Origin of the sequence: Fibrobacter sp. UWH4, from assembly GCF_900142475.1 — a bacterium.
GTDB lineage: Bacteria > Fibrobacterota > Fibrobacteria > Fibrobacterales > Fibrobacteraceae > Fibrobacter.
Map to the genome: position 1 here is coordinate 284,642 of NZ_FRAY01000004.1, position 57,671 is coordinate 342,312.

General features: G+C 51.4%; 50 protein-coding genes and 1 tRNA gene (2 of these 51 running past the window's edge). 17 read left to right on the top strand and 34 right to left on the bottom strand.

Annotated features, from left to right (window positions below):
- The 17 genes from BUA93_RS16765 to BUA93_RS09265 form a co-directional block, all read right to left on the bottom strand.
- Positions 1 to 8, bottom strand: the 5' portion of a protein-coding gene (locus BUA93_RS16765) for a fibro-slime domain-containing protein (protein ID WP_371359303.1). Its footprint begins 934 nt before the window's first position; only the first 8 of its 942 coding nucleotides appear in the window; its start codon is at positions 6 to 8; its stop codon lies beyond the left edge, outside the window.
- 735 nt (positions 9 to 743) lie between these two features.
- A tRNA-Asn gene (locus tag BUA93_RS09190) sits at positions 744 to 816 on the bottom strand.
- Positions 817 to 979: 163 nt separating this feature from the next.
- A complete protein-coding gene (locus BUA93_RS09195; RefSeq protein WP_254793922.1) occupies positions 980 to 2,032 on the bottom strand; it encodes an RluA family pseudouridine synthase in 1,053 nt (350 codons plus the stop codon).
- Between the two features lie 107 nt (positions 2,033 to 2,139).
- Positions 2,140 to 2,763: a nicotinate-nicotinamide nucleotide adenylyltransferase gene (locus BUA93_RS09200; RefSeq protein ID WP_072978857.1), complete on the bottom strand. Its 624-nt coding sequence runs from the start codon at positions 2,761 to 2,763 to the stop codon at positions 2,140 to 2,142.
- 12 nt (positions 2,764 to 2,775) lie between these two features.
- A complete protein-coding gene (locus BUA93_RS09205) occupies positions 2,776 to 3,336 on the bottom strand; it encodes a hypothetical protein (RefSeq protein WP_139257925.1) in 561 nt (186 codons plus the stop codon).
- A gap of 7 nt (positions 3,337 to 3,343) precedes the next feature.
- Positions 3,344 to 3,751, bottom strand: a complete 408-nt coding sequence (locus tag BUA93_RS09210; protein WP_072978859.1) for a hypothetical protein — start codon at positions 3,749 to 3,751, stop codon at positions 3,344 to 3,346.
- Positions 3,752 to 3,765: 14 nt separating this feature from the next.
- A complete protein-coding gene (rsgA, locus tag BUA93_RS09215; protein WP_072978860.1) occupies positions 3,766 to 5,001 on the bottom strand; it encodes a ribosome small subunit-dependent GTPase A in 1,236 nt (411 codons plus the stop codon).
- A complete protein-coding gene (locus BUA93_RS09220; protein ID WP_139257926.1) occupies positions 4,994 to 5,287 on the bottom strand; it encodes a hypothetical protein in 294 nt (97 codons plus the stop codon). Before BUA93_RS09220 ends, rsgA begins: the two co-directional genes overlap by 8 nt.
- Entirely contained in the window at positions 5,260 to 7,422 is a 2,163-nt protein-coding gene (locus tag BUA93_RS09225) for a cytochrome c biogenesis protein (RefSeq protein ID WP_139257927.1), read from the bottom strand. The genes BUA93_RS09220 and BUA93_RS09225 overlap by 28 nt, the downstream gene beginning before the upstream one ends.
- 9 nt (positions 7,423 to 7,431) lie before the next feature.
- Positions 7,432 to 8,427: a metallophosphoesterase gene (locus BUA93_RS09230; protein ID WP_072978863.1), complete on the bottom strand. Its 996-nt coding sequence runs from the start codon at positions 8,425 to 8,427 to the stop codon at positions 7,432 to 7,434.
- Positions 8,424 to 9,722 carry an MgtC/SapB family protein gene (locus BUA93_RS09235; protein WP_072978864.1) on the bottom strand — a complete coding sequence of 433 codons (1,299 nt, stop codon included), beginning with the start codon at positions 9,720 to 9,722 and terminating at the stop codon, positions 8,424 to 8,426. Before BUA93_RS09235 ends, BUA93_RS09230 begins: the two co-directional genes overlap by 4 nt.
- 3 nt (positions 9,723 to 9,725) lie before the next feature.
- Complete coding sequence (locus BUA93_RS09240) at positions 9,726 to 11,474, bottom strand: GGDEF domain-containing protein (protein WP_072978865.1); 1,749 nt, start codon at positions 11,472 to 11,474, stop codon at positions 9,726 to 9,728.
- Complete coding sequence (locus BUA93_RS09245; RefSeq protein ID WP_072978866.1) at positions 11,462 to 11,947, bottom strand: dihydrofolate reductase; 486 nt, start codon at positions 11,945 to 11,947, stop codon at positions 11,462 to 11,464. The genes BUA93_RS09240 and BUA93_RS09245 overlap by 13 nt, the downstream gene beginning before the upstream one ends.
- Positions 11,948 to 11,982: 35 nt before the next feature.
- A complete protein-coding gene (locus BUA93_RS09250; protein ID WP_072978867.1) occupies positions 11,983 to 12,795 on the bottom strand; it encodes a thymidylate synthase in 813 nt (270 codons plus the stop codon).
- 117 nt (positions 12,796 to 12,912) lie between these two features.
- Entirely contained in the window at positions 12,913 to 13,167 is a 255-nt protein-coding gene (locus tag BUA93_RS09255; RefSeq protein ID WP_072978868.1) for a hypothetical protein, read from the bottom strand.
- A 97-nt stretch (positions 13,168 to 13,264) separates the two neighbouring features.
- Positions 13,265 to 15,883: an OmpA family protein gene (locus BUA93_RS09260; protein WP_083597287.1), complete on the bottom strand. Its 2,619-nt coding sequence runs from the start codon at positions 15,881 to 15,883 to the stop codon at positions 13,265 to 13,267.
- A gap of 163 nt (positions 15,884 to 16,046) precedes the next feature.
- Positions 16,047 to 16,799 (bottom strand): JAB domain-containing protein, encoded by a 753-nt coding sequence (locus BUA93_RS09265; protein WP_254793923.1) that lies wholly within the window; start codon positions 16,797 to 16,799, stop codon positions 16,047 to 16,049.
- Between the two features lie 489 nt (positions 16,800 to 17,288).
- On the opposite strand from BUA93_RS09265, the gene ilvB reads away from it, so the two are divergent.
- The 6 genes from ilvB (at position 17,289) to BUA93_RS09295 (ending at position 25,104) form a co-directional block, all read left to right on the top strand.
- The gene (gene ilvB, locus BUA93_RS09270) at positions 17,289 to 19,007 is read left to right on the top strand and encodes a biosynthetic-type acetolactate synthase large subunit (protein WP_072978870.1); all 1,719 of its coding nucleotides are present in this window, start codon (positions 17,289 to 17,291) and stop codon (positions 19,005 to 19,007) included.
- Positions 19,008 to 19,018: 11 nt separating this feature from the next.
- On the top strand, positions 19,019 to 19,516 hold the full coding sequence (gene ilvN / locus BUA93_RS09275) for an acetolactate synthase small subunit (RefSeq protein ID WP_072799415.1): 498 nt from the start codon (positions 19,019 to 19,021) through the stop codon (positions 19,514 to 19,516).
- Between the two features lie 162 nt (positions 19,517 to 19,678).
- Positions 19,679 to 20,287, top strand: coding sequence for a hypothetical protein (locus tag BUA93_RS09280; protein ID WP_072978871.1), 609 nt, complete (start codon positions 19,679 to 19,681; stop codon positions 20,285 to 20,287).
- A gap of 33 nt (positions 20,288 to 20,320) precedes the next feature.
- A complete protein-coding gene (locus BUA93_RS09285; protein WP_254793924.1) occupies positions 20,321 to 21,379 on the top strand; it encodes a radical SAM protein in 1,059 nt (352 codons plus the stop codon).
- 246 nt (positions 21,380 to 21,625) lie between these two features.
- A complete protein-coding gene (gene ffh / locus BUA93_RS09290) occupies positions 21,626 to 22,990 on the top strand; it encodes a signal recognition particle protein (RefSeq protein WP_072978872.1) in 1,365 nt (454 codons plus the stop codon).
- A gap of 65 nt (positions 22,991 to 23,055) precedes the next feature.
- The gene (locus BUA93_RS09295; RefSeq protein ID WP_072978873.1) at positions 23,056 to 25,104 is read left to right on the top strand and encodes a M23 family metallopeptidase; all 2,049 of its coding nucleotides are present in this window, start codon (positions 23,056 to 23,058) and stop codon (positions 25,102 to 25,104) included.
- Between the two features lie 56 nt (positions 25,105 to 25,160).
- Here BUA93_RS09295 and BUA93_RS09300 read toward each other — a convergent pair whose 3' ends face one another.
- From BUA93_RS09300 to BUA93_RS09315, 4 genes are all read right to left on the bottom strand, one after another.
- Entirely contained in the window at positions 25,161 to 26,570 is a 1,410-nt protein-coding gene (locus BUA93_RS09300) for a pyridoxal phosphate-dependent aminotransferase (RefSeq protein ID WP_072978874.1), read from the bottom strand.
- Complete coding sequence (locus BUA93_RS09305; protein WP_072978875.1) at positions 26,570 to 26,908, bottom strand: hypothetical protein; 339 nt, start codon at positions 26,906 to 26,908, stop codon at positions 26,570 to 26,572. Before BUA93_RS09305 ends, BUA93_RS09300 begins: the two co-directional genes overlap by 1 nt.
- Positions 26,909 to 26,958: 50 nt before the next feature.
- Positions 26,959 to 28,530: a 2-isopropylmalate synthase LeuA2 gene (gene leuA2 / locus BUA93_RS09310; protein WP_072978876.1), complete on the bottom strand. Its 1,572-nt coding sequence runs from the start codon at positions 28,528 to 28,530 to the stop codon at positions 26,959 to 26,961.
- A gap of 375 nt (positions 28,531 to 28,905) precedes the next feature.
- Positions 28,906 to 31,377 (bottom strand): pectate lyase family protein, encoded by a 2,472-nt coding sequence (locus BUA93_RS09315; protein ID WP_072978998.1) that lies wholly within the window; start codon positions 31,375 to 31,377, stop codon positions 28,906 to 28,908.
- A gap of 359 nt (positions 31,378 to 31,736) precedes the next feature.
- Here BUA93_RS09315 and BUA93_RS09320 point away from each other — a divergent pair, with 359 nt between their 5' ends.
- The 3 genes from BUA93_RS09320 to BUA93_RS09330 are packed head-to-tail and all read left to right on the top strand — an operon-like array spanning position 31,737 to position 35,205.
- Positions 31,737 to 33,377: an NfeD family protein gene (locus tag BUA93_RS09320; RefSeq protein WP_254793925.1), complete on the top strand. Its 1,641-nt coding sequence runs from the start codon at positions 31,737 to 31,739 to the stop codon at positions 33,375 to 33,377.
- Between the two features lie 30 nt (positions 33,378 to 33,407).
- Positions 33,408 to 34,379: a flotillin-like protein FloA gene (gene floA / locus BUA93_RS09325; protein WP_072978877.1), complete on the top strand. Its 972-nt coding sequence runs from the start codon at positions 33,408 to 33,410 to the stop codon at positions 34,377 to 34,379.
- A 16-nt stretch (positions 34,380 to 34,395) separates the two neighbouring features.
- Entirely contained in the window at positions 34,396 to 35,205 is an 810-nt protein-coding gene (locus tag BUA93_RS09330; RefSeq protein ID WP_072978878.1) for a hypothetical protein, read from the top strand.
- Positions 35,206 to 35,377: 172 nt separating this feature from the next.
- Here BUA93_RS09330 and prfB read toward each other — a convergent pair.
- The 4 genes from prfB to BUA93_RS09355 all read right to left on the bottom strand — a co-directional run bounded on the left by prfB (position 35,378) and on the right by BUA93_RS09355 (position 39,372).
- Positions 35,378 to 36,482 (bottom strand): peptide chain release factor 2 gene (prfB, locus tag BUA93_RS09335; protein ID WP_139257929.1). Its coding sequence is split into 2 segments (ribosomal slippage): positions 35,378 to 36,412 and positions 36,414 to 36,482, totalling 1,104 coding nucleotides; the frame shifts between segments, so codons are not numbered across the junction.
- Positions 36,483 to 36,605: 123 nt separating this feature from the next.
- Positions 36,606 to 37,616 carry a peptidylprolyl isomerase gene (locus BUA93_RS09340; RefSeq protein ID WP_072978879.1) on the bottom strand — a complete coding sequence of 337 codons (1,011 nt, stop codon included), beginning with the start codon at positions 37,614 to 37,616 and terminating at the stop codon, positions 36,606 to 36,608.
- A gap of 590 nt (positions 37,617 to 38,206) precedes the next feature.
- Complete coding sequence (locus BUA93_RS09350) at positions 38,207 to 38,791, bottom strand: FISUMP domain-containing protein (RefSeq protein ID WP_072978881.1); 585 nt, start codon at positions 38,789 to 38,791, stop codon at positions 38,207 to 38,209.
- Positions 38,788 to 39,372, bottom strand: coding sequence for a hypothetical protein (locus BUA93_RS09355; RefSeq protein WP_072978882.1), 585 nt, complete (start codon positions 39,370 to 39,372; stop codon positions 38,788 to 38,790). Before BUA93_RS09355 ends, BUA93_RS09350 begins: the two co-directional genes overlap by 4 nt.
- A 311-nt stretch (positions 39,373 to 39,683) precedes the next feature.
- On the opposite strand from BUA93_RS09355, the gene BUA93_RS09360 reads away from it, so the two are divergent.
- The 6 genes from BUA93_RS09360 (at position 39,684) to BUA93_RS09385 (ending at position 41,799) form a co-directional block, all read left to right on the top strand.
- A complete protein-coding gene (locus BUA93_RS09360) occupies positions 39,684 to 39,977 on the top strand; it encodes a BrnT family toxin (RefSeq protein ID WP_072979000.1) in 294 nt (97 codons plus the stop codon).
- Positions 39,974 to 40,207 carry a CopG family antitoxin gene (locus BUA93_RS09365; protein WP_072978883.1) on the top strand — a complete coding sequence of 78 codons (234 nt, stop codon included), beginning with the start codon at positions 39,974 to 39,976 and terminating at the stop codon, positions 40,205 to 40,207. The genes BUA93_RS09360 and BUA93_RS09365 overlap by 4 nt, the downstream gene beginning before the upstream one ends.
- Before the next feature lie 268 nt (positions 40,208 to 40,475).
- A complete protein-coding gene (locus BUA93_RS09370; protein WP_072978884.1) occupies positions 40,476 to 40,790 on the top strand; it encodes a BrnT family toxin in 315 nt (104 codons plus the stop codon).
- Positions 40,787 to 41,002, top strand: coding sequence for a BrnA antitoxin family protein (locus BUA93_RS09375; protein ID WP_072978885.1), 216 nt, complete (start codon positions 40,787 to 40,789; stop codon positions 41,000 to 41,002). Before BUA93_RS09370 ends, BUA93_RS09375 begins: the two co-directional genes overlap by 4 nt.
- A gap of 235 nt (positions 41,003 to 41,237) precedes the next feature.
- Positions 41,238 to 41,540 carry a hypothetical protein gene (locus BUA93_RS09380; RefSeq protein ID WP_072979001.1) on the top strand — a complete coding sequence of 101 codons (303 nt, stop codon included), beginning with the start codon at positions 41,238 to 41,240 and terminating at the stop codon, positions 41,538 to 41,540.
- The gene (locus BUA93_RS09385) at positions 41,515 to 41,799 is read left to right on the top strand and encodes a hypothetical protein (RefSeq protein WP_139257931.1); all 285 of its coding nucleotides are present in this window, start codon (positions 41,515 to 41,517) and stop codon (positions 41,797 to 41,799) included. Before BUA93_RS09380 ends, BUA93_RS09385 begins: the two co-directional genes overlap by 26 nt.
- A gap of 37 nt (positions 41,800 to 41,836) precedes the next feature.
- On the opposite strand, the gene BUA93_RS09390 is transcribed toward BUA93_RS09385, so the two are convergent.
- The 4 genes from BUA93_RS09390 to BUA93_RS09405 all read right to left on the bottom strand — a co-directional run bounded on the left by BUA93_RS09390 (position 41,837) and on the right by BUA93_RS09405 (position 44,846).
- Positions 41,837 to 42,358 carry a nitroreductase family protein gene (locus BUA93_RS09390; RefSeq protein WP_072978887.1) on the bottom strand — a complete coding sequence of 174 codons (522 nt, stop codon included), beginning with the start codon at positions 42,356 to 42,358 and terminating at the stop codon, positions 41,837 to 41,839.
- Between the two features lie 211 nt (positions 42,359 to 42,569).
- On the bottom strand, positions 42,570 to 42,836 hold the full coding sequence (locus tag BUA93_RS09395; protein WP_139257932.1) for a hypothetical protein: 267 nt from the start codon (positions 42,834 to 42,836) through the stop codon (positions 42,570 to 42,572).
- 58 nt (positions 42,837 to 42,894) lie between these two features.
- Positions 42,895 to 43,938, bottom strand: coding sequence for a hypothetical protein (locus tag BUA93_RS09400; RefSeq protein WP_072978889.1), 1,044 nt, complete (start codon positions 43,936 to 43,938; stop codon positions 42,895 to 42,897).
- A 26-nt stretch (positions 43,939 to 43,964) separates the two neighbouring features.
- Positions 43,965 to 44,846, bottom strand: a complete 882-nt coding sequence (locus BUA93_RS09405; protein WP_072978890.1) for an EamA family transporter — start codon at positions 44,844 to 44,846, stop codon at positions 43,965 to 43,967.
- A 141-nt stretch (positions 44,847 to 44,987) separates the two neighbouring features.
- On the opposite strand from BUA93_RS09405, the gene BUA93_RS16285 reads away from it, so the two are divergent.
- Positions 44,988 to 48,749, top strand: a complete 3,762-nt coding sequence (locus BUA93_RS16285) for a hypothetical protein (protein WP_254793926.1) — start codon at positions 44,988 to 44,990, stop codon at positions 48,747 to 48,749.
- Positions 48,750 to 48,833: 84 nt separating this feature from the next.
- Here BUA93_RS16285 and smc read toward each other — a convergent pair whose 3' ends face one another.
- From smc to BUA93_RS09425, 3 genes are all read right to left on the bottom strand, one after another.
- On the bottom strand, positions 48,834 to 52,388 hold the full coding sequence (gene smc / locus BUA93_RS09415) for a chromosome segregation protein SMC (RefSeq protein ID WP_072978892.1): 3,555 nt from the start codon (positions 52,386 to 52,388) through the stop codon (positions 48,834 to 48,836).
- Positions 52,389 to 52,854: 466 nt separating this feature from the next.
- Positions 52,855 to 53,298, bottom strand: a complete 444-nt coding sequence (locus BUA93_RS09420) for a hypothetical protein (RefSeq protein WP_072978893.1) — start codon at positions 53,296 to 53,298, stop codon at positions 52,855 to 52,857.
- The gene (locus BUA93_RS09425; protein ID WP_072978894.1) at positions 53,298 to 54,539 is read right to left on the bottom strand and encodes a hypothetical protein; all 1,242 of its coding nucleotides are present in this window, start codon (positions 54,537 to 54,539) and stop codon (positions 53,298 to 53,300) included. The genes BUA93_RS09420 and BUA93_RS09425 overlap by 1 nt, the downstream gene beginning before the upstream one ends.
- Before the next feature lie 82 nt (positions 54,540 to 54,621).
- Here BUA93_RS09425 and BUA93_RS09430 point away from each other — a divergent pair, with 82 nt between their 5' ends.
- The gene (locus BUA93_RS09430) at positions 54,622 to 55,395 is read left to right on the top strand and encodes a hypothetical protein (RefSeq protein ID WP_072978895.1); all 774 of its coding nucleotides are present in this window, start codon (positions 54,622 to 54,624) and stop codon (positions 55,393 to 55,395) included.
- Here the strand turns inward: BUA93_RS09430 and BUA93_RS09435 are convergent.
- Together BUA93_RS09435 and BUA93_RS16295 are read right to left on the bottom strand one after the other, a co-directional pair.
- Positions 55,392 to 57,641, bottom strand: coding sequence for a LysM peptidoglycan-binding domain-containing protein (locus BUA93_RS09435; protein ID WP_072978896.1), 2,250 nt, complete (start codon positions 57,639 to 57,641; stop codon positions 55,392 to 55,394). The genes BUA93_RS09430 and BUA93_RS09435 overlap by 4 nt on opposite strands.
- A 6-nt stretch (positions 57,642 to 57,647) precedes the next feature.
- On the bottom strand, positions 57,648 to 57,671 hold the 3' end of the coding sequence (locus BUA93_RS16295) for a hypothetical protein (RefSeq protein WP_175547413.1). 135 nt of this gene lie beyond the right edge of the window; 24 of the gene's 159 nt are visible here — the last part of the coding sequence; its start codon lies beyond the right edge, outside the window; the stop codon is at positions 57,648 to 57,650.

Here is a 57,671-nt window from a genome sequence, read left to right on the forward strand (position 1 = left end):
CCTCGCATGGAGCTTCGCTGCTGACCATTGCACAAGCCAAATTCACCATACCAGACATAAGAAGACTGGTCCAGAACTTCGCTTATGTAATCGGGAGTCGAAAGCTTTGCGCCCGCCGCACTTGCAAGATCATGAGGATGCGCATTTGCCCCGACAGGAATGCCATATTGGGGCGTCGTGGAATTTCCGCAACCATAGGTGTCATAACCGGACGGAATCGCACGGCGTTCCAACCAGTCCGCATTATCCGCATAGCCAGGATAAATCCAGCTGTCAAGGCTATCATCCTCCATCTGGCTTTCATAGGCATACGACTGGAAATTTTCAAAGTCCGGGAATCCGGCTTCAAAATCGCGGATGACAACTTCCAGGGCCTTGATATCTTCACTCTGGGTTGAATCAGGATCGATCGATTCAATCTTGGACGAACTAGGTTCCGTCTCTACCGCCGAACTATCTTTAGATTCAGTCTCCGGATTATCCTTCGGTTCAGACTGATCATCAATTTGTGCTTTTTCTTCTTCGGGAGCAACCGGTTTCGAAGAATCCGAGGTATCGCAACCATAAAAAGCCACAGCCAGCATACCGGCTGCACAGAAACGGAAAATCTTGTTCATATATAACCCCATATCTCTTTTAAAAATAGCAACAATCAAACATGATGATGGAGTTGCGCAAGTGAAATTGCACTTATATGTTCAGGTATACGAAAAAGGTCCCGACTTTCATCGGAACCTTTTTCACTGCTTCACTTGGACTCGAACCAAGGACAACGCGATTAACAGTCGCGGGCTCTACCAACTGAGCTATGAAGCAATTTGCCTCTAACTTTCGTCAGATTTTTCGTCTTTGGGATTGCTCTCATCGACGGCACCAAATATAGATAATCAGGAAATTTCGTCAAGGGGTAAAGGCGAATTTTTTGCGTTTTTTTTGAAAAAAAACATTTTCGAAACGCTTTTTCGAAAAATCAGCCTTTTCATTTCGCCTTTTTGACAAGTTCCGCCATTTCTTCGGGGTAATCAAAACACTCAAAGGTGCGAGCATCCTTCCAATAAGGCAGCTGGATTTTTACCTTATAGGCATAGAGCATCTGCGAACGGCCGCCGAGGGCCGAAAGGTCTTCGGCGGAAAGGCCTTCTTCGGAATTGTCGACAGAGGGATCGCGGGACCAGGAGCGCGACATTTTCTCATAATAAATGCCGTCGAAACTGTAAAGGCGGTCGCCCAGAATCGGGAACCCGAGTTCCGCGAGATGAGCCCGAATCTGGTGTTTGCGGCCCGTCAAGAGTTCCGCTTCGACCACTGAATATTTAGACTCGCCAGCGACAGGTTGCGAAAGCTCCCCCACGCCCATTTTGCGGAACCGCGTATGGCAAGGCTTTCCGTCAGCAAAATGATGCATCCGGAGCCGCAAACGGTCTGCGGGGTCTTCGCGCAAAGGCATTGTACAGTCAACGACGCCAGAGCTGCGGTCATACGCAACTACGCCAGAACTGGCTTCAGGCAAGACGCCGGTGGAGTCAACACCGAAGTCCCCGCGGACAACCGCCATGTAGAATTTCTGCAGCAAGATACGATCCAGATTCTTCTGGAACCTGGCCGCCGATTCCGCGTACTTCGCAAACAACATCAGCCCACCCGTATCGCGGTCCAGGCGATGCATCGGAGTCGCTGTCTCGTAATCGGTTCCCCTACGCACGATTGCCGTAAACGTATTGTAGAAGATATGCCCCGTATGGTGTACCGGCACGCCCGCAGGCTTTGCCACCAGCATAAACTCATCGTCTTCGAAAACGACCTTAAAGTCCGTCGGCACTTCGGGCTCGGTGTAATTCGTTACGTGGTAAAGCACCTTGTCGCCACGGTGTATAACCGTCTCAAGGTTTGCCTCCGAACCGTTCACCGTCAAAAATCCGCCCGATATTTTTTCGCCCCACAATTCTCGACTATGGTAGGTAAAACGTTTGCAAAGAGAATCGAGCAACAGCCAGCCCTCATGCTCAGGCTGAACAACGCTCTCAAAAAACATATCAGAAGGAACCATAGGCAATTCAGATTTCAAAATTCGGAGCTTATTTTCTGTTTTCAAAATTCGAATTTCAGTATTGAAAATCATTCATAATTCCGAAATCCGAATCAATCTCTATACAGTCCTCGCTGCTTGATATACTCGTACACTTTCGGGTGGAGTCCCTTAGGTTCTTCGCCGCACAAGAGCGCCTTACGAATAGCCGTACTCGAATAGACGCCCTCGAAGCCCTGTTCCGGCCCAAGCCAAAACAAATTTGCATAGCCCTTCGCCTTGTGCGCCTCCATATCCGGCTTCGGATAACCGTTACGAGCAAAAACAATCAGTTCAATGTCGCGCAACAGCAAATGTCCATTATAATTGGTACCGAAAAAATGCATCGGGTCACGCCAATGCGGAATGCCTTCGTAGGTATCGGCACCCGTCAGCAGGCGAAAGTTGATGTCCGGGAATTTTTCCTTGAGTCCGCACAAGAATACGTACGATCCCCTGAAATCGCCCTGCTGAATTTCCAAGTCCGACAGAATCAGCCGCGGATCACCTTCCATGGCAAGTTCCAGCATGGCGAAACGATCTTCGGGGCTTGCGTTCAGTTTCTTGTCCCAGCGGTCGGGACTCGGCATAAACCAAACTTCGTCACAAAAGCCCTTTTCAAGACAGGTCTTCGCAACCCGAATATGATCCAAGTGAACAGGATCGAAAGCACCCCCTAAAACAGCAACATTCTTCATAACCATTTAATTTTAGAACACGTATGCGGCAAAGCCAATATTCATCTGCAATCGCCCGCCATGCACCTTCTTTTCCAGGAACGGATCATAGTGCGAAAGCACCCAACGGTAACCGACTTCGGCAAAGAGAAGCGTCTTCGAAAAAATATAGAGGAGTGAACCGAAACTGGCTCCCCATTCATTCCAGGCGACATCACCCAAGTCACTCAATTCCTTGACTCGCGAATAGGATCCCATCACATAGGCATTACCGAATATATGGGCGCCCAGTTCAAAATCCAATTCAGAATGGTCGATATCGTAATCCTTCTCGTCGTCGGATTCTTCACGGTAGCTGAATAAACCATACCCAACACGGAATACGCCAAGTCCAGGATACCAGACACCTACCATCGGTTCTATCTGACGAAGCCCTACGCCACGCTCGGAACCAACACCCGTTCCGGAACCAAAGCCAAGCGCGCCACCCACAATCAAGGGCGTACGGATTCCACCTAGCATCGAGCCTCCGCCTGCATCTTGAGCAAAAGCGAACGCACAGCACAAAAACAATAGCGCAAAGATTCTTTTCATATTATCCTCACGACACCGCAATCACGGCAACACCCAGTCCGACCAGGACATTCACCGCGGCATCCACCTTGGTCAACTTGAAAAATTTCGGACGAATGGCGTCTTCCCTGAAAATCTGCGAAATTTCAAAATGCGAAAGCAACATGGACACCGCCATTTTCGCAAGGACACCCGCAACAATCCAATAGGCAAAATCCGAAAGGTAAACTAGCGTCACAAATAAAAGCGACAACACGCCCGTCAGCAAGAAATTGGAACGGCGCACGGCCCCTTCATCGGATTCGTTCTGCAAGGCAAGCATCTTGAACACCTTTACTTTCTCGCAAATGGCTTCATAAGAGGTCAAAAGCTGGTGCAAGTTATACCCCACCATCACAATCGATGCGACCAAGGTAATCTTTACCGCAATATCCATCTATCCCCATTCCCCTAGTTTCTCGAATTCAAAATGCGCAGGTAACTTGCGTAACGAGCGCGGGAAAGTTTTCCCGATTCCACAGCAGCACGCACGGTGCAACCCGGTTCTTTCAGGTGTTTACAGTTGCTGTACTTGCAAGTAAACAGGTCACCCTCGAAAAAGCCCGGGAAAATCTTGGCGAGCGTTTCGCCATCCATATCGTCTTCACCATTCGACAGTCCGATGCTACGAATGCCCGGTGTATCAATGACGTAACCACCACCGGGAAAATCAAATAGGCTCGAAGAAGTCGTCGTATGCCGGCCCTTGCCGTCGCGTTCTCGCACTTCACCGGTTTCGAGTTCCGCTCCAGGCACAAGTGCATTCACCAGAGTTGACTTACCGACACCGCTCTGTCCACTGAATACCGAGGACTTTCCGATCAGTTCTTCGCGAAGCGTATCAAGCCCAACGCCGTTTTTTACACTCACGGGAATCACCTTGTCCACGATGCTCATGAAGTCGCGGATATCTTCGCTCAGGTCAGCCTCGCCGTTCGGCAACAAATCCATCTTGGTGAGCACCAGCACGAACGGCAAATTATTCAGATTTGCCGCGAGCAAAAAACGATCCATGAACCCGTAATTGAATTCGGGTTGCGTCACGCTCGCCACAATCACCACCTGATCGATATTGGCGGCCAAGGTCAACTTGCGCCTAAAACTGTCGCGGGGGCCGGGGCGCTTGAGTTCACTCTTTCGCGGAAGCACGCGCACCACGCAATACTTCTGCGAGCCAACGCCTTCGCCGCTATCTTCATCCTCGTTCACCTGTCCCAAAAGTACACGGTCGCCCACCGCAGGGAATTCCCCCAACGCCTTCGATGTCGTCGCACGGTACATGGCAGTAACAGTAGACGAAAGACAGTCGGAAGTAGGAAGTGAGGCCGCTTCGCTTTGAGGTCGGGCTTCGCCCTTTGGGGTTTGAGAATCAGGAAGGTTATCAAGTCGAACTTCGCAGGTGCGGCGGTGCACTTCGACCACCAGGCCCTCGACGCAGTCCTCTTCGCGAATTTTTTCAAGCGGGTCCTTGATTTTCTTGAGTCGGGGATTCTTGAATTCGCGGCTGAAACGTTCCTTGATGGGGCGTTCATCGACAACGCCTGATTCCATTTCACGCATCACGTCAATACGCCTGCTGCGGTGATCGCGGCGGGTCGGCCTTACGCGTCTAGGTTCGCGTTCGTCTTCGAATTCGCTATCAAGCATTGCGCTTTTTTTCTTTATCGTTTTTCTTGCAATTTAGAAAATCCGGCAAAGTTTCTTCGAGTTCTTCTTCCGAAACGGGCCTATCCTGACGAATGGATTCCATCAGGAAATGGATTGCCTTTAGGCGACCATTGCATTTTTCGATACAGTTATCGTAAAAACCCTTCGTCTTGTAGTCTCCTTCGACCACACGCTCGGACGCATACAGAAAATGTTCCACGCAAATCGAAAGTTGCTCGGCTTCCGCCCGCAAATCCACTAAGTTGCTCTTGGTAAAAAACGGCATAGAATAAAAATAGTAAATAAATCTACGCCCACAAAAACAGCGAGCCACATCACGGAGCCACTCTGGAAACCGTAACTATGAAGCCCTACTCCAAGCAGGTTGATTCCGAACCAGCAAAGGAAAGTGACGATGACATTGAAACAGTTCAACAACACAAAAACGCGCGCAGACACGATGCGGCCAGCACGCAAGTGAAGCGAAAGCATTGCCCACAGAATCACGAACAGGGCGCCACATTCCTTCGGATCAAAGCCCCAAAAACGACCCCATGCAAAATCGGCCCACACCCCGCCCAGAAGCGTACCGACAATAGTAAACACTGCCCCGAAAACGAGTGTTCCGTAAAGCAATGAATACAGCGGCGAACCTTTGGGCTGTTCCGCAGAGGGTAACGCCGCTGTGCCACGAGCAAGCACCAAGTGCGCCACCACACCCGACAAAATCATCCCCGCAAATCCAAGTGCAATCGTAAAAACATGAACCGTCAAAAAAACGGAGGAATTGAGTACCGCGGGAATCGGCTGAAAGGTATCGCCCGGTTCCAATACGAACTTCGCAAAAAACAGGAGCACCGACGCCATCAGAGTTACAGGCACCATCAGTGTATACGTGCGATTCTTGCAGAACAAAAACGCTCCCGTTTCAAACGCCATCAGAATTAACGACACCATCAGCACGATTTCGTACAAACTAGACATCGGAGGACGTGCGGCTACATAAGCGCGCATGGCAAACAGGGCTAGCAAGACAGCGGATGTCATCATACAAGTCATATTAGCAGCCACATCTAATTTTCGAGACTTGTAAAGCGTATTGACCGACGCCAAAATGCACGCAAGCAAGGCAAATACAAAGCTCCACAGAGTCAGTTTTAGCCAATGATACGCCACTTCGGCTTTCAGACGGTGCGGATTCACCGACAAAGCGGCGGGCGTATTCCTGGTCACAATCGAAAACGCGGAACGGTCCGACACCGACTCATACAAGCGCACATTAGAATACAGCCGTTTCATTTCAAGTGTCGCCGGATGTTCGTCGTTACGGCTCGCATAAAGTTGCAACATATCTCGCACCGCATTCAATTCGGCATAACTCACGTAGCGTTTTTCTAAAGGCAATTGCAGCGCCTCGGACACATCGCCGCGAAGCACCTTGAACAGCGCCAGATGTTTGGCTTTTTCCGGAGCATTTACAAGCAACAGCGCCACTTCCCTCGCCGAAAGTTTCCCTTCGCACGCATCCGCCTCGCGACACTTATAAGTCGTCTTTCCACTTAAATCATCCAGAAATCCGCGTGCAAAGGAATCAAAGGGCCGTACCGCGGAATCCACCAGGACCGGCGCCGTCGCCGAAAGCCCCTCCCCCACCGGAATCGGACGCACCGATGCCTGCGCTTTCATCGGAAGCGTTGCCACCAGTACGGCAAAGAACGGCAAAAGTTTCAGCACCCGTGCAGAAGCCTTTCCGCCTCGCACCTTAACGGTATAATGAAAAACAGCCCCAAGCAAAAATAGAGCCATAAATGCATACGGTACAAAATGCAACGGGTCGTAATAAACCTTGTACATCGAGATGACCTTATCCTCCGACATTCGGAAGTCCCCCCGGAAATGCACATAGTAGGGCCACCCTTCTAGCAGAACGGATTCATCCAGATTTACGGGCTCTGCGCCCAAGCTGTCGTTCGCCGCATAGAACAGGACTTTCGCCCCGGACGCCCCCCAATTGGCGCGTTCAACCGATTCCAACGAAAAAGTTTCAAACCCATTATATTCCCGCTTGATTTCACTACCGACAACACCGCCGACTAGCAATACCAACAAAGCGAGATGCATCATCCAAAGTCCCGCATTTTTGAATCCGCGGGGCATGCGACACATAAGCGAAGCAACCAGATTCACAGCCGCCAACAAGGCAAGTCCCTTGAAGGCAGGCAGCGGAATCACTCCCAACATCCAGATGAAATAGCTATCGAAAAAGCGATCTATCGCTACCGACGCCGAAAGCCCAGACGCCTCCGCATTCGCCTGCGCCAGCACCCCCCAGAACGTGAGTACCAGAAACGCCACAAGGACCGCGGCCGTTACCCTCAGCGACGCAATCTTTCTTAAAGATTCACTCGTCTTTCGTCTCACGTTCCTCGTCTAAATAGCCTCCACCCATACAAACTTACTTTCGTCCAGTCGCTGCTCCCCGTCAAAGCGGTAAGCCGCCAACCGGCCATCGCCACGGTAACCCGCCACGCTGAAATCAAGGCAGCAAACGTTGTCCCGAATCAGCTTCGGGATTCCAGTCAACCAATAATGTCCAAAAAAGACCGGGCGCTCCCCTTCTCCGTAAAAATTCCGAGCCTGCACCTCTGACGGAACCTCTTCCTTCACGTCCATCGATACACCCGGCTGGAAACTAAGTTCGCGGAAGCTCGCCTTTTTAGGATCTAGCCACCAGGCAATTCGCGTCTTGACTCGTCTTACGCCTTCGGCATCGGTAAAGTATTCACCTTTGGGCAAATACATCTCGGGACCTTTCAAAACGGTACTCATCGGATTGAACAGACTATCTTCGAATTCATAATCCTCGTCGTTTGCCCGGGCAATCAGTTCGTCAAAATTTCCATCGGCAAAGCTGCCTATACCTTCGCGACGCAACATCGCGATTGCATCAGCATCGAAACAGGCATGTTGCGCCCTGAACGATTCCGTTTCAAGATACAACGGCAGAGTCTTTATGAAATCCATCGCGTCCAGAAATTCCTGCTTTCGCCCGACAAAATCCGCAACAGTCCGCGAATGAATTGCGACCTTGTTGAAGCTGTGTTCACGCAAGAAGCCGTCCTTAAATCGGCTTAGAAAATGGCCGCCGCCCGCTCCGTTCCTTTGCCAGAACGAGAGCATATTGAACTCGTGGTTTCCCATCAGGGCCACTGCCGCACCCGCATCGCGCATTGCACGCACCAGGTTCAGTGTTTCACGCACCTTGGGGCCACGGTCCACATAGTCGCCCAGGAACACCACCGAACGCGCGCCGCCCGGATAACGAAAGGCTCCAGCCGATTCAACGTAACCGAGCTTTTTTAGCAGGACACGAAGTTCATCGCAATGTCCGTGAATATCTCCAATAAAATCAAGTGACTTCGTCATACGCAAGTCATATAATATGCAATCAAGCCGCCCGTTACCGCACAAATCAGCACCACTGCCGGAATAATCGGCCGACGCATCGACTTAGCTCCTAGCACGCAAACCAGGACGCCCTTGGTAATCGTATTGGCAAGGCTAGCAAACAACAGGGCAAGCACAAGTTCACGCACGGCAAGCCCCGACTTTAAATTCATATCGATTACGGAGAACGCCACCGCGTCCATCTCGGCGGCACCGCCCAGAAAGCTACATGCCAGCAAGGCACCCGAGCCCAGGTAAACGCGGGCCGCATTCGCAACAAACATGACGCAGGTAAAAATCACGCCGAACTTGATGGCAGGCAACAGCTTGAAAGGATTCGTAAAGTCCGCCGACTTTTGCCGATGGTCGCGAAATTCCCTCGCCTTAAGGTAGAGTGCATATCCCAGCGCCGGTACCACCGGAAGCAACAGGGGCAACAGCAGGGGTTTGGCAAGAGCGCTACTCAAGAAGATACATATCAGATAAAGACGCGCATACATTACCGCCCAACTCAAGACAATTCCGAGCGTAAAGTCCGAAGCGTAATCCTCGTTTTCGCGGCTGCGTCCTGCCAGATTGAGTGTAAGCGCCGTACTGCTCGCAAGCCCGCCCAGCAAACCCGTGAGCCAGATTCCCTTGCCCGGCCCCACAAGTTTAATCAGGCCATACCCCACAAAGCCGATTCCCGAAATGAACACCACGAACAACCATATGGAGCGCGGGTTCAGGACTTCAAGACCGGGAGGGCCATAGGACTGGTTCGGCAGGAAAGGCAAAACGAGAGCCGTTATCACAGCAAACTTTACAATCGCAATGATATCTTCTTTCGAAAGCTTTTGAGCGAAGGCATGCAGCTGTTCCTTCGCCGAAAGCACCCAGAGCATCACGACGACAATCACGCAAGATTCAAGCAAGCGGCCATACCAGCAAATTCCGCCCAACAGATACACGATAATAACGGCAACGCTTGTCGTAATACCATTTTTCCCTGTAGGAAGTCCGTCAGCGGTGCGCCTGCCAAGGGCAAACGAAATGTGCGAAGCGAACAACAATAGCGCCATCACTACTAATCCAGCCACAAAGGGAGCGACACCACCCATCTGGTCCGAAAGTAGCGCCGCCATGGCCCCTGCGAGTCCGACCAAGGTAAACGTGCGAACCCCGGCCGGATGCCTATCCGACTGGTCAAAATAAGTATGTTCGCGCTGCAAGCCTATAATCAGGCCAATGCCTATGGCTGCCGCCAAACGATAAAAAACATTAAAATCAAGCATACCCTATTTTCTCACCAGGTTCGACTTCATCTCCGATTTCATGGCGTACATACGTTCGTCCGCCAGATCATACACATACTCAGACTCAAACCGTCCGTTCCGCTTTTCCGCAGAATGCTTATCCGCCAGTTCATGTCTGAAAGCAATTCCGTAGGCCACTTCTAGGGGAACAGGCAACTCGGACCCGCGCTTTTTCTGGAGTTTCGCCATCTTGGCCAAGGCCTGGTCCATTTCGGCATGGTGTTCGCTACGGACAACCGTTATAAATTCGTCACCGCCCAGTCGAATGGCGGTCCCGATTCCCTCAAAGGCTTCCTTGAGCGCCTGCGCAAAGGCCTTGATTAGGGCATCTCCCATACCGTGCCCGTAATTGTCGTTCACATATTTCAAACCGTTCAAGTCAATGCTCATGATAGCATAGTCACTGTTTCCCCTGTCGAGCACCTCGAAAATCTGCTTACACTTGGCCCGATTGAAAAGTCCTGTCAGGGAATCCAGATACGCGATGTTCGCCAACAAATCGCGTTCAGCCTTGTGAGACTGCAGGCGAGACAAATGAACAATGAAACTGACCATCAGCAACAATACGAAGAAGAACGTTCCCATCGGTAAAAGCGAATTATCACTGAGAATATGTCCAAACATTTCCGTTTGATTAATCTTGTACCGTACAAGTTCCAGCATGGCAAAACCGACAAAGACAAAACACCCCACAGCGAAAATTTTCCCGGACATATCCATGCGCCTATTGTAAATCGCTCCGCACGCAATAAGCGCGATAACGGCCAAGCCTACATAAACATGGAAAATCCAAAGAGTTCTTGAAAAATGGACAATATCCATAAAGTGAAGGGTTGACAAAGCAACGAAAACAAGAATGCCAATCGCATTGATTTCTATCAGTACATACCACTTCCAGCGCAGGATTTTTCCTTTACGCATCCGAACAAGCAAAAAGCTGAAGGGAATCGCGGAAAACAGGAGCGAGACATATTCAAGCGACGTGTTGAACGCCAGGTTCATCGAAAAAATCTGCACCAGTTTCGTATAACACAAGGTCCACAGGCCGAGCGAAAAAGAAAGCAGGCCTATCATCAGCAACCTGAAATAAGACGCCCCGTAAATAGAGGCGCACGCCCCGATAGTGGCCGACAAGGCCCCGAATACAACAAGAAACAAGCCGAATACTAGCGAAGAAAAACGGGTCGCGTTAAAGTCGCTGTTCGCCTCCCAGGGAGTAAGGAGTTCAAATTTCGGCGCATAAAGAGGCATGTCGTTTTCACTTTCTACAAAAACAAAGCGAACGGCACAGTTGGTATCGCAAACCATCGGATAAAAATAATGGTATCCGCTTCCGACCAGCGTCCCTTTTTCAAAGTCGCTTTTCCCGTACGAATACAGCATTATATCGTCTTGGTAAATTTCAATCAGCTTATGATAAGTAAGAAAGCGAACCACAAGAGGATGACCGGGCGGCAATTCGTTCTGAACAAAAATACTATCACCGCGTTGCAAAACAACATTGTTTTTCTGCACGGCGGACGAACCGTTATAGGTAAAGCCCCCGCTTTTATAAGAAACAACCCAGTCGTGTTGCGGAGAATATGTTTCGCTGGCGGCCCCCTGTTTGACAACGATCTCAAAAAAAATCTGGAACAGCGCCACGACAAAAATCGCCACGGCACCTGCTATAAACAGCTTTTTCGTATTGATGGTCATCGGCATAAGAGTCACCTCTCTTAGCGCTCCCATACCTCGAAAATCGTCGGGTAGTCGTTCTTTTCGTCGGCGTCAAATTTTTCTTCGCTCACCTTATGCCAGCCGTCGCCCCATTCGGGGAACAGCACGTCACCTTCGACATCGGCGAGGACTCGCGTCACATAAAGTTTCTGCACCAGGGGCATCGCCTCGCGGTAGACCGCCGCGCCACCAATGATAAAGCATTCTGTTTCGTGGGCGGCGCGAGCCGATTCAATCGCCTGCGAAAGATTGCTGCAAACGATGCAGCCCGGAGCCTCGAACGCCGCATTGCGCGTCAGCACGTAATTGGTGCGGTTCGGAAGCGGGCGTCCGATATCATCGTAATTCTTACGGCCAAGCACAATCGAATGCCCCGTCGTAATCGCCTTGAACCGCTTGAGATCGGCGGACAGGTGCCACGGCAAGTGTCCGTCGCGTCCAATGACGTTATTCTGAGAAATTGCGACTATTGCAGAAATCAACATAAGACACTCCGAATTCTGAATTTCGAAATCCGAACTTAAACCGCAATGGGAGCCTTGATGGTCGGCCACGGGTCGTAATCCACGAGCTCAAAGTCCTCGAACTTGAACTCGAAGAGATCCTTGATTTCGGGATTCAACTTCATGGTCGGCAACTTGCGCGGCGTACGAGAAAGCTGTTCCTTCACCTGGTCAAAATGGTTAGAATAAATATGCGTATCACCTAACGTATGGATGAACTCACCCGGTTCGTAGTCACAAACCTGGCAAAGCATCAAAGTCAAAAGGGCGTAAGAAGCGATATTGAAAGGAACACCGAGGAAAGTATCGGCGCTGCGCTGGTACAGCTGGCAGCTGAGCTTGCGCTTGCCCGAAGCCCCTACACCGCCCACGTAGAATTGGAACAGGCAATGGCAAGGCGGCAACGCCATCTTGTCGACTTCGGCAACGTTCCAGGCACATACCAAGTGACGACGCGAATCGGGATTGTTCTTGAGGCTATTCACCAGATTCTTGATCTGGTCGATATGTCCACCGTCGGGAGTCGGCCAGCTACGCCACTGATGTCCATAAACAGGTCCCAGATCGCCGTTTTCGTCAGCCCATTCGTCCCAAATAGTCACCTTGTTGTCGTGCAGGTACTTGATGTTCGTATCACCCTTCAAAAACCACAGCAGTTCATGGATAATCGAGCGAAGGTGAAGCTTTTTCGTCGTCAGGCAAGGGAAACCCTTGGAAAGGTCGTAGCGGCACTGGCGTCCAAACACGGAGCGCGTTCCCGTACCGGTACGGTCGGAGCGATCCACCCCGTTTTCCATAATATCTTTGAGCAGGTCTAGGTATTGTTGCATGTTTCTAATTTAATAAAAAAAGTAGGAAGTAGGAAGTTGGAAGTAGGAAGTTTACAGTGACTAGTCGTTGAAGGGTCTTAATTGCGGCAAAGTCGCCTAACCATCCCTGTCTACTGCCTACTGTTTACTGTCTACTTCTCCAAATATCTCCACGCGCTTGTACTGTTTCACCTTTTTGTCTTCGGTAACGGCATTCTGCAACAGATACTTGTTCAGCGCCTGCAGAATCAGGTCCTGAGTATGTTTCGGAACAGGCTTCTTGCCGAGGCGCGCCTTCTGCACCATCTTGTGGTTCAAATTGGCCGGGAACATTTCCACGAGGTCATGGTTCGATGCATTGAGAGACTGGAGAATTTCGTCGAGTTTGGTCATAGAGGAGTAGGAAGTAGACAGTGGTTAGTTGTTCGTATCTAAAATAGAAAAAGTCCCCGGCGGTATGCCAGGGACTTTATTCAAAGGTTAACGAAGATTACTGAACCAAGTTGCTTTCGCACTGGGTACCGTCGTTATCCGGCGTTACGAAGTGCATTTCGATACGGCGGTTCATTTCGCGGCCTTCGGCGGTGCTGTTGTCTTCCACCGGGCAGCTGGAACCCATACCGATAGCCTTGATGCGATCCTTCTTGACGCCCGCCTTGGTGAGCACCTTCATCACTTCCTTAGCGCGGTTTTCGGAAAGTTTCTGGTTGGTCTTTTCCTTACCCACGTTGTCGGTGTGACCCTGGATCACGATCTTCAAGTCCTTATAGCTATCGTCTTCGACAAGCTTCTTGGCCACATTCTTGAGGATCTTCTTGGCGTTAGATTCCAAGGTAGCCTTGCCGCTCTTGAAGGTCACGCCATCAAGCTTTTCAGCAGCCTTCTTCGGGCAGCCGTGACCATCGTCACCCGCTTCATCCGGGCAGCGGTCGATACCGGTACAGACGCTTTCGAATTCCTTCTGGAGCTTCTTGGTTGCAACCCATTCAGAGCAGACGCCGTCCTTATCCGGGTCCGGATCGTCTTCAATCGGGCAACCCTTGTTCCATTCAGGACCGGCTTCAAGTTCGCAACGGTCGTAGCCGTGGCACATATCCTTGAACTGTTCAAGGGCCTTTTCCTTCGTGACCCACGGAGAGCAGAGGGAGTCGCCATCCGGGTCCGGGCTTTCCTTCGGGCAACCCTGGGCAAACGCTTCGCCGGCTTCGGTCGGGCACTTGTCAACGCCCTGGCAGATTCCATCGTACTGTTCGAGCATATTCTTCTCGGTCACCCACGGATCGCAGAAGCCATCCTGGTCGGTGTCCGGATTGCCGAGCGGGCAACCTTCGTTGTTCATCGGGCCAAATTCGGTCGGGCACTTGTCGATACCCTTACAAGACTTCTCGATGAACCATTCCTTCGCCATCGCTTCGTCTTCAGCAGCCTTTTCGAAGTAGAAGCCCATCTTCTTTTCGGTCACCCACGTGTCGCAGAGGCCGTCGTTATCGGCATCCGGATCATCCCATGCGCAACCCTTGTTCGCAGCGGAACCGGCTTCGCCCGGGCACATATCGTAACCCTTACAGACATCGGCAAATTCATTCAGCACGCCTTCGTCGGTGACCCACGGAGAGCAGAGACCGTCTTCATCCGGGTCCGGTTTCTTGGTCGGGCAACCGTTGAAGTTCGGAGAACCTGCCTGGCTCGGGCATTCATCGATGCCTTCGCAAACGCCGGCAAACTTCTTGAGCAACTTCTTCTGAGAAACCCATGCGTCGCAAACGCCATCACCATCGGCATCCGGATTGTCAAGCGGGCAACCATCGTCACCTTCGCCAGCTTCGTTCGGGCACTGGTCAATGCCTTCGCAAACTTCAGAGAATTCGGATTCGAAACCCTTTTCTGCCACCCAGGAATCGCAGACGCCATCTTCGTCGGCATCCGGATTACCCAGCGGGCAACCCTGGTTCAGACGGTGACCGACATCGTCCGGGCACTTATCTTCATCATCCGTCACGCCGTCGCCATCGCGGTCCTGAGCAAGCAGATAGCCGCTCCAGGTAAGGCCGCCATATACGGTGTACTGCGGGTTCACGCGGATTCGTTCCACCTGAACACCCCACGGGCGTTCGCCGTTTTCAAGCGTGCTGGCTGCAATAAACTTGTCGCCGCCCAGGTAGTAAGAAGCACCCATGTGCAGGTCGACTCCCACCGGCAGGTGGAAAACGAGGGCACCGGTCAGCTGCTTCATGTCAAGCTCGCCGTCGCGGTTATCAATACACTGATCTGCAAAACAGTATTCATAATTGCTCGTCTGGATGTCCCAGTAATATTCTACGAACAAGGAGAGGAAGTCCATGAAGTAGACTTCGGCAGCGGCGCTCATGAACGGGAGCGACATGTAGTCGCTGTTCGTCGTGTAGCGGTAACCACCGTTCAAGTGCAACAGGAACGGGAAACCGTCACCGCCGTCCATCTTGCTCAGGTCCATAGACACGGCAAGACCGCCCTTGATGGTGGTATTCTTGGTACCGTACGGATAGGCCATGCCGTTTTTCTTGTTGACATATTCCGGTTCGCGGATCCAGAGACCCTGCTTTTCGTTATTGGCCGTTCCGACAGCGACACCGCCAAACACGGCAACGTCGAACACCTGGTCTTCGGGCAGCGGGAAACGGGCCTTCATGTCCACCTTGAGGTTACCCACATAGCCGACCTTGGTATTCGGAACAACAGCACCACCGGTACCGTCGCTATAAACACCTTCAGCGTTAAACTGGTCATAATAGACGGGCATCGTCACGCCCAAGTCAAAGTAGTGCCAGATACCGATAGCAAAACCGATGTAGGCGCTTCCACCCACATAGTCCGCGACCGGGGCGCTCTTCTGAGCACCGGCGGCATCAATTTCAGAAATTGCAACCCCAGTTGCATCATTGTTCGGGAACATGTCATTGCCAAAGGTTGCGTCGCCCAAAAGGGTAAACACAAGCTTGGAATGTCCAAGGGAATGAGCCGCCTGGGTCTTATTCACACCCACGAAGCCTTCCTTGTTAATCGTCTGGGGATGTCCAGCAAAGGCGGAAGCCGCCAGCGCAAGGGCAAGACCCATAGCTACCTTTTTCATAGCATCTCCTTATATTAGGCAACCTACCAAACAAGGCTACCCCATTTAACTACCCTAAATATAACTTATTAATGAAAAAAACACATTCTGTAAGATAAAAAAGAGACAAAAAATCAATGTTTTTGTGACAACAGTGCCTAAAATAGCGAAATTTCGCCCATTTTTAGTCTACAGGAGTAAAAGTCTTTTCAAAATACTCAGGATAAAGGCGACAGATACTCGTGTGACCGCACTTCCCCACAATAATATGGTCAAGGACGGGAATCTGCAAAATACGGCCCGAGGCGCACAGAACACGGGTAATGGACAAATCCTCTTCACTCGGCACCGTCGCACCCGAAGGATGGTTATGGGCGAAAATTACCGACACGGCACGGTCCTCGATAGCCTTCACGAAAGCCTCGCGCGGGTGAATCGGCGTACGGTCCACCAGCCCCTTGGTCAGTTCATGCACACGGATGACATGGTTCGCCGCATCGAGAGTCGCCAACACGAAGCGCTCCTGCGACTCGTACTTCAAAAAGGAAAGCCGAACGACAATATCTTCGGGACTTCCCACGAACATGGCCTTTCCGCTCAAGATATAGCGCCCCGAAAGCTCCAGGCACGCAAGCACCTGGGTCGCCTTGACGCGCCCAAGTCCGCGAATCCGGCGCAGCTTCTGGAGCGTCGGCATTTCCGTTTCTTCCGAAAGGAAATCCGCCAAATTCCGCGAAAGTTCGAAAACATCGCAATCCTGACAGCCGCTACCGAGAATCAGAGCCAAAAGTTCCTCGTTACTCATGGAAGATGCCCCCATCCGCTCGATTTTTTCGCGAGGGAGAAGAGGATTCAAAGCCGGAAGGTCCTTCGAAGAAGATATATAGAGAGATTCAGCCTTTGCCGGCGCAATCTGAAATTTTTCTTGAGTCATCATTTTTCCTTTTTTGGGGTTAAACCTATTATATATATGCACGAAACAGAAAAAATGAGAAAATGAGTAGGAACGAGGTCAATGGATTCCCTCCCGTTGGTCGAGAATGACATTAATTGGAGCCGTCATCCTGGAAGCATTGCCGCGACCGACGGGTTTCAGACGAGGAACGGCCAACAAAAAAAATCATTCACGAACTAAATTTTTCAATTTTAGGGCCAAAATCTTTTGAATTTAATTTATTCAAAATTTAAAATCCCCAAAGTTTACAAATTTTAAAGCCAATTTTTCACACAAAATCCATCCAAAAATCAAAATTTAAGTCCAAAACACAAGGATTTTCAGAAATCTCACTTTTCAAAATCAACTTTTTTCTCGAAAATTTTAAAGTTTTTTCATTATTTACGCATTAATATCTTGCCACTATAGGGCATTCGTTCTATATTTATGCCATATTTTTTGAACAACAACCCGTTAAGTACAGGAAATTATATGGCAAATTCTCCATTAAGTGGCGCAGAGGTGATTATCGAATGCCTCAAGCGCGAAGGAATTGATACCATTTTCGGTTATCCCGGTGGATCGGCCATCCCGATGTTCGATGCCATTCTGGATTCCAATATTAAAGTCGTGTTGACCCGCCACGAACAGGGCGCTACCCACATGGCCGACGGTTACGCTCGCCAGACCGGCAAGGTCGGCGTCGCACTCGTCACCAGCGGTCCGGGCGCCACCAACACCTTTACCGGTATCTACACCGCCCTTATGGATTCTAGCCCGATCGTGGTTCTTGCCGCCCAGACGACTACCCCGAACCTGGGTAAGGACGCCTTCCAGGAATGCGATACCAGCGGTATGACTTTTGCAGCCGTGAAGCATTCTTACTTGGTGAAGGATTCCAACGACCTTCCGCGCATTATGAAAGAAGCTTTCCACATCGCACGCAGCGGCCGTCCGGGCCCCGTGCTGATTGACTTGCCGAAGGACGTGACCGCAGGCCCCTGCACCGCTCCGTTCACCGACAAGATGGACCTTCCGGGTTACAAGATTCCGAGCTACGCTTCTACTGAAAGTGTCGAAAAGGCCGCCGAATACCTGAAGAAGTCCAAGAAGCCGCTCTTGCTCGTGGGCCACGGCGCCATGATTTCGGGCGCTAGCCGCCAGGTGAAGGAACTCGCCGAAAAGTTGAACGCCCCCGTGGCATGCACTTTGCTCGGCCTCGGCACCTTCCCGACCGACCATGAACTTTCTTTGGGTATGCTCGGCATGCACGGCACCGTGTACGCCAACAAGGCCGTTCTCGATTGCGACTTGATTCTTTCGATTGGTAGCCGCTGGGACGACCGCATTACCGGTAAGCTTGACGTGTTCTGTAAGGACGCTATCAAGATGCACATCGACATCGACCCCGCCGAAGAAGGCAAGGTGTTGCAGCCGGATGTGTTCATGTGCGGCGATGCAAAGCTCGTTCTGGAACAGCTCCTCCCGCTCGTGGGTAAGCTCGACACCGCCGAATGGGTGAAGACTTGCCAGTCCTGGAAAAAACGTTTCCCGCTGACCTACCCGAAGCAGGGCGGTCTCCGTATGCAGCACATTGTTCAGACTGTTAGCGACCTCACGCAGGGCAAGGCGATCGTCACGACCGACGTGGGCCAGCACCAGATGTGGGTGGCTCAGTTCTTCCACACCAATTATCCGCGCCAGCTCCACTCCAGTGGCGGCGCAGGCACCATGGGCTTTGGGCTGCCCTCTTGCATTGGCGCCGCTTTCGGCAACACGACCGGTTGGCCGGTAGTGACCTTCTGCGGTGACGGTGGTTTCCAGATGACCGAAGCAGAACTTGCAACGGCCGCCATCCACAAGCTCCCCATCAAGATCTTCGTGATGGACAACAAGTACCTGGGCATGGTGCGCCAGTGGCAGGACATGTTCTACGACAAGCGTTACAGCTGCGTGGACATGAAGGGCAACCCCGACTTCGTGAAGCTCGCCGAAGCCTACGGCATCCTGGGACTGCGCATCAAGCGTAGCGCCGACGCCGAACGCGTGATTCAGAAGGCTCTGGAATACAACGAAGGCCCGGTGCTCATCCACTGCGAATGCGAAAAGGAAGACAACGTGTTCCCGATGATTCCGGCCGGTGCTCCGATTACGAGCATGATTACCGAACAGCCGAAGACTCAACTTGAAAAGCCCACGGGATCGACCTAAGGAGATAAGCCATGTTAAAGGATAAAGCACATTCTATTAGTTTGTTAGTTGCAAACCGCCCAGGCGTGCTCGTGCGCATCGCCCTCGTGTTCTCCCGCCGTGGTTACAACATCGATTCCCTGGTGGTCTCCCCCACGCTCGACCCGAACTTTAGCCGCATGAACATCATCGCTCACGGCAATCCCGAGATCTTGATGCAGATTATCAAGCAGCTCGAAAAGCTCGTGGACGTGGTGCAGGCCAAGGACCATACCGATACCGACGCTGTGGAAAAGGAACTCGCACTCATCAAGGTGCGTTGCACTCCGGACCAGCGTACCGAAATTCTGCAACTTTGCGACCACTTCCACGCCAACACCGTGGACATGACCGCGACTTCGATGATTATCCAGATCACCGGAAACAGCCAGAAGGTCGACACGCTCAAGAGTCTGTTGCAGAAATTCGAAATCGTCGAATACATCCGCACGGGCAAGGTCATCATGCTCCGCGGCGAAGAGCAGACGTAGCGGAAAAAAAGACCGCTCGGCTCTCACGCCAAGATTTCAGGAAATCCGCTCCGAAAGGGCGGATTTTCTTGTATCTGGTCACAGGTTTTTGCAAAATTGCCTTTCTTGTACAAAGCGGGAGGCGATTTATATATATTTTAATCAGAAGGAAGGAGTTCTGCCATGAAAATCGAGAAGAAAATCGTCAGGAACAGTGCGACGCTAAGCCTCGCCGCCAAAAGCGCCATTGCTGCATCGCTTGGTATTGCGGCCGTTGCATTGACCGCTTGCGAAGAAAGCGCCACCGCCGCGTCCCCCGCTCAAGATCCTGAAACAGGAGCTCCCGAAAACGAAACTCCGAGCAGTTCAAGCGTTGTCGATATTCCCCTGAGCCACGAGGCTCTTAGCAGTTCGGCAGTCGAAGCACTGTCTTCTGCAGCAGAACCTTTGAGCAGTTCGTCGTTTGAAGAACCGTATCCACCCCCTGAAGCGGGTACCATCGCCGCACCCACCGACGAAGACATTTACGGTCCGAACTCCAGTTCATCTTCAGAAGAGGAAGCACAAAGCAGCTCCGCTGAAGAACCGGTACCGCTCGCAGGCGACATCTTTATCGAAGAAGAAAGTTCTTCGAGCGAAGTGGAACAGCCCTCCAGTTCGTCCGTCGATATACATGAAGTATGCCCCGAAAACGACCCGTGGTGCATCCAGGTTCACATGTGTAACAACGAAGACGGTTGCATGGCCGCAAGCATGGTTTCCACTTACGAACGTAGCGACATCGCCGGATGAACTTAGTTCTATGCCTTACGGAACAGTGCAAACTTGCGCTGTTCCTATTGTTATTACAAGGACACGCAATCCGCACGCCATAACGTGATGGACGACAAAACGCTTGAGCAGGCGATTCGCGTGGGGCTTGAACGCAGCCTGTTTTTTAAGCAGACTTACCTGAACATTACCTTTTTCGGTGGCGAACCCTTGCTGCGCAAGGACGCTATTTTCAAGGGCGTAAACATGGCCAAGGCATTTCTTGCCGAGGCTATGGACAAAGGCGAAGCGCCCAGTAACTTCAAGCTCAACTTTGCCGTCAACACCAACGGCACGCTCTTTGACGATTCTTTCTTTGACTTTTGTGAGCGGGAGCATTTTCGCATTTATCTTTCACTCGATGGCCCGGAGCACCACCACGACATTGCTCGCCGTACCGTAAATGGCTGCGGAAGTTTCAAGGAAATCGAAAAGAACATTCCGCGATTCGTAAAGTTAGGCGCAGTCGCCTTAAGTACGGTAACACGCGCCCACGTAGAAACGCTTGCCGAAAGCGTCAAGTGGTTGCACGAACAGGGATTCAAAAGCCTTACCACGAGCGTCGACTTTGACGGCAAATGGACCGGCGAAGATTTTGACAGACTCGCCTTGCAATACCAGAAGATGGCTTTGTACTGGAAGGAATGTCGCGATAAAGGCGACAAGATGTTCTTGGGCACGATTCAAGACAAAATCAAGTTATACCTTGCGAATTTACGGTATAGGCAATATTCTTGCCATGTATACAACGGAGCCATTGGCGTCGCTACCAATGGCAATATGTTCCCGTGCACCAGGTTCATTACCTCGAACGAGAACCCGCCTTACTTACAAGGTAACGTCTTTACCGGATTCAACGAAGACGCCTGCGAACAAATTAGACTGTTCTTGGACAACGACAAAAAAGAATGCGAAGGCTGCGACATACGCTACCGCTGTTGTGCACATGAATGTGCCTGCACGAGCTTTTACAGCACGGGTTCTATTGAAGGCGTATCGCCTGAAGTCTGCACGCACGAACGCATGCTTGCAGAGATTTGTGATTCTGTTATGATAAATAACAGAATCACTTGACTACTGCGGCTCGCAAATGCCCGCGCAAGCGCGGTCGCCCGCTCGCCTTGGCAGTCAATGCGACAATTTAATGATAAAAAGTTTGGATTAGAAGCCAAGGACAGCTTCAAAAATTTCGTTGGCATCGTCGGAATCATCGTCGGCGTAGTCCGGATTGAATTCTCCCATTGATTTGGGCGGATTTTTTGCATCATTTCGATTCTACCTTCTACATCATGCTTCTTACTTTGCTAAATTTGACCCACTATGTTTTCACAGCTGACTGACTCTCTAGAATCTACTCTCAAGAACCTGCGCGGGCAGGGCAAGCTCACCGAAGAAAATGTCGCCGAATCGTTGCGCGAAGTGCGCCGCGCATTCCTCGAAGCCGACGTGAACTTCAACGTGACCCGCGACTTCGTAAAGGCCGTCAAGGAAAAGGCCCTCGGATCCGAAGTGCTGAACTCGGTGACCCCCGGTCAGCAGATTGTGAAAATCATCCATGACGAACTCGTGGCCGTGATGGGTGGCGAAACCAAGGAAATCAACCTCTCGGGCCCCGCTCCGGTGGGCATCATGATGGTGGGTCTACAGGGCTCCGGTAAGACCACCTTCGCCGGCAAAATCGCCCTCTGGATGCGCAGCAAAAAGAAGAGGAAGCCGCTCCTGGTGGCCGCTGACGTGTACCGCCCCGCCGCTATCAAGCAGTTGCAGGTGCTCGGCAAGTCGATTGGCATTCCCGTTTACGACGAAGGCCAGGGCAATCCGGTCGAAATCATCAAGCACGGTTACCAGTACGCCAAGGACAACGGCTTTGACTTAGTGATTTACGATACCGCAGGCCGCCTGCAGATCGACGAAGAGTTGATGCAGGAACTGGAAAAGGCCCGCGACGCCGTTCACCCGGATGAAATTTTGTTCGTGGCCGACGCCATGATCGGTCAGGAAGCGGTGAACGTGGCCGAAACCTTCTGGCAGCGTCTATCGTTTACCGGCGTTTGCCTTTCGAAGATGGACGGTGACACCCGCGGCGGTGCAGCCCTCAGCATCAAGAAGATGACGGGCGTGCCTATCTGCTTTATCGGTGTCGGCGAAAAGCTCCCCGAAATTGAACTGTTCCACCCCGACCGTATGGCCAGCCGAATCCTCGGCATGGGCGACGTGGTTACCCTCGTGGAGCGTGCGCAGCAGGTCATCGACGAAAAAGACGCGAAGGACCTGAAGAAGAAGATTCTCAACAACACCTTCGACCTGAACGATTTCTTGAACCAGCTGCGCACCATCAAGAAGCTGGGCCGCATCAAGGACATTCTGAGCCTGATTCCGGGCCTGAACAAGCTCCCCATCGATCAGATTGACGAAAAGGAACTGGTTTACGTGGAAGCCGTGCTCAGCTCCATGACCCCGAAGGAACGCAAGAAACCGCAGATTCTGGACGGCAGCCGCAAGGCCCGCGTGGCCAAGGGTTCCGGCACCGAAATCGGTCGCGTGAACGCGGTGCTCAAGCAGTACGAAACCATGAAGGAAATGTTCAAGAAGGTCGGCGACATGGCCCGCAAGCAGAACAACGGCGGCGCCGTCGGTTCCAACTACACTCCGCCCAAGGACAAGAAGAAAAAGAAGAAACACTAGTCTTCTCCTGGTTGCGAGTTAAACCATCGCAGACAAACTTGTAAGAATTTTGTATCTTTTATTCCATGAAAACGATTTGGAATAAGTTTACCAAAATTACGTACAAAAAAACGATTCTCGGCATCGTCGGATGTCTCGCGTTGCTCTCTCCCGCATACGCAGAAGAATGCGATGTTGAAGCAATGGACGCTTTCGCCTATGAAGACTGCGTCAAGGCAAAATCCGGTGGAACCGTTTCTACAACGGACTTCGGCGACAAGGCCTCCCCCCAAAAGAATAGTGGGATTGACAACGCCGACGGAATGGAAACAAAGATGGTCCTCAAGCCGGATGCGCCGACCTACCGTCCGTTCGAACGCGACGCCTATTTGACTTCGAGTTTTGGCGAAAACCGCGGAACCCGTTACCACGCCGGTTTTGACTATTCCACCCAAATGGAAGAAGGCTGGCCGATCTACGCCCCCGAAGACGGCAAGGTGATCGAACTCCGCGTATCGCCCTTCCACTACGGAAAGTTGATGCTTTTCAAGGGCAAGAGCGGCAAGACCTGGGCTTTTGCGCACCAGAGCAGCTTCGGCAAGCTGGACGACCAGATTATCAAGAAACAGTATTCCTCCAAGAAAAACGATGTCATTGTAAAACCGGGAACAAGCTACAAGAAAGGCGACACACTGACCTTCGCGGGCAGCACCGGAATCGGTAACCCGCACCTACACCTGGAAGTGCGCCTGGACAACGACCGCATCATCAACCCTGCACTCGCAGGCGTCGCCGTCGCAGACACGATGGCCCCGCAGATTTTCGGAATCGCCGTTTGGCAGGGCAACCATCTCGCCATCACCACGCCCGAAGCAATCGACAAGGGTTGCGTCGAAACTCCGGTCAAGAACGAATTCAACCTGAGCATGGCCGTGAAAATCGCCGACTACAGCCGCGAGCCCAAGGAAAACCCGATGTCGGTCCGCCGCATCACGGTATGGCGCTACGACGAAAAGATTTTTGACGAAAGGCTCGACACGCTCCGCTACAGCAGGATGTCGCAGATTCGCGACCAACTCCTGTGGGCCGAAGAAGCCGACACCGCCGGCGACTGGCACGTCATCAACGCGAAACTCGCCCCCCTTTCGACCTACAGGCTCGAAGTGGAAGACTTCAACGGCAATACGACCAGCAAGAAATTCACCTTCCACGGTCGCTGCAAGAGCGACAAGCCGCTCCCGTTGACCAAGGTGCAGACATCTCCCCTGTTCACCTTCCTCAGCCGCCCGATGCTAGACCTGTTCCGTTGCGAAAACGGGATGAAGTTCACCGCACTTGCCAAGGACCAGGTAATCGAAGAAGACATGTGCAAGGCGTTCAAGCATAGGCCCATCACTGTCGGACGACTTCTCGAAATCTACCCCGAAATGACGAACATCCATTACGCGGCCGACGCAGGCTCCACCGGCGACGGCAAGGCGGTCGACGAGACCATCGCCATCTATTCCTTCAACCAGTATCAAAAGAGCGTCAACTGGACCACAAAAATTGGCGACATCGGCGTCACGCAAAAAATCACGGGAATTCCCACCGGACGCGACACAACGAAAAAGATACTCGCTGTCACGCGTACCCATACCGACAGTCTCGACTTCCTGGAATTCCACCCGAAGGGGATGCAACTCAAGAATTGGACAGTCTGCGTCGAGAACAGCGAAAACAATCACCCGCTCTACTGGCTAGGCGAAACGAGCCGCAACTGGTTCATCTTCAGCAAGCAGACCAAGGGCAAGAACCGCTGCGCCACGACCAACGAACTGCGCGACATCGCAAACATCAACAACGAAGAGGCTCCGACACTCGGATTCCCCTACTGGGGTGACATGTTTATCGGTGGTATCCGCCAGCCCGCGCTCCGAATTCCGCTGATGTTCAAGTACGACGGAGTTGCCGACGGCAATTCCATCACCGTAACAGTCGGTAAGAAATGGGTCGCTGCAGAATATGATTCCGAACCCCGCGAAATCGTTATCGAAGGAGAAAAGCTCCCCGAAGCGGGCGGCACCTTCAACCTCAAGATTGTCGACGAGGCCGGCCACAAGGCCAGCTACGACGTGGACGTTCCTGAGCTTTAACTTCTAAGAAAACGCCCTGCGCAAAATGAGTTGCGCAAGGCCAAAAAAGTCGGAATTTAGCGGTCAGCCATGCGGCGGACCGCTTCTTTAAATAATGCAGGCTCTTGCAGCAAGCTGATTACGACCCAGCCATCCTCGTCGAAGTCGAAGAAGAAGCCGGGCTGCACCAGCACATGCTTTTCGCGGAGCAAGCGAAGCGTGAGATCCTCGTCGTCTTCGCCGAGGCGCACGACAGCATACCAGCCGCCGAGAACCTCGGGACAGTACTTTGCAGGGAACGCTTCACGGAGCGTCTGCCAGTTTTGCAAGAGACGTTCCTTGACGCGCGATTCGTAGGCGGCGGACTGTTTGAGGAGCGCGGAGCCGAGAGCCTGTGCCGGGGCTGATACACTCAAGTAGGCATCTTCCACAAATTCGAGCGCCGCGCGGATTTCTTCAAAGCGCTCGCGGGGCGCGTAGAAAGCCATCCAGCCGAGCTTGAGCTGCGGGGAACCTACGGCCTTGCTTAAGCCGTTCAGCCAAAAGATGGGGCACTTGGGACCGTTTTCGGGAAGGTTGATGAAATCGCCGCCGCCCGCATCCCAAAAATCATTAAACCTGCAATGTATGGATTCCCTCCCTTCGGTCAAGAATGACTTGGAAGGCGAAGATTGCGACAACGACGGTTCAGGAGGACACAATCCAAAAACATACTTCCAAGTGCGCGAGACTTTATCCGAGAACGCATAATCACCGAAGACTTCGTCCACCACGAGAATCATGTCGTTTTCTTCGCAAAAACGGACCGCCGCATTCCATTCTTCGCGAGAAACGCAATGCCCCGTCGGATTATGCGGAGAGACCAGCAGCAGAATTTTCGCACGCTCCGGCGCTGCAAGCAGGCTGTCGGTATCGAGAACATAGCGGAACGAGTTCACTTCGGCAGGCTCAGTGAACTTATGATTTGCCTTCGGCTCCAGAACGGCACTCTTTTTAAGGTCCCTGAGCTTTGCCGAAGGGCCCTTCCGCTCTCGTCTAAGTTGCAAAAAATACGGCGCACATTCCAGGTGTTCCAACTGCGCAAGCGTATCGAGCAGCGGATATCCCGGCATCGGCGTCAGAATCACATCGCCCGGATCGCAGAATGTCTTGAACAAGACCGAGTATGCTTCGCTCGTACTAGCAGTCAGAATAATCTGACCCGCCGTAAAGTTACCGCCGCGTTCGCGATAGTACTCCACCACTGCTTCACGCGCAGACTTCCAGCCCGCCGCATCTGGATTCCAGCAACCGAAAGATTCGCGGCCTTCATCAACCGCCGCATTCAAGTCTATCGGCAAGCCAGCACGAACAGGACTGCTTACCGTCATGTCAATAAATGAAAGACCGTCCTCGGCAGCATCCTTTTTCGCGCACGCCTTCGCGCGTTCCAGTTCGGCAAAGAACGGCGACGGCGAAAGATCTTTAGGGAGTCGGGAAGAAAACATCACTTCTTCCGATTAAAGAATCCGAGAAGCGCCACCGAGATAAGCATCCCCGCAGGGAGCACCACCGCAATCGTCAAAAGCAGCAACTTCTGAAAATCGGTAAGGCCCTTGAGCGAATTTTTGAAATCCTTGAACTTTGCAAACAAGCCTGTTTTGCCGCCCGAGGTGGAGCCGTCGGATTCCTGGCCCAAGTCCTCGGAACCCGCAAAGGCCTCCCCCTTCGGGAGCATCGCAAACAACTTCGACGCCGATTCCTTGACGGGACCGACATACTGGCCCGCTTTTTCGCGGACCTTGTCGTAGCGCTTCTTAAAAGGGCGTTTCAGTTGTTCGAGCATAGTCATTCTCCCATGGATTGCTTCACCCCTTCGGGGTTCGCAACGACGATTTATACCTTCTTGTACAAGAGGTTCACGCCGCCGAAGAGAGCGCGCATGTTGGCCTTGAGCGTATCGCTAGACACACCACGACCTTCGACCTCGACATCACCAGCCTTCAAGAGCATGCGGCTAAGCCCGCGGCCCGCCCACATCTTGTCCTTTTCGGGCACAACAAGCTGGCGGTATTTGACGAGTTCCACCGGCATACCGATTTCGCGCATGAGCATGAGAGCCGCCTCGATCGGGCCTTCGGCCGTCACGGACTTTACCAAAGATTCGCCATCTTTCTTGAAGTGGAAAATGAAGCGGTTTTCGTCGGGAATGACCTCGATGTTGTTGAACACCAGACGGCCGTTCACATTTACGAAATGCTCGCGGAACACATCCAGCACGCGTTCGGCAGACAGTTCGCCTTCCTTTTCGCTGCAGGCTTTCAGAATCGGCTGCAACTGAGCGGCTTCGGCGAGCGACATCTTGTAGCCGAACTTCGTGATGATTTCGTACACGGCGGTACGGCCACTCTGGCTCGTAAAGCTGAGCGAATCGTTCTGGTGACGACCGATGATGGAGTAGTCAATCGGGCGGTAGGCGCCCTTCTTCATGTCCTTCGTCTTGGAGGCGCCATCCTGGTGGATGCCGCTACGGTGCACAATCGCTTCGGCGCCGATCAGCGGGGCGCGGCTATAGATGCTGATACCCGACCACTGCGAGATGAGAATTGCCGTTTCATAAATGCGTTCCATATGCAGGCCCGTATTCACGCCGGAGTTGTGTAGCGCAACTGCGACTTCGTAGAAGTTCGTATTGCCGCAGCGTTCGCCCAAGCCGTTCAGGGCCACTTCCAACTGGGTTGCACCCACGAAGAAGCTTTCGACGGTTGCGGCCGTCGCCATACCCAGGTCATTATGGCAGTGCACCGAAATCGTGACGTCCTTCGGGAGCGCCTCGTACACCTGCTTAATCTGATTCACGTACAGGAACGGACGATAACGTTCCACCGTATTCGGCAGGTTGATGGTCGTCGCACCGGCTTCGACCACGGCCTTCAGCACGTCAATCACGAAATCCATGTTTTCGAGGCAGTCACCGAAATGTTCGGCACTGAATTCCACATCGCCCTTGTCGCCAACGAGCGATTTTGCAAACTTCACGCAATGCACCGCCTTTTCCTTCACCTGTTCCGGCGTCATGTGCAGCACATGTTCCATCGAAAGCGGGCTTGTAGCCAGGAAGGTATGAATACGCGGATGCGGAGCGTACTGCACCGCTTCCCAACAGCGCTGGATATCGCTCTCCACGCAGCGGGCCAGACCCGATACCACGATGCGCTTTGCGACTTCGTCGCCTTCTTCGGCCATCTTGGCAGTCAGCTGGGCAAGTTCCTTACACGATTCGAAATCCATCTCGCTCGAAGCCGGGAAACCGACTTCGGCGCCCTGCACGCCGAGTTTCAAGAGTTGCAGGTACACGTCCTTTTTCTGGGCATTGTTCCAGGGCTTCGGGAGCGCCTGATTACCGTCACGCAGCGTGACGTCGTAAAAGAAGGGTTGTCTTTCAATCGTGTTCTTATTCTCGTTCATCTTTTATCTCCTTGCCTCTCCAATAAGGCGGCAAGCTCATTTTTCGTCTAAAAAATAGAAATTTGACTCAAAAACGAAAGCCCGCGTCCTTATTGGAGCGGGCCTTATGGTTTAAATCCTTGGGTTAAAACTCTAAAATCGTCTTGAACCTATGCTTAAAAACCGGCGTTCGCTCCGAGAGCACGTCCTAGTAGGTTAATAAGTCGTAGATTCTTGATCATCATGCCCATAATGTAACAAAATACAATATTCTTGGCAAGGGACCCCCCCCCATACAAAAGCGCACGGACACATACGTATCCGCGCGCCTCTCCACACAAAGTTCCGATTCAGGACCAAACACCTCAGACATCCTGAACAGAACGATGTCAAATTCTATCGTTTCACAATCTTTTGCTGGTAGGCCTTGCCGCCCGCCACCAAGCGTACCAGGTAAACGCCCGGCTTAAGGTTACTCAGGTCCACACTAGACTGCGACACCACTTCGGTCGAGAGTTTCACGACATTTCCATTGACCGCGAAAATATCCAAACGGCGGACATTTTCGGCGAAAATTTCGAGGAGGGCGTCGCTTGCAACATAGCGCATCGGAACAGCACCGTATTCCACCGACACCAAAGCGGTCGTTCCGCCTTCTTCGCTGGAGCTACTCGTTTCATCGGTCGTGCTGCTGGAGCTTGTGACAGAGCTGCTGGACGGAGCCGAAGCTTCATCAACATCCACCACGATCAAGAAGAGGTTTGCGACATCGCCCTTGGCGATCTTGTGCGTACCCGCAGCAAGTTCCACCGTCACGACACCTGCAGATGCGGCTACCTTGTTGCCGTCTACCTTGACATTCTTCGCAAAGTCGCTGTCGAACACGAGCGTCACCGTTGCCTTTTTAGACAAAGTAAATTCAATTAAAGTAGACGATTCCATCTTGAGGCAACGGGTCAGCGTCAAGCCGTCGAACGCCACCGCGCCCTTGCTTGTCGAAAGGCTTCCGACAAAATCAAAGTAGTCGCTCGAAGTCGCATCTTCGGTAAAGTTATGGACAACGTCCTTGTCAATTGGAGTCGTAGAAACCTCTTCACCAACCGGATCTTCATTTACCCCCACAGAGCTGCTGGACTTAGGGGTCTGCGAGCTGCTCGAGGACTTCGGAGTCGAAGAACTGGAACTTGTAACCGAACTACTCGAAGTCGGCGTCACTACAGGCAGATTGCCTTCGCCCTGAATGGACTTCACCATTCCCTTGTACGCAACAAGAGCGTTCTTGAGCGACTGATTGACAGCATAGGCGGCATCATCTACGGAGTTGTCGAAGGTCCACTTGAAATCGCCACCGTTCACGCGGCCCGCGTACTTCATCACATTCGCCTTGGCCGCGGCGGGTTCATCGGCGGTGTACTTGTACATCACCGAGCTGTTCAGGTCGAAATTGTTGTAGGTATTACCACCCGAAAGCGACTTCACCGATGCGGGCATTTCCTGGTTGCGGCTCGTAATCACATAGGCGTCAAAATCCGTCTTACTGTCGATAGAGCCGATGGATGCTTCGGCCCCCTTGAGCATATACTTGCTCGTGCCATACGCAATAAAGGTTCCGCCTTCCATGTAGTTGTTGAAGGCCTTGATGGAACCGCCCGCCTCTTTACTGAATGTGGCGTTGTCGTTGGACTTGCTAGTCGTACCGGCGTAAAGGTCACTCCCCTGCATCGAGGTGAGCATCGGGAACTTGCAGTTGCGGAAATAGTTTCCTTCGGCAAACACCGACGAACCGAGCGTCGAGCCGATACCGTACTTCGCGTTACCATCGTAGTAGTTGTTGTACACATGAGCGCTGTAATAGCGCACGCGCGGATGGCGGCTATCGGAATGGTCGTACCAGTTATGGTGATAAGTAATGTAGTAGCCATCGGTGGAACCTTCGGAAAGACCCAACAGGTTCGACTTGCCGTTGTCCCAGAAGTGGTTGTAGCTGAAGGTGATGTAGGTGGATTTCTTGCAGTCCAGCGCACCGTCGCCCTTCGCCTGGTCGGCATCGGAGCCCGCATCACCGTAGAAGAAATCGTTGTTGTGCACCCAGACATACTGGTCGTTCTGCTGCAGGCCGATATTGTCGCCTTCGTTGCTGTTCACGTTCATGATACCCAGGTTGCGGATTTCCACATTCTGCGCATTCTTGACGCGGATGCCCCAACCGTTCGCCACGGCATCTTCACCGACACCTTCCACAGTCACATAGGTGTTTTCGGAGCTACCGAGGTCAATCATCATGTCACCCCGTAACAGCGAATCGGAATCCGTCACGTTGCCGATAAAGCGCAAGTCCAGGGGCGTTGTCTCAAAACCTTTCTTGTAGCAGTTCAAAATGCCCTGAAAACTTTTACAAGTCGTCTTCGAGCCCTTGGCGTTTGTCGTCACGTCCATCGTCACCGTGTTCTTGGTGTTCTCGGAGATGTAGAGAATAGCAGCACCGCTCTTGAGCGTACCGTCGGCATTGTAGGCGCCGGGAACGCGCCCATTACTGAACGCAAAACCCGTGCGGTCGTGGGCCAGCACCGTCACCGTCTTAGTGGCGGCCGTACCTTCGGCACCGTTCACCACCGGAGCAATCTTCAAGGTATGCGAGCCCGCCTTGAGTCCGAGCACATCGGCACGCATATAGCTACCGTAGCTACGAATCAGCTGATTGTCGATCTTGTTGCCGTCGCAATAGACATTGTAGCTGGCCGCTCCCGAAACCGGGGCCCATTCCGCGTATGCGGATTCCAACCAGCCTTCGGCCTTGTTCACCGTTACCTGGGCATACGCCCCGGCAAAACCGAGCAGCGCTACACCAATCGCCACCCTAGAGGTCATTTTTGAGCATTTCGAAGCCATATTCGTCCATCCCTTTTTTAAATGTTCTCAAATTTATTCTCAAAATATACACTCAAAATCAAACAAAAGCAATATTAAAATCCATATTTATTTCATATTTTTAAAGATTTTACATTACAAAATGTTCTCAAAATTACACAAAAAGTACAATAATTAAGAAAAAATTCGTCTGCGGCATACATCGTAAGTAATGGATCCCCTCCCGTTGGTCGAGGATGACTTAAGGGGATTGGTCGAGGATGACTTAAAGGGGTTGGTTGAGGAGGATTTAAGGAACAAAATTGTCTTTTTTTGTGATAATCTGCTTTTTGGGCATAAAATCTTCATATATTGAGGGTATGAAGTTGTTTGTGCGTATTATTTCTACTCTTTTGATGCTTGCGGCATTCTGTTTTGCCGACACAGCACAGGATTCCACTTCCATCAAGAAGGCCGTTACCGGCGATTCCGCCGTTGCGACGGTCGACACCGGCAAGCTTGCAGTCGATTCCAGCGCCCTGGATTCTATCGGTCGCGAAGCCTCGGCAACTGAAGCCGCCATCCAGAAACAGGCCAAGAAGCATGCCGTCTGGATTAAGCTGGAAGGCGACGTAGAACCGTCGATGTACGAATTCTGCGCCCGCGCCATCGACGATGCACTTCAGGAAAACCCGGACTACATCGTCTTTGAAATCAACACCTTCGGCGGTCGCCTCGACGCCGCCTTCGACCTGGTGGACACCATCATGGCCGTCAAGGGTCCGACTACCATCGCCCTCGTGAAAAAGAAAGCCATTAGCGCGGGTAGCCTCATCGCGCTCGCCTGTAAAAAGCTCTACATGCTCGAGGCCACCACCATCGGCGACTGCGCGCCCATCGTGCAGGGCGGCGACGGCACCCCGCAAATCGTCGGCGAAAAAATCCAGTCCCCGCTCCGCGCCAAATTCAGGAACCTTGCCCAACGCAACGGCTACCCGGAGCTCCTGAGTTCCGCCTTCGTGACGCCGGAACTTGAAATTCTTGAACTCACCGCCACGCTCGATAAGGGCAAGAAATCGCAACGCGACACGGTACTCATTATCGAAGGAGAAAAATACGCCGTCCTCGACAGCGCCGCCAAAGCCTTCTGGGGCGCCCCCAAAATCCTTGTGAAAGAAGGCGAGCTCCTGACCATGACCGACAAGGAAGCCGAAGAACTCGGATTCTCGCAGGGCACCTTCAAAAACCGAGACGAATTTGAAACCAAGCTCGCCATCGAAAGCAGGAGCGAAGTGGAAACCACCCTCGGCGAAGACATCGCCTCGGCCATCGCGGCGATTTCGGGCATTCTCCTGATACTCGGATTCGGCGCACTCTACATCGAATTCAAGACACCGGGATTCGGCCTATTCGGAATTCTCGGCATCATCCTCATCGGCATTGTATTCCTCGGACAGTTCGCCCCGCAGCTTGACGGCTACATTCCGGCAATTCTGCTGGTAGCCGGCGTGGTGCTGTTCCTGGTCGAAATCTTCGTGATGCCGGGAACATTCCTATTCGGCATCGGCGGTATCGTGTGCATGATCTTGGCACTCGCACTTTCGTTCGAACCCTCGGAAATGCCCGAATACGTCCCCGAAACCATCGAGACGACTTTCGATGCCACCCCCTGGCTGCTCGGGCTACTCTACATGCTCTGTTGCGCGGGCGTCGCACTCGTATTCCCGATTGCAGCTAGCAAGTACCTGATTCCGCTTCTGCCCGAAGGCTGGACGCCCATGCTCAAGACCGATTTGGAAACCGCCGCCTCGCCTACCGAGGCCGTGCAAGAAGTCGCCGTCGGTGACAAAGGACTCGCCAAGACATTCCTGCGCCCCGTTGGCCAAGCACTCATCAACGGCAAGTTGTTTGACGTGCAAACCCACGGCGAAATCATCGAAGCAAGCACCCGCATTGAAGTGACCGCCGTACAAGAAGGCCATATCTGGGTGACCGTCGCTAAATCCGAAATGGATGGTTAATTTTTAAAACAAAAAACCGGAGAAAACTAAATGGATACACTCCTTATCGTTGGAATCATCGTCGCGGCCATTGCCGTTATCGTTTTACTCGCCTTTATCGGCAAGTTCTTCAGCCTGTGGCTGCAGGCCTTGTTCTCCAAGGCAAACGTGAGCATTTTCCAGCTTATCGGTATGCGTCTGCGTAAGGTGCCGCCGCAGGTGATCGTGGAAGCTCGAATCCTCAGCTGCAAGGCAGGCCTCCCGGTCGACACGAACCTGCTCGAAGCCCACTACCTTAGCCGCGGTAACGTGCTCCGCGTGATTCAGGCCTTGATTGCCGCCAACAAGGCAAACATCAGGCTGGACTTCAAAGAAGCCGCCGCTATCGACCTTGCCGGCCGTAACGTGCTCGAAGCCGTGCAGATGTCCGTGAACCCGAAGGTGATTGAAACGCCGAAGGTTTCCGCCGTGGCTCTCGACGGTATTCAGCTGCATGCCGTGACCCGTATTACCGTGCGTGCCAGCATCCAGAAGCTGGTGGGTGGCGCTGGCGAAGACACCGTGGTCGCCCGCGTGGGCGAAGGCATCGTGAGTTCCATCGGTTCCGCAAAGAGCCACAAGGATGTGCTCGAGAATCCGAACATGATTTCCAAGAAGGTGCTCGCTTCGGGTCTTGACGCCGGTACCGCCTTCGAAATTCTTTCGATCGACATCGCCGACGTGGATGTGGGCCAGAACATTGGCGCTATCCTCGAAACCGACCGTGCCGAAGCCGACAAGAAGATTGCTCAGGCCAAGGCAGAAGAACGCCGCGCCATGGCATACGCCGCCGAACAGGAAATGAAGGCAAAGGTCATGGAAATGAAGGCGAAGCTCGTCGAAGCCGAAGCCCAGATTCCGATGGCAATGGCATCGGCCCTTCGTGACGGCAAGCTCGGCGTGATGGACTACTACAACCTCAAGAACATCGAAGCCGACACGCAGATGCGTAAAGAAATCGGCAGCGCTCCCGAGGCCAAGTAACCGACTGTAGGGCATTATGGAAACCCTAATCTTCATTGCAATCGCAGTCGTCATCACGATTATCCAGAAGAAGCTGGAAAAGGCGAAGGAGCAACAGAACCAGTTGCCCCGTCACCAAGAACAGCATCGCGAAAATGGAGAAGCCGATGACGATACGCAGGAGGCCGAACACCAGCCCCCGCGTTCGTTGCAGGATCTGATTCGACAGTTCGAAAACGCCCAGAGGCAGGCGACTCAAGGGAACATTGAGCCGCCGACTCCGCCTGTGCATCGCAAACACCCGGAACAGCTGACACTCCGCGACATTGCCGAAGTCGTTATCGAAGTGGATTTTATCGACCTGGAATTCCTGATGGAAGAATTCGACGTTGACGAAAACACCGCCGCCGAAATGCTGATGGACCTGCAGGCGCACCGCATCGTGGGCCACGACATGGGCGAAGGCGAATGCGACGTTATGGTGCACGACCTCGAAGAACTCGACAACTTGCTCAGCCACGAAAAACGCGCCGAGCAAGAAAGAAAAGAAGCCCTTCGACAGGCTGACGAGCGTGAAACCGACGAAGAAGATAGCGCCCGTCAGCGCGAATTGGAACGCCAACGGGAACTCAACGCCCTCGAAGACCGCGCCAGGTCCGCACGCGAATCGGCTGCCGCCATTACAGAAATGGGCGCTTCGGCTGAAGCGAGCGCAGAACCTGCCGCAGCACCCAAACGCACCCTTGTTTCGACAAGGAACCTTGCCGACGTGAGAAAAGGATTCATCTGGGCGAAAGTCCTGGACGAGCCGCGCTTCAAGCGCCGCTGGAGTACGCAGTACCGCTAGGCAACCGACATTACCTTAGACAAAAAGTCCGCTCCTTCGAGCGGACTTTTCTATTAACTATATCTAGCAGAGAACAGCCCCCGCCTCGCGACCCCTCGGCAGACTTTTCTAATTGTAACTAGAGATCCTTCGACTACGGGCTCAGCCCTCCGCTCAGGATGACACATTCGTGTCACTTCTGCCCTTCGCTGGTGCTGAGCAGGTACGCGTTGATGAACGGCTTGATTTTACCGTCGAGCACGCCCGCGGTATCAGAGGTTTCGACGCCGGTGCGCAAGTCCTTCACGAGCTGATAGGGCTGCAACACGTAGCTACGAATCTGGCTACCCCATTCGACCTTTTTCTTTTCGGCCATACGGGCATCGCGCTTGGCTTCTTCTTCCAGGCGGTAATGTTCAGCAACCATGGTCTTGAGCATCTTGTAGCAGGTTTCGCGGTTCTGAATCTGGCTGCGTTCGGTCTGGCAGCTCGCCATAATGCCCGTGGGCAAGTGCGTCATACGCACGGCAGAGTCCGTCTTGTTGATGTACTGGCCACCGGCACCGCTACTGCGGTAGGTATCCACGCGAACGTCGGCCATATCCAAATCGAATTCCACGTCTTCGTGTTCGGGGTACAGGTACACGGCGGTAAAGCTCGTGTGGCGGCGGGCGTTCGCGTCAAAGGGGCTGATGCGCACCAGACGGTGCACGCCGATTTCCGAGCGAAGCAGGCCGTAAGCGTTTTCGCAAGTGACCTCGATGGTTGCGCTCTTGAGGCCGGCATCTTCCGCTTCCTGGAAGTCGACCACCTTGAAGTCCATGTTTTCGCGTTCGAAGAAATGCGTGTACATGCGGAAGAGCATCAGCGCCCAGTCCTGCGACTCGGTGCCGCCTGCACCCGGATGAATCGACATCAGGCAGCTGCAGGCATCATCGGGGCCGTTCAGCATCTTCTTGAATTCCATCGCCTCGATTTTCGACTTGAGTTCAGCGATATCGGAATCAATCGATGCGGTCAGGTCGGCGGATTCTTCCGCCTTGCTCATTTCGTAAAGTTCGGCCAAGTCGTCGCATGTCTGCGAGACTTCTTTCCACGAGTCCAGCAGGGCGCGCAGATTGCCGATTTTTTTCATCATGGACTGCGCCTTGTCCTGGTCATTCCACAGATTCGGGTCGGCGGAGTCCTTTTCCAAAACGTAAAGTTCTTCGGTCTTTGCCTCTAAGTCAAAGATACCCCCAGAGCTTGTCGATGCGCGTACGCAAGTCGATCAGCCCGGTATGCGTAGTATTAAACATAAGTAGTAACTCGAAGAAATTATGAATTCAGAATTCGGATTTCAGAGTTGCAACATCAAGCATGTCAATAAAACACGACAACATTTAATTCTGAATTCCGAAATCAGAACTCTGAACTATATATTACTTAGCAGCTCCGATAGCCTGCGGCGGAGTGTACTTGGCATCGAGGTACTGCACCTTGTAGACCTTTCCGAGGCCATCGAGGTAAGCCTTGAGCTGAGCCTGGCGGTCCTGTTCAGCCTGCACACGCAGGATGTAGTCGATCTGGTGCTTGTAGCTTTCGTACTTGCCGTCGTTGCGTTCGGTCAGCATGAAGATGGCGATGCCGTCCTTGTCGGTATACGGTTCGGTCATTTCGCCCACCTTGATCTTGTTCACGGCCTTCACGAAGGCATCACCCTTGGTCTTGGCGACAAACTTGGTCATCACGCCACCGGTCTTCTTGGCAGTCTGGTCGTCGCTGTACATGGCGGCGAGCTGGGCAAACGTAGCCTTCTTGCTGCGCACCTGGGCGGCGAGGCCCTTCAGCATGTCCTTGGCATCTTCGATTTCCTGCTTGGACTTGCCCTTGGTAGAAATCACGATGCGGGCACCGCTAATGGAATCGTTGACCTGGACCTTACCCTTGTTGAGTTCCCAGAAAGCTTCCTTCTGCTTTTCGGTCGGATCCTTCGGATACGGAACCTTCTTTTCGAGGATTGCTTCGCTCTTCAGCTGGTCTTCAATCTTTTCACGGAACTGGGCCATGGTGGTATTCGACTTCTTGAGTTCCTTCTGGAAGGCGTCTTCGCTCGGGAATTGGGCCTTGAAGAGTGCGGTCAAGCTGTCGACCTTGCCCTTGTTCACCTTGATCCCCATCTTCTTGGCTTCGAGCTTGATGAGTTCCTGACCTACCAGGTTGTCAATCACGGCATAACGGAGCTGCGTCATGGTCTTGTCATCAATCTTCTTGCCGCGGAACTGCTGTTCGCCGAGCATCTTGGCAAGGCTATCAATCTTACCTGCAGAAATACCGGTCTTTTCGACACGGATCACGTCCAGGCTCTTGGAGTTCAACAACTGAGCAGAAGCGATACCGGCGGCCAGAGCGACCGTCAGAATACCGCGAGAAACAAATTTAAAAGAACGCATTTTTATTCCTTTTTAAAATTTTCCGCCGTAAATATAGAAAAAGTGTGCGAGGTGAGCCCAGCATGGGCAAACTTGTTTGCCCATATTGCCGAACCGAAGCCACGGACGCCATAGGCGTCAAAAGGCGAGTGCCGCGACAAAAACATTATGTTTTTGGCATAGCCGAGCCATACTATATGCACTCCGAAGGAGTGCCATATAGTAAAAAAGACACTTTTAAACCCAAAGGGGGGGGGGGGGAAGAATCCCCCTGCTTGCAGCCCCGGCATACGTCATTGCGAGGAGCAAAGCGACGAAGCAATCCATAGCCGGGTCTTCCAGCACCCCCTCTGCGGGCGCTCGCCGCCCCGCAACGCCCCGGCTCAGCCTGCTCCGCACGCGGACACATTACGGCCTTCGGCCTTTACTGCCCGCTTAGCGGCCAGGCATTCGCCGCCGCGTTCTTCTTTGACATAATAACTCCCAAAAGGCTTTTGACGCCTACGGCGTCTGCGGCGTCGTTCGGTCATGCCAAAACGCAAGCGTTTTGTCGCGACGCTCACTTAGCACGCTTTTCCCCAAAGCCTTTTTTTTATTTTTTAGAAATCGAATTATTCCACGTATAAAGAAGTATAATTCTTTACACAACGGACGGACAAGCCATAAACTTTTCGAAAAGAAATATAGTCCCACGAACTTTTTTCGAACGAAGCTACCCTAGCCCCATGATAAGCAGTTTCCTTTGGTAACCAAAATTGAGCATATTTTCCGATGTTATCAAATCTGCAACCGTCATCATCATACCCCCCCCCACCAAACAAAGCAGAGAAACCATTACTATTACTTCCATTCGAAGCTTTAGACGTTGCCCTATATGCAGATTCTTCGCCACCAATCATGGCTCGCCATTCTGTTTCGTTCATCACATGCCAGCCATCTGGGCACACACCTTGGATTTGAAGTTTATTCCAGTCAGAATCATAAACGATTCCCTTTGCAATAGAATCAGGGCAATTCGGCGTCGTTCCAGTCCACACACTATCACACGCCCTAGGGAGTCCAAATGTTTCGCTCCAAGAGTACAGCCCGCCAAAATAATGTTCGCAATACCAGGAATCATCGTCATAGCAGAACTTTTCGACCTTACTATCGTCAAAAGTAGTGGTTCCAAGTGTCACCTGGGTTCCATAATTCAAATTTTGAGCAAAAACTTCAAACTGTTCATACTTTTTTTTATAACGATGGTTCTATATTCCTGCCCATCACGCGGATCCTCGAATGTACCATACGATTTCTCTTCGTTAAAGACACTGTCTACTTTGAATTTATCCTTGTACGGATAAGTCTTTGCACTAGAAGAACTACTACTAGAAGGCGGAATGTAAGGGACAAGAAAACCTTCTTCACATACATACTTTTCATCGTCAATTTCCCAAATACCAGATCCACCTTCACAAGGTATATGCCAATCAACAATAGAAAAAGAACTACTAGACTTCACCACCGAGGAGCTACTATTCTTGCCACTTACAGAACTAGAGGACCTCGAACTGCCACCGGAAGATGTTCCTTTGTCCGTAACGGAACTCGAGGAGAAGACTTCATCATCATCGCTACTGCTCGAAACTTCCGCAATCGGATCAGGGTCGGCACTGCTGGAGCCGCTGTCGCACGCAGTAAATACAACAAAGACAAGAGCCATGGCAAGAAGTATGGATTCCCTACGCTTCGCTTCGAGAATGACAGGCCAAGAATGACGCAATGAAAAAATCTTCACAGAAGACCTCCAAATAAGCCCCACCAATTTTTTGCGAAATATAACAAACTCAACGAAAATGGCTGTTCGTTTTAAACCGCAAACATATTTTTACACCAAAATTTGCCCACAAACGCCCTAAACTAGCGTGTATATATATGAATAGGGGTAGTCTCTATTCGCCCAACGGAGGTTCATCCGTTAAAACCGTTATATACACACGAATCAATTGGAAAATTAAAAAAGTCCTTAAGCAACTCAATATTGTTCAAAAGGAAATATTTGCTATTGACAAGGAATTCGCTTGTATATATATTATATATATCACATATATGATTTTCGAATGGGACGAAAACAAAGCCAAAACAAATTTTATCAAACACAAGGTGACTTTTGAAGAGGCTCAAACAGTTTTCTATGACGAAAATGCTCTTTTGCTTGCGGATGAAAAACATTCTGATGAAGAAGAACGTTTTATTCTAATGGGAATATCTTCGATGATGAATACGCTTTTGGTGTGTTTTTGCGAACGAGGTTCAGAAGAAAACGAAATCATCCGAATCATTTCATCTCGAAAAGCAAACAAAAAGGAAACAGAACAATACTGGAAAAGGAGGTTGCCATGAAGAAGAACTACGATTTCAGCAATGCAGTCAAAAACCCGTATGCAAAAAAATTGAAGAAGACGATTTGTATAAACATCAGTGAATCGGTTCTCGCTTATTTCAAGGAACTGGCGGAAAAAACAAACATTCCATACCAGACATTAATCAATATGTTCCTTGAACAAGCAAAGGCTGATAAAATGGAACCTAAATTTGTTTCGAAGCCCACTCGCAAAAAACAAGTGGCTTAATAATTTTAAAGGCGGTATTTGACCGCCTTTTTTGGAATGACTGCTACGACGTCCGCTTCTTCGTCGCCGTTTGGAACTCATTCAGCAAACATATTTTTACACCAAAATTTGCCCACAAACGCCCCAAATTAGCGTGTATATATATGGATAGGGACAGTCTCTATTCGCCCGCGGGGGCGTTCCCGAAGAAAAAATAGAACATGAACATATATTCTGTTGCATTTTGTAAAAAATGTAATTATATTATAATTATACCGCGAGGTTCTGCATGGAAGTAGAATTCGAGTGGGACGAACATAAGAATGCGCTAAACCAAAAGAAACACGGAATTTCATTCGAAGAAGCCAAATCGTGCTTTGAAGATGAACACGCTAGAGTTTTCTTTGATGTAGAACATTCAAAAAACGAGGATAGGTCTATTCTGATTGGATTGTCAGAAAAACTTAGGACTCTTATTGTGGTTTATACGGAACGAAACCTTCTTGATGCCGAGATTATAGTCAATCGAATCATCAGCGCTCGCAAGGCAACGAAAAAAGAATTCCAATACTATTGGAATGAACGAAAAGGAGACGGATTATGAGAAAGGAGTATGATTTTGCGAGCATGAAGGCGGTTAAAAATCCCTATGCAGCCGCATTGAAAAAACAGATAACGATTCGTCTGAATTCAAGTACCATTGAATATTTCAAGAATATGGCGAAAGAAGTCGGCATTCCTTACCAGACGCTCATCGACTCATATCTGACAGATTGCGCCCAATGCAAGCGCAAACTGACCATGCATTGGAAATAAAATGAGGCGGTCATTGACCGCCTTTTTTGGAATGACTGCCACGACGTCCGCTTCTTCGTCGCCGTTTGGAACTCATTCAGCAAACATCTTTTTACATCGAAAATGGCATTCAAACGCCAGAAAAAAGCGTGTATATATATGAATAGAGACAGTCTCTATTCGCCCGCGACAGGCTTTTTCGCCAAAAAATTATGCATATATCGCAATTGAGGTTATTGACTTTAGAATGATATATATGTATATTATAGATACAAATGTAAGGTTTGACGAGGAAAAGGCTCTAAGAGTTTTGCAAAAACATGGTGTCAACATGGAAGATGTTCGCCAAGAGATTATTGCGAAACGATTCGATGTTCAAGAAGTCGCAAACCAAGAAGGACATCCAGGACAGAAAATGTTCGTGGTGTTGGTGAACGGATACGCACATTGCGTTCCATTTGTTGTTGAACAGGATGGAACAATCTTTCTTAAAACGGCTTTTCCAAGCAGAGTTTATCAGCGGAGGTATGAAAATGGAAATCTCAGATTCAAAGTATGAACCGTTAGACGACGAAGAACGTTCGCTGATGGAAGCTATTGAGCGCGGCGACACAAAGCCAGTCCCGAAAGAAGAACTGGAAGCAATCAAAGCCTCGATCAAGGGCACTGCGCACAACATCACGATTCGTATGAACGACGACGACATCGAGGGCATGAAGGCAAAAGCTTCTCGCCTTGGAATAAACTATCAAACTTTAATAAAAACGCTTGTACTCCGCTACCTGACAGGCGGAATTACAATCAACGAAACATTCTAATTCATACAAAAGGCGGTCATTTGACCGCCTTTGTTTTTTACAGTTCTGTTGCGAATTCGCTCATGGGCTTGCGCACGGGGTGGCGCGGCGAAGGGCCGCCTTCGGCGGGGTCGGCGTAGCCCACATCCAAGAAGCAGGCAAGCTTCAGGTTTGCCGGGAAGTCGAAGGCGCGTTCGATTTCAGAGGCGTTGAAGCCACGGGCCCACAAGGTCGCAAGACCTAAGTCGGTGGCCTGCATCATCATCGAGGTCGTCACGATGCTTGAATCCATGTCGCCACTCACAAAATCGTCGTGGTAAGTCACGGGAGAATAGCACTTGTCCTTGTCGTAGCAGACCATGAGCACCACGGGGGCGTTGTAGGCCATGCGGGTAATACCGCGGAGCTTGGCAATGGCTGTCTCGGACTTGAGTACCTTCACCGTCACCGGCTGGCCATTCACGGCTGTCGGAGAAAGGCGCCCCGCTTCAAGCACGAGGGAGAGTTTTTCGGGTTCCACAGCCTTGTCGCTGAATTTGCGGCAGCTGTAACGTTCTTTTGCAAGTGTAATAAAATCCATAATAGACCGTGGTTAGTGATTAGTGGTTAGTCGATAGTCATTTTGAAAGGAGCCTTAGGCGACTGACGACGGACAGCACTTGGTTACCAGGAACCTTAGTGCGCATGATCCCCGAATGGGGAGAATCCAGATAGGCATTCTAAAATAGATTCCCTCCCTTCGGTCGAGAATGACATCAGTAAAAAATGTCGTAGATGATGTTGACTTAAGCTTATAAAACATACAACGCAAGGACAACGATTAGCGCAATAAACGGGATTGCAAAAATCAAGAGGAAACGCAAGCAATAGAGCGCGACCTTCAAGTTCCAGAAGAACAGGCGCCAGCGGCCCCGCTTTGTCGAGGCAATTTCCGCCTGACAATCGGGACAAATGTTGCCGACCTTATTACGGTAACGAATGGCAAGATTACTCTGCATCGGTGACATTCCGACCTTGTCGTTAAATTCCTTGTTGCAAACGGAGCATGTGCACTGCATAATTCTAATGTAGTAAAAAAATTTAGCGATACCGTTCAAGATTAGATTGCCGCGTCGCTCACATACCTTTAAACAGGGTCGTTACGGTCAGCGAATCATGATGGCCTAAGCTTCCGAGATAATTGTACCGTAACACCCAAGTGATAACGGTATCTTTTTTGAGCGGCGATTCCAGCCTATTTTCGAGAAAGAACGGCTCCCTTTCATAAGCAGTCGGGTAACTGCCCAAAAGAGACGCCACAACGGCTGTTGTACACACGGTCTTGTCCCCTTGTTTTGTACAAAGGCTCCGGTGGCCTTTTTCCGCCCATTCAGGCAAGCCTTCTACCGTAATAAAGTATCCCGTAAACAAGGAATCCATTCCAAAAATCGGTTTTCGGGTATCCAGCGTATCGAGCGCCTTGCGGAATGCAGAAGTATCGAAAGGGGGCGCATTGACAGCCGGAAGATAGTCCGTCCAGGCATCACGACCATAATTCAGGAAGGTCGTATCGTAAACGTCCTTATAGAGTGTCGGCAAATACATCGTATCGCGATAAACCCGGTCGTGCACACACTTGTAACCGGAACGATTACACAACATGGAACCCATCACATGCCCTTCAGGAACATAAACAATCGGTGGATTCGGGTACGCCACCACTCGTGATTGAGAGAGTTCAGTTGAATACATGACGCCATAACAACCTATGCCTGTTTGGCAACTAAATGTTTTTTGCAAGGAATCCAGTTCACAATAAACAGGAGGATGGCCACAACGATAAGACGCCCCAGGACGTTCATCAACGCGAATTCCCACAAGCGTATCGTAGTCCTCGGTATACCGGTCAAAATACTTGAAGCCGATATAGTCATGTTTTGTAACCACCGTATCTTCATAAACGGTATCGCCATAGACAATCACCGTATCGCGAATAAAGACCGTATCGCAACGGACCTGCAAAGAGTCCCACTCTTCCTCTGGCAAAATCTGATTTTTCCCGGCACTGCACCTGCCATCGGGATCGTACCCCTCCAGAGACGGATTCAAGGTTCCACTATCGCACGAGGTCAGCGAAACAGAGACAACCAACATCAAAAAAATCAAGAACAAACGAAGCATATCGGTAATTATAGTAAACTAACGGTTTATTTCTTTACGGCAATCAAAATGGTGGAACAAAGGATCAAGATGATGCCCGCCATAATGCGCGTCGTCAGAGTTTCGGCAAACACAGTCACGCCAATCGTCACGGCGGTCACAGGCTCCAGAGCGCCCAATATCGCCGTCGGCGTAGAACCCACGATACGCACCGCCTTCACCATGAAAATGAGCGAGAGCACCGTCGGCACAAGGCCGAGCATAAAGCCCCAGCCCCACGAACTTGCCTGCGTAAACACTGGCGGGAGGCCCGAACCGAGCGTCACCGAGTAAAGCAACAAAAAGAACATGCAAAAGCAGATGGCGTAAAAAGTCATCTTGACCGAACCCATCTGCAAGTTGACGCGATTTACCATCACTATGTAAATGGCGTAACTGATGGACGACAGGAACACGAGCAGGCACCCCACCGTACTGAGCGTTGCGCCATCTCCCCCGCGGTACAAGAGGGCTATGCCCACCATAGAAACCGCAATAGAAACAACCGTCCAAACCTTGATTTTTTCCTTGAAGAAAACCGCCATGAGCACCGAGACTTCGAGCGGATAAAGGAACAAGAGCGTCGAGGCAAGGCCTGCGTCCATGTACTTGAACGAGGCGTAATACGTGAGTGAACTCGCGGCAAACAAGAAGCCGAACGCCACAAGCGCACGGAACTCGCGAAACGAAATTTTAAAGTGCGAGCCCTTGGAAAGCATGACGACCATCAGCAACAATGCCGCCGTAAAGAATCGGTAAAAAAGCACCGTCTCGGGCGAATAGTTCTGTGCATACAAGTGGAGCGCACCCAGCGGATTCGTGCCATAGCAAATAGCCGAAAGGGCTGCAAAAATAAAACCCTTGAGAGAGGCAATCACACGATCAACCATATTCAATACCGATAAAATAGAAATAACATTATTAAAGATAACAGACTACTTCTTTTTTCTCAAAAAATAAAAATCAACAACAAATGTAAAACAAACTTTTCTATCTTTGTATGCAAAAAAAACAGAACAAAGGAGAATAAGGTGAATTTCAAGTGCCTTTCAACGGCTGCAATGTGTGCAGCATTCACAATCTGCGCTATATCTTGTAGCAACGAAGAAATCGCTTCCAACGAAAATCTCAATCTCGTAACAGAACTGAACCCCGAGGACTGTAACGACAAAACCGAAGGCTCTATGAGCTTCGTGAAGCCCGAAGCCACGATGTACATCTGTTCCGAAGGCGAATGGGTCGCCATGAGCGACCAAGAAGCCATCCAGTATCGTTGCGAATCCAAGGAACTGAAAGACAAGTCCGGCTTTGCCATTGTTTGCGACGGTGATACCATCGGAATTATCAATAACGGCAAGGACAGTGACGACGGTAAGGACGGCATCAACGGCAAGGACGGCGACGACGGTAAAGACGGAGTCGACGGCAAGGACGGTACCGATGGTAAGGACGGAGTCGACGGCAAGGACGGTAAAGACGGAGTAAGCGTTGATACCGCAGCCATCAACAAATCCATTAAGGACGCCTTGAGCGCCTTCTCCAGCAAAAGCCAAAAGGATGTTGACGAAGCCCTCAAGTACTTGAGTTCCGCTTCTGCTATGAACCAAAAGGATATCGAAAACGCTTTGAAGGGGTTGAGCAGCGCTTCTGCCAAGAACCAGAAGGACATCGATGACGCCCTCAAGAACCTGAGCTCTGCAACGGACAAGTTCGGCGAAGATATCGACAACAGGTTCAACGACGCCTACAGCAGCTGGAATGCAGAACTTGAAGATAGGTCTTGCGCCATCGTCAATACGGAACGCAACGACGAAACGGCTATCATCACCGTGACAATCAAGTGTGGCGAAGCCGAAACCAAGATGGAAATTCCGTTCACGCCCGTGAACGAGAACCTCGCCAAGGTGTACAGGAAGCATGTTGTCGTGCGTTTCCCGGTGCAGGCCAGTAAGGAAACAAAAACTGACGACATCTATGAAGAAATCTGGAAAAACCTCAAGGGTGGCGATAATGCAGAACTTACCGTGACGGACCTTGACGAAAAGTTCGCCCCGAGCGGCAAGGTGTTTATGCAGGACTTGTTCGCCTCTGCCAATAAATCCTTTGTGACAATCGAAGAAACTAACGAAAAGACGGTGGAATACAAGGTCGCACGCCTCGAAGGGGATCTCGACATCACGAACCTTACTACCCCGGTTGTGAAGCTCCGCGTCAAGCTGAACTTGACCAACAACGCTTTCGGCGCCTTTGGCGGATTTGGCTCGAACGCAACGGATGTCATTTACAACGCCTATGCAGACTTGTCCGATGCTTCCGATACGGTTGTCATCGACTTCTTGACCGACTACAAGGCAGCCCGCGTAAAGAAGTTGGTTGACGATGGTAATGGTTTTGGTGTTGCAAACGAGCAGGCAAACAAGGAACTTGCCGGTGCCCTTTATTTGGAAAACAGCGAAGAATATCCGTCTTTCGAACATTATGCCCCCGATCAGATTGGCCTGGCCGAAAATTTCAACAGCATCGTGTGGGTGATGGCCCTCATTGACCAAAAGGACAAGACTCCGGGCTTTAACCCGGTCTATAACGCTTTCCGCAATGTCTTTGCCGAAAACGGCAACTTTAACACCGCCGTCAATACGACTTACGCAGGCAAGGAACACAGCATGTTCTTTGTAGACTACCTCGCTTTGCTTATCGACGCGAACTTCTTCAAGTGGAACCAAATGCAGCATGGCGACTCTACTGCTGAAACGAATGTCTGGAGTGGTACGGATGCCGTCTATTACAAGATTTTGCAGAATGGATTTGTGGAAGCCTATAAGCTTAAAGTCGAAGACGCAAAGGTTTTCAATGATCCGTCTGGCTATAGCAGCAAGGTGTATAAGTCTGATGTCAAAGGGGGATATTTCCATTACTTTGAATATATCGAAAACGAACAAGTTTGGTATCCTGTAACACTTTGGGCTGTAGGTGTTGCAACGGTGGAAAAAGATTGCGATGAAAACGCAGTTAATTCGACCTTCTTCTATAGCTTTGATGGTCTTGATGATAATGCCGTTTGTGTATGCGACAATGGAAACTGCGGCTGGCAATATACTGACAATGTATGCTTGGGCCGTAGTGAAGGCGATAAGGGATCGGCATTCTTTGACGGGGAAATTCAAGAGTATGAGTGTGTCAGAGAGAAATGTAATCTGCCTGATTCTACTGCTTGCAATAATCTTGGACTTGTGCCTGGTGATCCTAGTTCTTCGAGTTCTTCCGGAGAATATTCTGAACAGGACGGCATGACCCCGGAAGAACAGGCTAACAATCCGAATTCCAAACTTTACCTCGGTGTGTGCGATGTCGACAACGCTGGCGAAGAAAAGCTGTTCGACACCAAGAATGCGAAACTTGCCACGACTACAAGCAAAAATACCTTTGTATGCGATGGCTCCCAATGGAGAGTGAAAAATGAGTTGGATGAGAAATATAGTACATGTACAAAAACCGTGATGGGAAAGGGAATCGTCAAGGAAGAAAATGGTTCCGAACATTATAAGTGTGATTACCTTGATAACGAAAAAAAATACGAATGGATCGCTGCTGGTTGGGATGACTCGTATTTAGGTAAAGCTTGCCATTATGGCTATGTCAATGAAAAAGTGGTTACTGCATCCGGTTATGAATATGTTTGTGAAGAAAATTCTGAATATACAGACAACGACGGTAACCATATCCATGAATGGCGTGAACTTACCCTTGAGGATATCTATGGCAAATGCGATGAAGATAAGATGAAGAATCAAACCGAAGTAGCAGTTTACGGAGGGGAAAAATACAAGTGTAACTACATTTCTGGAGGTTTTTCCAGCGGATACTCTTGGGTTAAAGCAAGCGATTTGGATGAAAACGCAACGCTTGGAATTTGCACAAGAAATCGAATAAAAGATGTCGCTATAGTCGGTGACGCATACTATGGATGTCTTAATAATGGTAACGCAGAAGGAATCCCCGTAAGTTCTTCCTCCACAGATTGGAAAGAAATTAATGAAAATGAGTACCTTAACGCCAAGTTTGATAATTGCGATACCGATAGAGGTAATACTAAAAACATTGCAGACATTAAGAGCGAAACCCTCACGGATGGTGAAAGCCACAGTTTCAAGTGCTCTATAGCTAAAGGAGTCGAAAGAAATAATGGTAAGTGGGTTGACGCCTCCACAGACATTGCTCTCGACCAGATTTGCTACAGCGATAACGAAGATGCAACTGTTACCAAAGAAAGCGCAACCTATGTCTGTGCGTACAAGGATGAATCATTCATGTATCAGTGGATTATTTTTGATGAGTACTGCGAAAATAAAGGTGAAAATTTGACATATGGCGGGTATCTTGACAATCCGACTAGTTCTTCTAGAATGTCTCACTGTGGCGAATCGGATGAGATAGAATGCAAAACGGATACCGACAAGAAAATCTGCCATGTCGGTACCGAGTCTTTCGTCAAATTGGATAGCGCGTGGCAATCTGTGGCAGTATATTGCGAAGACCATTCTACAGGTTCCGCCTGTGAATTTGTCAAACATGAAGGTAATATAGACGATCCTTCTCTTAAGTATTACGAACAAACGGAATACTACGTAAATACAGAACAAGGTTATAAGAAAGCAGAAACTGCGGAAGAATATTGCGAAGCGTTTAGCCCGAATCATGAAGGGCTCTGCGTATTTGAATTTGACGTTTATTCTTATTGCGAAAGTTCCAAGAAATGGATCCTTATCAATGAAGGCTGCCAGACCCGCGAATAGAATTTGTACTAGAACATGAAAACATCCCCGCAAATGCGGGGATGTTTTTTATAAGAGAAAAGCTCGGACGAACCGAGCAAAAGATTAAATTGCAAATTTAGTCGCGTCGGCGAGCTGCACGCTGGCAATGCGAGAAATACCCTTGATTTCCTGCGTCACGCCGTAGAGCATGTCGGCTTCGGCCATGGTACGCTTGTTATGCGTCACCACGATGAACAAGGTCTGCTTGCTGAATTCGCGGAGCAGCGCCATGAAGCGGCCCACGTTAGCGTCATCGAGCGGGCCGTCGACTTCGTCCAGCACGCAGTACGGCGACGGCTTTTCCATGTAAATGGCAAACAGCAAGGCCGTTGCAGTCAGGGCGTGTTCACCACCGGAAAGCGCCTTGATACCGCGCATCTTCTTACCCGTGGGGCGCACGTTGATTTCGATGTCGGCGTCGAGGATATCCATGGGCTTGCCCATTTCGTCCACCTTCTCGACAAGGCTCATCTTGGTTTCGCCGTTCAGGAACAGCTTGCTGAACACGAACTGGAAGTTCTTCTGGATGCGGGCAAACGTATCGAGGTAACGGTTGCGGGCAATGTCGTCGAGCTTGGTGATGGTGCGGTCAAGCGAGGCGCGGGCACGGTCCAGATCGTCGAACTGCGCTTCCACTTCCAACAGACGTTTCTTTTCGTCTTCGTAGTCTTCCATCACGTTCACGTTGATGGGGCCCAGTTCCTTGATCTTTCCGCGGAGTTCGCGAATTTCACGGTCGGCTTCGGGCTGGCTATATTCCACGCGCTCGATGTCGTCGGGGTTCGCAAGGTCCACGCTGTATTCGTTGGTGATGCGTTCGGTGAGGCGGTCGAGGTTTGCCTGCAAGGCTTCCTGCCTGCGGCCCACATCGTTCAATTCCTTCATCTTCTCGATCATGTCGTCGCGGAGACGGTTGACTTCGCTGCGCCATTCTTCGAGGTCGCCCGAGACAAGTTCGTACTTTTCACGGGCCAAATCGCGCTGGTTTTCGAGTTCGCGCAAGGCTGAATCCTTGCTCTGCACCTGGTCAGCGACACCCCTGCCGTCTTCCTCGTTCTTCTGGATGGCGGCCTGGTTCTTTTCAATTTCAGCCTTACGGCCCTGAATTGCATTTTCCAGGAATTCCACCTGTTCGGCGATGTAATTCAGGCGGTTCGTATTCTGCGTGAGCTTTGCCGTCTTGTCCTGGGCGCTGCGCTCCAGTTCGCGAACGTCTTCTTCTTTTTCGCGGAACATCGTATCCTGTTCCGAAAGTTCGTCGTTCACGCGGGAATATTCTTCTTCGATCTTTTCGAGAGAAGCCTGGGCGTCCATGAGTTCCTGGTCGCTGTTCTTAGAGGCTTCTGCCGCCTGAATCTTGGATTCGGCGTTCTGCATTTCGCCCTGCAACTGCGAAAGTCTGCGGTCGCAACCGGCGATAATGTTATTCTGGATCGAAATGCCGGCGTTTCCGCCGCGCTTCATATCTTCTTTTTCGCGGATTTCGTCGACCAGCGAGGCAAGCATCTGCGTGTCTTCGTCGACCAAATCCTGCAAGCGGCCAATTTCTTCTTCGGCTTGGGCCACTTCGAGGTTCACGCCTTCCAACAGGCTGTTCGCCTCGGCAATTTCGTTCTTGCGGCTGAGCGTTCCAGACGTTGCCGTACCGCTGCTCATCAGACCGCTCGTACGCACAATGCCTTCGGGCGCCACAAAGCAGAGGTCTTCGCCGCGCATGGCTCGCGCAAGGCGCACCGCCGTCGAGAGCGAATCTACGACAAAATAACGAGAAAGCAGCGCCTTGAGCCAGCCTGCAATCTGTTCGTCGGCAGTCACGTAATCTTTAAGGCAACCTACAACGCCATCGCCCTGGAGCGTGCCCGAGTAGGGTTCGGCACCGGCACCCACCAGCGCGAGCACCGCCTTGCCTACGTTTTCGCCCTTCATGGCATCCACCGCGGCAATGGCAGCATCGTCGCTAGCAACGACCACGGCATCCATCAAGTCACCGAGGGCGGCCTCCACTTGAGCGGCATATTCGGGAGCGGCTTCGATACGTTCCGACAGGAGCCCGCCCACCAGGTCCGCCTTATGCTCCATGAGCCAGCGGCTAGCGTCGGTGCCCTCGTTGGCAACGCTCTGTAAAACGTCAATTCTTGAGGTGAGCCTTGCCACCTCGTTCTTCAGTTCCTGCAGCTTCTTCTGGGCTTCGAGCAAGTCGGCGCGTTCGGCATCGAGTCGCTCTTCGCGCGTCGAGCGCTGTTCCGTGAGGCGTTCCAGGTCAGCATCGGCGGCTTCAAGGCCAGCGTTAATATCTGCCAGGGCCGATTCGGCGCTCGCCTTCTGCGACTGCACCTGTTCCATTTCGCTACGCCACTTGGCGAGGTTCGCCTGCAACAGGCCCGATTCGGCGTCCATACGCTCGAAACGGCTCTTGAGGGAGTTCACCTGGTTCGTCTTCTGCAGGCGTTCGTTCGCAAGTTCCCTTGACTGGGTACGCAGGTCATCCACCTTGTCGCGCATGACCTGCAAAATTTCGCGTTCACGCTCCAGCAGCGCGTTCATTTCGTCCACGTCGCTGTCGGAACTGAGCACCGCATTTTCTTCTTCCAAACGGGCGCGTTCAGAAAGGAGTTCCTGCACCTTGCCCGTGTTACGGTCAATTTCTTCCTGGGACTTTTCGTTCGCGGCTTCCAAGTTCGAAATCGTATCGCGAATGCGGCCCATGCTGTTATTCAAGTCGTTGAGCTCGATGGTCGCCTTATGCACCTCGCGTTCCAAGTCGCGGTAGGCGTTTTCGTCTTCGGCAATCAACAGCTTCTTTTCGTCAATCTTTGTCTGAAGTACCGTGGCGTTGGTCTTCGAATTCTCCACATCGTGGTTCAGACGGCGGGTCGCGGTATCGAGGGTAGCAAGCCCCTCTTTCATGTCCTCGAACTTGTCGATACTGACCGAGAGGTCCAGTTCGCGCAGGCGCTTGCTGAGACGCTTAAATTCGTTGACCTTTTCGGCCTGGGTCTCGTACAGTTTTACGGAACGGCGCACGCTGCGCAGGTTGTCTTCCACACGTTCCATATCCATCTGCACGCGTTCAAGCTGGCGGCGGGTTTCCTTGCGCTGCTGCTTGTACTTGCTCACGCCGGCGGCTTCTTCGAACAGCACGCGGCGGTCGTCGGCCTTGTCAGAAAGAACCGCCTTGATCATGTCGGCGTTCATCTGCGAATAGGTACTGGAACCGAGACCCGAGTCAAAAAGCAAGGCATGCACGTCGCGCAGGCGGCATTCCTGGTTGTTGATCAGGTACTCGCCCGAACCGTCACGGTGCACGCGGCGGGTCACAATCACTTCGGAATATTCAGAATTCAGGGTGCCGTCGCTGTTATCGATGACAATGGAAACTTCGGCAAGGCTCATGGCGGCACGTTCTTCGGTACCGCTAAAAATCACGTCCTGCATCTTGCTCATACGGAGGGATGCAGCCTTCTGTTCACCCAGAACCCAGCGGATAGCGTCGGTAATGTTCGACTTACCGCACCCGTTCGGCCCCACCACGGCCGTAAGACCCTTCGTGGGGAAGTTGATTTCGGTCCTCTGGGCAAAGGACTTAAAGCCAAAAATCTTTAGTTTTGTAATCTGCACTGGGACTTAATTTAGTAAAGTAGACTCAGGGAAATGGAATGGCTTTCCCCAAACTTCGCTTTAGAAACTGCATGGATCCCCTCCCGTTGGTCGAGGATGACGCTACGGCTTACGTCACCAGGAATGAGCCAATGACGACGTTTCCACCCTCGTCATTCTGGAGCGAGCGGAGCGAGTGACGGAATCCAGCACTTACTTTGACAGCAGAATCCTGCAATTCAAGCGAACCCCGTTAGCCAAGGACGACGTTTCCACCCTCGTCATTCTGGAGCGAGCAGAGCGAGTGACGGAATCCAGCACTTATTTTGACAGCAGAATCCTGCAACTCAAGCGAACCCCGTTAGCCAAGGACGACGTTTCCACCTTCGTCATTCTGGAGCGAGCGGAGCGAGTGACGGAATCCAGCACTTATTTTGACAGCAGAATCCTGCAACTCAGGCGAACCCCGTTCGTCGAAGACGACCTGCTAACGGAATTCCAGCTTAATTTCGCCTTTTTCTTCTTTCACCACCATGTAGTAGCTGCCGCCGTCAAAATCCACCGAGAAAGATTCTTCCGTCGAAGTCACGGAGCAGTTACGGACACAGTCCCCCGTGCAAGCACCTTTGGTTTCTGCAACCGGCTCATAACACGTCCCCTTTTCCAACTGCAGACGGACATGGAACGAGCCCACGAAATCTTCTTCGTAAACGCGGCTCTTTTCACCGGGGGCGATCGTGTCTTTCACCCATGGCCAATACGAGCCATCGTCGGAAAGAATTCCGAAGCCGACAACATACCAATCCGTCTTATTTTCCACCTGAAGCCTAGTCGTCGAATCGACGAACAAATGGCTCAGGCAACCCGTGAGCGAAAAAGCACACGCCAAGACCGCGGCAATTACAAATAAATTTCCAAACCTCTTTTTCATCACTTGCCACCCTCCGTGCTAGCAGGGCTACCAACTGCGCCTCCGTTCGAAGCGGAATTCGACTTTTCATAGCGGATTCCCTTCGCCTCGATGGTCTTGGTCGCTCCCGACTTATCGGCATTCAGCGGCGTAATTTCGCTGTGTTTCGAAGACTGGTCCATCTTGATGACATTCGTTTCGAGAGGAGCGCTCCTGGCTCCACCGCGATTGAACAGGAGTCCGTCGACAGTCGCCAGGTTGAACTTGATTTCGGCGACAAAGGTTCCCTTGGTTCCAAACAAATGTTCATAGTCGTAGGCCGCATTATAGGCAAAACGCACAAACAGCAAGTCAATGGCACCGCCCCAGAGGAAATCTTCGGAGCCGCTATACAAATGCCTACGCAGGCAGGTTGCCTCGAAACCGATCATACGCGACGGATCCGGATAAAACTTAAGCGCCGCGCTATGGAACCCCGCGTCGGACAAGTCATAGGAAACTTCCGCATAAAGTTGTTGGCCGTAAAGGTTCTGTTCCCAAGTCACACGCATCGAGTCCACATCAGATTCATCATCGGCATTATACATCGCCAAAGATACATTCGGCAAGTAAGTCAACAGTCCCGAAGAACGGCCCCCGTATACGGCGCGGCTCTCCAAGTCGAGCGAGAAGCGGAAAAGACGCCAATCCGTCTTGTAAAAATTCGCCTGCGCACTCGCCTTGCCAAAGCGCAAGTGGGCCCAGCTGTAAAGCAGCGAATCGTTTTCGTGCGGGTAGACCTTGCCTACATGTTCCACATTCTGGTGCTGCATACCCAAAGCCAGCGTCCAGTCCGTTTTGGAATCCGTAAACGAGAAACCCCAAGTCGCAATCGACCGTTGGATAGAAAAATCATTGTACTGCGGGACGAAGAAAAAATCCTCGCCATCCCAACCCGATCGTTCCAGCCACAAAAGCATCCCCAGATGTTTCTCGGGAGCCACCTCGCCCGAGCCGAAAACCGCCGCATGATGCCTAAACGCATAACCATCGTGCTTACCGTATTCACTCTGGAGCGGGGTCTGCGTGCGGAACGGCAAATAGTGGAAACCGATATCCAGGTAACCCCCACGGCCACCGCGCATTATATCGCGAATTTCGGAAAGCTGCTGGTCACGGGCCACCGCGCCCCCCTTTGAGAGATCCGACGGATTAATCGCATCGGCAAACACGAAACCCGAAAGGGCTACACCGAGCAGTAGAATCTTTGACAATAAGCGCATGCGAAAAATGTAGCTAAACTTTTCGTTTGTATATGCTCCCCATGAATGACGCCACCTACAAAAAAGACTACATTTATTTCGTATGAATAAGTTTTTTGTAACATTTATTATGTTCATGACCGGGGCGGCATTTGCGGACCGACTCGTCGTCGATACGACCATGGCCGCAGCCGAAAAAAGCGAACACATGAAATATGAAGACCGAGGTTCATTCGGCCCTTACGTGGAATTCGGCAACGTCAAGATGAAAAATGTCACCTACGACTACAAAATCCACGGTCTGGATTACGACATTTCGATAGACAATTCCTACATCTACGGTGCATCGGGCAGCCTTCCGCTCACCGAATGGTTCGACATCTACCTAATGGCCGGTTACCAGTACCTGGGCATCAGCCACCATCCGCGCAACCGCGACAAAGTTGAGGCTGACATCGAAGCCCTCACGGAAGATCTCATCGAAGCCCCCTACGGCAGTTCCGACATCGACGGGCGCCATCAGATCCACACGGCGCTGTTCCAGCTGGGTTTTGACTTTGCGCTTCCGCTCGTTATGAGCTATAACCATCAGTTTATGCTCAAGCTCTACGCCTTCGGCGGAGCCCTGTTCGGCAAGACCTTCTTTACCGACGACACACAGTTCCTGTCTCCGGTGCTTTACGGCTACGCCTACGGTGCAGGCATTCGCACGGCACTTCACGGATTCTTCCTTTCGGCAGGATTCCGCAACAGCCATGAATACTTCCACACCTACTTTGAGCGGAAAACCGGTGACAACAAGGACGATGACGAATTCATGCTGGACTTCGACACTTACTTCGTGCCTTACGTTTCGCTTGGAATCACGCTGTTCTAGCGCTTAATTTTCAGGCGTTCCCCGACCTTCAGCTTGGTATCGTTCAGTCCATTCCACTTCACGATCTCTTCAATAGTCACATTATACTGGCGAGCGATGTCCCACAGACCCTCGCCTTTTTTGACGGTGTGAATCTTGAAATCGGCTTCGGGTTCGCCACTCACCTTGAGGCGCTGCCCGACACTAAGATTAGTGGACTGTCCCATATTGTTCAGACTCTGCAACTTGGCAACCGTCGTTCCGAACTTGCGGGAAATGGCACTCAGGTTATCGCCGGACTGAACCACATAGACAGACACCTTTCCCGTAGAATTCTTGGAAGTCTTCGGGGCCTTGGTGGTTGAAGGTTTTGATTCAGACTTGGCCGTTTTCAGTGTCGCCTTGGAACTACGAACAATTTCAGGAATTTTCAAGGAATCCCCCACGGTCAGGCGGCGAGAAAATCCCTGGTTTTCCTGCATCAGCAGCACGACAGGGACATCGTAGGCCTTGGCGATAGAGGCGAAATTGTCGCCTTCCTGAACCACGTACTTTTCACCCTTCGAAAGTTTCGGACGAGAAACTTCGGCAGCGGGTTTCAGTTCCGGTTTAGAGACAAACAAGGTGTCCCCCGCATTCACAAATGCGGCCGCATCCATAGAATTCCAGGTGCGAAGGCTTTCTTGCGAGACGCCGAACTTACGCGCGACCGAAGCCAGGTTGTCACCTAATTTTACGACATAGGTACGCACCTTTTCCGGTTTCTTACCTACATTCGATTTCGCCTTGGGAGTCACCTTGATCGGAATCAGCAAAGACTGTCCGGCGCGGATGCGGCTACCCTTCATATCGTTCGCCTGTTGCAGTTCCGAGACCTTGATGCCGTACTGTCGGGCGATAACGCCGAGGCTTTCGCCCTTGCGGACTTTATGGTGATGCCAGCTCGAGAAGTTATTCTTTTCCATCTTGTCGTAGCCTTCGACAAATGCGGATCGCGTTCCCACCGGCAAACGCAACAGGTAGGAATCCCTGTTCGGCGGAGTACACCACTTGACCAGTTCCATGTTCAAGCTGCGGAGCGTATCTTCGCTGACCTTCAAGAGCTTTGCGACTTCTTCGAGCGGAAAGGAATCGAAAACTGTCACCGTGTCGAAATCGGGCCGGTACGTTCTCTCGACCGTCATTTCGTACTGTTCCGGATAATGCCCGATGACCATCGCCGCTAGAATTCGCGGCACATAGCGCATGGTTTCCTTCGGAAGTTCTAAGTCCCAGTAGGTAATCGGAAGGGTGGAATCGCGGGTAGTATCTTCCTGCATTTCGCGGACAAGCCTACGCACGCGGCCCTCGCCGCAGTTATAAGCGGCCATCGCCAGCAGCCAATCGTTGAATTCACCGTGCAGACGGTTCAGATACTTGAGGGCCGCCATCGTCGCCAGCTCCGGATTGCGGCGCATATCCACCCAGTAGTCCACCTCGAGCCCGTAGCGTTTGCCCGTCTCGGGAATAAACTGCCACATGCCAGAAGCCTTCGCGCGGCTGTACGCCTTTACCTTGAAACCCGATTCGACCAACGCAAGGTAAATCAAGTCGCGCGGCATTTTCGCCGCATCGAGCTGGGCATAAATCAACGAATCGTAAGCCGTCTTTCGATTCAACGAACCAGCCGTAAAGCTACGGGCCGCATTCGTCATGTAAAAAATTTCCTGCAGCACGCGTTCGTTGAACTGCACCGGGAGCGTAAACTGCGACACGTCCAGCGTATCGAGAAAACTTTCAATCACCTGCAGGGCGGCACTATCCGCCGCACTTTCGTCGAGAGCGTCAATACCCTCGATAGAAACATCATTGCGCAGGTAATTCTCGGCATTTTCACCGAGTTCGGCTACGTTCGGGTAAACTTCGTCCAGGGCCAGCACAATACGGATCGGCATCGTGACCCGGTAAAGGGAATCCTCGTGGTCGCTCACGTTCCTGTAAGTGGAATCGTACTTTTCGGCAACTAGCTGACGCAAGGACTCATCTAGGTAATGCCTTGCCAAAAGCCATTCCTGGTTTTCCATTGCCTGCAAGGCGTACTGGTAATAGGTCCACGACGGACGTACCGACAGCGAATCCGATACCTTTTCCTTCAAAGCCCTTTCCGAAAACGAAATCGGTTCCTGTTCCATCGCCACGGGTTCCACGGCGGGAGAAACCTCGGCCGGCTTGCTCGCACACCCCGCAAGAATCAGGGCAAACAATATCGCTGGAATAAAAAATTTCATTATGGACTAGTTTCCGACAACACGCTCAAC

What these genes read in the sequence shown, in the direction of transcription:
- BUA93_RS09195 (WP_254793922.1), bottom strand. Translation starts at nt 2,032, where the DNA reads ATGTTTTTTGAGAGCGTTGTTCAGCCTGAGCATGAGGGCTGGCTGTTG.
- BUA93_RS09200 (WP_072978857.1), bottom strand. Translation starts at nt 2,763, where the DNA reads ATGAAGAATGTTGCTGTTTTAGGGGGTGCTTTCGATCCTGTTCACTTG.
- BUA93_RS09205 (WP_139257925.1), bottom strand. Translation starts at nt 3,336, where the DNA reads ATGAAAAGAATCTTTGCGCTATTGTTTTTGTGCTGTGCGTTCGCTTTT.
- BUA93_RS09210 (WP_072978859.1), bottom strand. Translation starts at nt 3,751, where the DNA reads ATGGATATTGCGGTAAAGATTACCTTGGTCGCATCGATTGTGATGGTG.
- rsgA (WP_072978860.1), bottom strand. Translation starts at nt 5,001, where the DNA reads ATGCTTGATAGCGAATTCGAAGACGAACGCGAACCTAGACGCGTAAGG.
- BUA93_RS09220 (WP_139257926.1), bottom strand. Translation starts at nt 5,287, where the DNA reads ATGCCGTTTTTTACCAAGAGCAACTTAGTGGATTTGCGGGCGGAAGCC.
- BUA93_RS09230 (WP_072978863.1), bottom strand. Translation starts at nt 8,427, where the DNA reads ATGACGAAGTCACTTGATTTTATTGGAGATATTCACGGACATTGCGAT.
- BUA93_RS09235 (WP_072978864.1), bottom strand. Translation starts at nt 9,722, where the DNA reads ATGCTTGATTTTAATGTTTTTTATCGTTTGGCGGCAGCCATAGGCATT.
- BUA93_RS09240 (WP_072978865.1), bottom strand. Translation starts at nt 11,474, where the DNA reads ATGGGAGCGCTAAGAGAGGTGACTCTTATGCCGATGACCATCAATACG.
- BUA93_RS09245 (WP_072978866.1), bottom strand. Translation starts at nt 11,947, where the DNA reads ATGTTGATTTCTGCAATAGTCGCAATTTCTCAGAATAACGTCATTGGA.
- BUA93_RS09250 (WP_072978867.1), bottom strand. Translation starts at nt 12,795, where the DNA reads ATGCAACAATACCTAGACCTGCTCAAAGATATTATGGAAAACGGGGTG.
- BUA93_RS09255 (WP_072978868.1), bottom strand. Translation starts at nt 13,167, where the DNA reads ATGACCAAACTCGACGAAATTCTCCAGTCTCTCAATGCATCGAACCAT.
- BUA93_RS09260 (WP_083597287.1), bottom strand. Translation starts at nt 15,883, where the DNA reads ATGAAAAAGGTAGCTATGGGTCTTGCCCTTGCGCTGGCGGCTTCCGCC.
- BUA93_RS09265 (WP_254793923.1), bottom strand. Translation starts at nt 16,799, where the DNA reads ATGATGACTCAAGAAAAATTTCAGATTGCGCCGGCAAAGGCTGAATCT.
- ilvB (WP_072978870.1), top strand. Translation starts at nt 17,289, where the DNA reads ATGGCAAATTCTCCATTAAGTGGCGCAGAGGTGATTATCGAATGCCTC.
- ilvN (WP_072799415.1), top strand. Translation starts at nt 19,019, where the DNA reads ATGTTAAAGGATAAAGCACATTCTATTAGTTTGTTAGTTGCAAACCGC.
- BUA93_RS09280 (WP_072978871.1), top strand. Translation starts at nt 19,679, where the DNA reads ATGAAAATCGAGAAGAAAATCGTCAGGAACAGTGCGACGCTAAGCCTC.
- ffh (WP_072978872.1), top strand. Translation starts at nt 21,626, where the DNA reads ATGTTTTCACAGCTGACTGACTCTCTAGAATCTACTCTCAAGAACCTG.
- BUA93_RS09295 (WP_072978873.1), top strand. Translation starts at nt 23,056, where the DNA reads ATGAAAACGATTTGGAATAAGTTTACCAAAATTACGTACAAAAAAACG.
- BUA93_RS09300 (WP_072978874.1), bottom strand. Translation starts at nt 26,570, where the DNA reads ATGTTTTCTTCCCGACTCCCTAAAGATCTTTCGCCGTCGCCGTTCTTT.
- BUA93_RS09305 (WP_072978875.1), bottom strand. Translation starts at nt 26,908, where the DNA reads ATGCTCGAACAACTGAAACGCCCTTTTAAGAAGCGCTACGACAAGGTC.
- leuA2 (WP_072978876.1), bottom strand. Translation starts at nt 28,530, where the DNA reads ATGAACGAGAATAAGAACACGATTGAAAGACAACCCTTCTTTTACGAC.
- BUA93_RS09315 (WP_072978998.1), bottom strand. Translation starts at nt 31,377, where the DNA reads ATGACCTCTAGGGTGGCGATTGGTGTAGCGCTGCTCGGTTTTGCCGGG.
- BUA93_RS09320 (WP_254793925.1), top strand. Translation starts at nt 31,737, where the DNA reads ATGAAGTTGTTTGTGCGTATTATTTCTACTCTTTTGATGCTTGCGGCA.
- floA (WP_072978877.1), top strand. Translation starts at nt 33,408, where the DNA reads ATGGATACACTCCTTATCGTTGGAATCATCGTCGCGGCCATTGCCGTT.
- BUA93_RS09330 (WP_072978878.1), top strand. Translation starts at nt 34,396, where the DNA reads ATGGAAACCCTAATCTTCATTGCAATCGCAGTCGTCATCACGATTATC.
- BUA93_RS09340 (WP_072978879.1), bottom strand. Translation starts at nt 37,616, where the DNA reads ATGCGTTCTTTTAAATTTGTTTCTCGCGGTATTCTGACGGTCGCTCTG.
- BUA93_RS09360 (WP_072979000.1), top strand. Translation starts at nt 39,684, where the DNA reads ATGATTTTCGAATGGGACGAAAACAAAGCCAAAACAAATTTTATCAAA.
- BUA93_RS09365 (WP_072978883.1), top strand. Translation starts at nt 39,974, where the DNA reads ATGAAGAAGAACTACGATTTCAGCAATGCAGTCAAAAACCCGTATGCA.
- BUA93_RS09370 (WP_072978884.1), top strand. Translation starts at nt 40,476, where the DNA reads ATGGAAGTAGAATTCGAGTGGGACGAACATAAGAATGCGCTAAACCAA.
- BUA93_RS09375 (WP_072978885.1), top strand. Translation starts at nt 40,787, where the DNA reads ATGAGAAAGGAGTATGATTTTGCGAGCATGAAGGCGGTTAAAAATCCC.
- BUA93_RS09380 (WP_072979001.1), top strand. Translation starts at nt 41,238, where the DNA reads ATGTATATTATAGATACAAATGTAAGGTTTGACGAGGAAAAGGCTCTA.
- BUA93_RS09385 (WP_139257931.1), top strand. Translation starts at nt 41,515, where the DNA reads ATGGAAATCTCAGATTCAAAGTATGAACCGTTAGACGACGAAGAACGT.
- BUA93_RS09390 (WP_072978887.1), bottom strand. Translation starts at nt 42,358, where the DNA reads ATGGATTTTATTACACTTGCAAAAGAACGTTACAGCTGCCGCAAATTC.
- BUA93_RS09395 (WP_139257932.1), bottom strand. Translation starts at nt 42,836, where the DNA reads ATGCAGTGCACATGCTCCGTTTGCAACAAGGAATTTAACGACAAGGTC.
- BUA93_RS09400 (WP_072978889.1), bottom strand. Translation starts at nt 43,938, where the DNA reads ATGCTTCGTTTGTTCTTGATTTTTTTGATGTTGGTTGTCTCTGTTTCG.
- BUA93_RS09405 (WP_072978890.1), bottom strand. Translation starts at nt 44,846, where the DNA reads ATGGTTGATCGTGTGATTGCCTCTCTCAAGGGTTTTATTTTTGCAGCC.
- BUA93_RS09420 (WP_072978893.1), bottom strand. Translation starts at nt 53,298, where the DNA reads ATGAAAAAGAGGTTTGGAAATTTATTTGTAATTGCCGCGGTCTTGGCG.
- BUA93_RS09425 (WP_072978894.1), bottom strand. Translation starts at nt 54,539, where the DNA reads ATGCGCTTATTGTCAAAGATTCTACTGCTCGGTGTAGCCCTTTCGGGT.
- BUA93_RS09430 (WP_072978895.1), top strand. Translation starts at nt 54,622, where the DNA reads ATGAATAAGTTTTTTGTAACATTTATTATGTTCATGACCGGGGCGGCA.
- BUA93_RS09435 (WP_072978896.1), bottom strand. Translation starts at nt 57,641, where the DNA reads ATGAAATTTTTTATTCCAGCGATATTGTTTGCCCTGATTCTTGCGGGG.